The sequence below is a fragment of the Blautia faecis genome (genome assembly GCF_027662325.1).
Taxonomy (GTDB): Bacteria; Bacillota; Clostridia; order Lachnospirales; family Lachnospiraceae; genus Blautia_A; species Blautia_A faecis.
In genome coordinates this window covers 1-52,573 of record NZ_JAQDKY010000034.1, presented here as the reverse complement: position 1 = coordinate 52,573, position 52,573 = coordinate 1, and the positions used below count along the sequence as shown (strand labels likewise).

50 protein-coding genes, 2 pseudogenes and 1 riboswitch are annotated in these 52,573 nt (G+C 41.5%); of the genes and pseudogenes, 6 read left to right on the top strand and 46 right to left on the bottom strand.

The features are described from left to right. Nucleotides 1-232: 232 nt before the first annotated feature. A complete protein-coding gene (locus PGQ38_RS14680; RefSeq protein ID WP_270432428.1) occupies nt 233-2,302 on the bottom strand; it encodes a hybrid sensor histidine kinase/response regulator in 2,070 nt (689 codons plus the stop codon). Between the two features lie 763 nt (nt 2,303-3,065). Beyond that, the gene (locus tag PGQ38_RS14670; protein WP_148463379.1) at nt 3,066-3,827 is read right to left on the bottom strand and encodes a class I SAM-dependent methyltransferase; all 762 of its coding nucleotides are present in this window, start codon (nt 3,825-3,827) and stop codon (nt 3,066-3,068) included. A 152-nt stretch (nt 3,828-3,979) separates the two neighbouring features. Here PGQ38_RS14670 and PGQ38_RS14665 point away from each other — a divergent pair, with 152 nt between their 5' ends. After that, the gene (locus PGQ38_RS14665) at nt 3,980-4,219 is read left to right on the top strand and encodes a hypothetical protein (RefSeq protein WP_195700318.1); all 240 of its coding nucleotides are present in this window, start codon (nt 3,980-3,982) and stop codon (nt 4,217-4,219) included. On the opposite strand, the gene PGQ38_RS14660 is transcribed toward PGQ38_RS14665, so the two are convergent. The 12 genes from PGQ38_RS14660 to PGQ38_RS14605 form a co-directional block, all read right to left on the bottom strand. After that, complete coding sequence (locus PGQ38_RS14660) at nt 4,202-5,482, bottom strand: Ig-like domain-containing protein (protein ID WP_204452093.1); 1,281 nt, start codon at nt 5,480-5,482, stop codon at nt 4,202-4,204. The genes PGQ38_RS14665 and PGQ38_RS14660 overlap by 18 nt on opposite strands. A 165-nt stretch (nt 5,483-5,647) precedes the next feature. Beyond that, nucleotides 5,648-6,379: a class I SAM-dependent methyltransferase gene (locus tag PGQ38_RS14655; RefSeq protein ID WP_204452095.1), complete on the bottom strand. Its 732-nt coding sequence runs from the start codon at nt 6,377-6,379 to the stop codon at nt 5,648-5,650. Between the two features lie 54 nt (nt 6,380-6,433). Beyond that, nucleotides 6,434-6,994, bottom strand: coding sequence for an NUDIX hydrolase (locus PGQ38_RS14650; protein ID WP_270432425.1), 561 nt, complete (start codon nt 6,992-6,994; stop codon nt 6,434-6,436). Nucleotides 6,995-7,078: 84 nt separating this feature from the next. Continuing rightward, nucleotides 7,079-7,807: a hypothetical protein gene (locus tag PGQ38_RS14645; protein WP_227199060.1), complete on the bottom strand. Its 729-nt coding sequence runs from the start codon at nt 7,805-7,807 to the stop codon at nt 7,079-7,081. Further along, nucleotides 7,804-9,207, bottom strand: a complete 1,404-nt coding sequence (locus tag PGQ38_RS14640) for a COG1361 family protein (protein WP_204452099.1) — start codon at nt 9,205-9,207, stop codon at nt 7,804-7,806. Before PGQ38_RS14640 ends, PGQ38_RS14645 begins: the two co-directional genes overlap by 4 nt. A 2-nt stretch (nt 9,208-9,209) precedes the next feature. Beyond that, a complete protein-coding gene (locus tag PGQ38_RS14635) occupies nt 9,210-9,887 on the bottom strand; it encodes an ABC transporter ATP-binding protein (RefSeq protein WP_204452101.1) in 678 nt (225 codons plus the stop codon). A gap of 101 nt (nt 9,888-9,988) precedes the next feature. After that, on the bottom strand, nt 9,989-10,717 hold the full coding sequence (locus tag PGQ38_RS14630) for an ABC transporter permease (RefSeq protein WP_270432419.1): 729 nt from the start codon (nt 10,715-10,717) through the stop codon (nt 9,989-9,991). Then, a complete protein-coding gene (locus PGQ38_RS14625) occupies nt 10,714-11,598 on the bottom strand; it encodes a hypothetical protein (protein WP_204452103.1) in 885 nt (294 codons plus the stop codon). The genes PGQ38_RS14630 and PGQ38_RS14625 overlap by 4 nt, the downstream gene beginning before the upstream one ends. A 1-nt stretch (nt 11,599) precedes the next feature. Continuing rightward, nucleotides 11,600-13,186 carry a DUF6034 family protein gene (locus tag PGQ38_RS14620; RefSeq protein ID WP_173716752.1) on the bottom strand — a complete coding sequence of 529 codons (1,587 nt, stop codon included), beginning with the start codon at nt 13,184-13,186 and terminating at the stop codon, nt 11,600-11,602. A 171-nt stretch (nt 13,187-13,357) separates the two neighbouring features. Further along, nucleotides 13,358-14,794, bottom strand: coding sequence for a sensor histidine kinase (locus PGQ38_RS14615; RefSeq protein WP_204452105.1), 1,437 nt, complete (start codon nt 14,792-14,794; stop codon nt 13,358-13,360). Continuing rightward, nucleotides 14,791-15,456, bottom strand: a complete 666-nt coding sequence (locus PGQ38_RS14610; RefSeq protein ID WP_173773813.1) for a response regulator transcription factor — start codon at nt 15,454-15,456, stop codon at nt 14,791-14,793. The genes PGQ38_RS14615 and PGQ38_RS14610 overlap by 4 nt, the downstream gene beginning before the upstream one ends. A 294-nt stretch (nt 15,457-15,750) precedes the next feature. Next, entirely contained in the window at nt 15,751-17,124 is a 1,374-nt protein-coding gene (locus PGQ38_RS14605) for a sodium-dependent transporter (RefSeq protein ID WP_148463384.1), read from the bottom strand. 226 nt (nt 17,125-17,350) lie between these two features. Between PGQ38_RS14605 and PGQ38_RS14600 the strand changes: the two genes are divergently transcribed. Further along, a complete protein-coding gene (locus PGQ38_RS14600) occupies nt 17,351-17,872 on the top strand; it encodes a hypothetical protein (protein WP_118583489.1) in 522 nt (173 codons plus the stop codon). 45 nt (nt 17,873-17,917) lie between these two features. Beyond that, a pseudogene (locus PGQ38_RS20810) lies at nt 17,918-18,019 on the top strand (DUF6783 domain-containing protein); the annotation flags it as partial. 43 nt (nt 18,020-18,062) lie between these two features. Here the strand turns inward: PGQ38_RS20810 and PGQ38_RS14595 are convergent. The 8 genes from PGQ38_RS14595 to PGQ38_RS14560 all read right to left on the bottom strand — a co-directional run bounded on the left by PGQ38_RS14595 (nt 18,063) and on the right by PGQ38_RS14560 (nt 30,228). Then, nucleotides 18,063-19,874 (bottom strand): DUF6320 domain-containing protein, encoded by a 1,812-nt coding sequence (locus PGQ38_RS14595; protein ID WP_204452107.1) that lies wholly within the window; start codon nt 19,872-19,874, stop codon nt 18,063-18,065. Nucleotides 19,875-19,877: 3 nt separating this feature from the next. Further along, nucleotides 19,878-20,816, bottom strand: a complete 939-nt coding sequence (locus tag PGQ38_RS14590) for an alpha/beta hydrolase (protein WP_330674516.1) — start codon at nt 20,814-20,816, stop codon at nt 19,878-19,880. 88 nt (nt 20,817-20,904) lie between these two features. Then, nucleotides 20,905-21,768, bottom strand: a complete 864-nt coding sequence (locus PGQ38_RS14585) for a YitT family protein (RefSeq protein ID WP_118583485.1) — start codon at nt 21,766-21,768, stop codon at nt 20,905-20,907. A 93-nt stretch (nt 21,769-21,861) separates the two neighbouring features. Beyond that, nucleotides 21,862-22,962: an ABC transporter ATP-binding protein gene (locus tag PGQ38_RS14580; RefSeq protein ID WP_195992999.1), complete on the bottom strand. Its 1,101-nt coding sequence runs from the start codon at nt 22,960-22,962 to the stop codon at nt 21,862-21,864. A 1-nt stretch (nt 22,963) separates the two neighbouring features. Beyond that, nucleotides 22,964-23,983 carry a FecCD family ABC transporter permease gene (locus PGQ38_RS14575; protein ID WP_465221165.1) on the bottom strand — a complete coding sequence of 340 codons (1,020 nt, stop codon included), beginning with the start codon at nt 23,981-23,983 and terminating at the stop codon, nt 22,964-22,966. 77 nt (nt 23,984-24,060) lie between these two features. Continuing rightward, entirely contained in the window at nt 24,061-25,260 is a 1,200-nt protein-coding gene (locus tag PGQ38_RS14570) for an ABC transporter substrate-binding protein (RefSeq protein WP_204452109.1), read from the bottom strand. A 57-nt stretch (nt 25,261-25,317) separates the two neighbouring features. Next, nucleotides 25,318-28,323: a hypothetical protein gene (locus PGQ38_RS14565; RefSeq protein ID WP_204452111.1), complete on the bottom strand. Its 3,006-nt coding sequence runs from the start codon at nt 28,321-28,323 to the stop codon at nt 25,318-25,320. 199 nt (nt 28,324-28,522) lie between these two features. Next, nucleotides 28,523-28,714, bottom strand: a riboswitch (cobalamin riboswitch). An 83-nt stretch (nt 28,715-28,797) separates the two neighbouring features. After that, nucleotides 28,798-30,228 (bottom strand): VanW family protein, encoded by a 1,431-nt coding sequence (locus PGQ38_RS14560; protein WP_204452113.1) that lies wholly within the window; start codon nt 30,226-30,228, stop codon nt 28,798-28,800. 79 nt (nt 30,229-30,307) lie between these two features. Here PGQ38_RS14560 and PGQ38_RS20800 point away from each other — a divergent pair, with 79 nt between their 5' ends. After that, entirely contained in the window at nt 30,308-30,358 is a 51-nt protein-coding gene (locus PGQ38_RS20800; RefSeq protein WP_368072645.1) for a hypothetical protein, read from the top strand. On the opposite strand, the pseudogene hisI reads toward PGQ38_RS20800, so the two are convergent. The 13 genes and pseudogenes from hisI to PGQ38_RS14495 all read right to left on the bottom strand — a co-directional run. Next, nucleotides 30,345-30,665: pseudogene (hisI, locus tag PGQ38_RS14555) on the bottom strand (phosphoribosyl-AMP cyclohydrolase); the annotation flags it as partial. The gene PGQ38_RS20800 and the pseudogene hisI sit on opposite strands and share 14 nt — an antisense overlap. A gap of 149 nt (nt 30,666-30,814) precedes the next feature. After that, nucleotides 30,815-31,402 (bottom strand): imidazoleglycerol-phosphate dehydratase HisB, encoded by a 588-nt coding sequence (gene hisB, locus PGQ38_RS14550; protein ID WP_204452115.1) that lies wholly within the window; start codon nt 31,400-31,402, stop codon nt 30,815-30,817. After that, the gene (gene hisD / locus PGQ38_RS14545) at nt 31,399-32,712 is read right to left on the bottom strand and encodes a histidinol dehydrogenase (protein ID WP_204452117.1); all 1,314 of its coding nucleotides are present in this window, start codon (nt 32,710-32,712) and stop codon (nt 31,399-31,401) included. Before hisD ends, hisB begins: the two co-directional genes overlap by 4 nt. Before the next feature lie 49 nt (nt 32,713-32,761). Then, on the bottom strand, nt 32,762-33,397 hold the full coding sequence (gene hisG / locus PGQ38_RS14540) for an ATP phosphoribosyltransferase (RefSeq protein ID WP_118583467.1): 636 nt from the start codon (nt 33,395-33,397) through the stop codon (nt 32,762-32,764). Beyond that, nucleotides 33,394-34,530, bottom strand: coding sequence for an ATP phosphoribosyltransferase regulatory subunit (hisZ, locus tag PGQ38_RS14535; protein WP_204452119.1), 1,137 nt, complete (start codon nt 34,528-34,530; stop codon nt 33,394-33,396). The genes hisG and hisZ overlap by 4 nt, the downstream gene beginning before the upstream one ends. A 281-nt stretch (nt 34,531-34,811) precedes the next feature. Further along, nucleotides 34,812-35,351 (bottom strand): Holliday junction resolvase RecU, encoded by a 540-nt coding sequence (locus tag PGQ38_RS14530; RefSeq protein ID WP_118583463.1) that lies wholly within the window; start codon nt 35,349-35,351, stop codon nt 34,812-34,814. 2 nt (nt 35,352-35,353) lie between these two features. Further along, nucleotides 35,354-35,923, bottom strand: coding sequence for a signal peptidase I (gene lepB / locus PGQ38_RS14525; protein WP_173716740.1), 570 nt, complete (start codon nt 35,921-35,923; stop codon nt 35,354-35,356). A gap of 1 nt (nt 35,924) precedes the next feature. Beyond that, the gene (locus tag PGQ38_RS14520) at nt 35,925-36,905 is read right to left on the bottom strand and encodes an RluA family pseudouridine synthase (RefSeq protein WP_195700303.1); all 981 of its coding nucleotides are present in this window, start codon (nt 36,903-36,905) and stop codon (nt 35,925-35,927) included. Nucleotides 36,906-36,918: 13 nt separating this feature from the next. Beyond that, nucleotides 36,919-37,530 (bottom strand): hypothetical protein, encoded by a 612-nt coding sequence (locus PGQ38_RS14515; RefSeq protein ID WP_173718994.1) that lies wholly within the window; start codon nt 37,528-37,530, stop codon nt 36,919-36,921. A 10-nt stretch (nt 37,531-37,540) separates the two neighbouring features. Next, nucleotides 37,541-39,451 carry a YgiQ family radical SAM protein gene (locus PGQ38_RS14510; RefSeq protein ID WP_270432402.1) on the bottom strand — a complete coding sequence of 637 codons (1,911 nt, stop codon included), beginning with the start codon at nt 39,449-39,451 and terminating at the stop codon, nt 37,541-37,543. A gap of 91 nt (nt 39,452-39,542) precedes the next feature. Then, complete coding sequence (locus PGQ38_RS14505) at nt 39,543-40,385, bottom strand: GTP pyrophosphokinase (protein ID WP_270432399.1); 843 nt, start codon at nt 40,383-40,385, stop codon at nt 39,543-39,545. Nucleotides 40,386-40,502: 117 nt separating this feature from the next. Continuing rightward, nucleotides 40,503-41,336 carry a M23 family metallopeptidase gene (locus PGQ38_RS14500; RefSeq protein ID WP_270432397.1) on the bottom strand — a complete coding sequence of 278 codons (834 nt, stop codon included), beginning with the start codon at nt 41,334-41,336 and terminating at the stop codon, nt 40,503-40,505. 253 nt (nt 41,337-41,589) lie between these two features. Continuing rightward, nucleotides 41,590-43,041, bottom strand: coding sequence for an aminoacyl-histidine dipeptidase (locus tag PGQ38_RS14495; protein ID WP_204452122.1), 1,452 nt, complete (start codon nt 43,039-43,041; stop codon nt 41,590-41,592). Nucleotides 43,042-43,213: 172 nt separating this feature from the next. Between PGQ38_RS14495 and PGQ38_RS14490 the strand changes: the two genes are divergently transcribed. Then, nucleotides 43,214-44,134 carry a hypothetical protein gene (locus PGQ38_RS14490; protein ID WP_204452124.1) on the top strand — a complete coding sequence of 307 codons (921 nt, stop codon included), beginning with the start codon at nt 43,214-43,216 and terminating at the stop codon, nt 44,132-44,134. 87 nt (nt 44,135-44,221) lie between these two features. On the opposite strand, the gene PGQ38_RS14485 is transcribed toward PGQ38_RS14490, so the two are convergent. The 7 genes from PGQ38_RS14485 to PGQ38_RS14455 form a co-directional block, all read right to left on the bottom strand. Next, nucleotides 44,222-44,857 carry an ATPase gene (locus PGQ38_RS14485; RefSeq protein ID WP_118583101.1) on the bottom strand — a complete coding sequence of 212 codons (636 nt, stop codon included), beginning with the start codon at nt 44,855-44,857 and terminating at the stop codon, nt 44,222-44,224. A gap of 17 nt (nt 44,858-44,874) precedes the next feature. After that, a complete protein-coding gene (gene coaD / locus PGQ38_RS14480) occupies nt 44,875-45,363 on the bottom strand; it encodes a pantetheine-phosphate adenylyltransferase (protein WP_118583104.1) in 489 nt (162 codons plus the stop codon). A 9-nt stretch (nt 45,364-45,372) separates the two neighbouring features. Further along, nucleotides 45,373-45,927: a 16S rRNA (guanine(966)-N(2))-methyltransferase RsmD gene (gene rsmD, locus PGQ38_RS14475; protein ID WP_118583107.1), complete on the bottom strand. Its 555-nt coding sequence runs from the start codon at nt 45,925-45,927 to the stop codon at nt 45,373-45,375. Beyond that, nucleotides 45,924-46,319 carry a methylglyoxal synthase gene (locus PGQ38_RS14470; protein WP_021926957.1) on the bottom strand — a complete coding sequence of 132 codons (396 nt, stop codon included), beginning with the start codon at nt 46,317-46,319 and terminating at the stop codon, nt 45,924-45,926. Before PGQ38_RS14470 ends, rsmD begins: the two co-directional genes overlap by 4 nt. 413 nt (nt 46,320-46,732) lie before the next feature. Continuing rightward, the gene (locus PGQ38_RS14465; RefSeq protein WP_118583170.1) at nt 46,733-46,975 is read right to left on the bottom strand and encodes a hypothetical protein; all 243 of its coding nucleotides are present in this window, start codon (nt 46,973-46,975) and stop codon (nt 46,733-46,735) included. A gap of 165 nt (nt 46,976-47,140) precedes the next feature. Next, complete coding sequence (gene trxB, locus PGQ38_RS14460; protein WP_026648815.1) at nt 47,141-48,064, bottom strand: thioredoxin-disulfide reductase; 924 nt, start codon at nt 48,062-48,064, stop codon at nt 47,141-47,143. 15 nt (nt 48,065-48,079) lie between these two features. After that, nucleotides 48,080-48,403, bottom strand: a complete 324-nt coding sequence (locus PGQ38_RS14455) for a thioredoxin family protein (protein ID WP_005330449.1) — start codon at nt 48,401-48,403, stop codon at nt 48,080-48,082. Nucleotides 48,404-48,593: 190 nt separating this feature from the next. On the opposite strand from PGQ38_RS14455, the gene PGQ38_RS14450 reads away from it, so the two are divergent. Continuing rightward, on the top strand, nt 48,594-49,253 hold the full coding sequence (locus tag PGQ38_RS14450) for a Crp/Fnr family transcriptional regulator (RefSeq protein ID WP_020993353.1): 660 nt from the start codon (nt 48,594-48,596) through the stop codon (nt 49,251-49,253). Between the two features lie 120 nt (nt 49,254-49,373). Here the strand turns inward: PGQ38_RS14450 and PGQ38_RS14445 are convergent, their stop codons facing one another. The 4 genes from PGQ38_RS14445 to PGQ38_RS14430 all read right to left on the bottom strand — a co-directional run bounded on the left by PGQ38_RS14445 (nt 49,374) and on the right by PGQ38_RS14430 (nt 52,544). Then, the gene (locus PGQ38_RS14445; protein ID WP_270432390.1) at nt 49,374-51,065 is read right to left on the bottom strand and encodes an FAD-dependent oxidoreductase; all 1,692 of its coding nucleotides are present in this window, start codon (nt 51,063-51,065) and stop codon (nt 49,374-49,376) included. A gap of 1 nt (nt 51,066) precedes the next feature. Further along, nucleotides 51,067-51,387: a rhodanese-like domain-containing protein gene (locus PGQ38_RS14440; protein ID WP_005421613.1), complete on the bottom strand. Its 321-nt coding sequence runs from the start codon at nt 51,385-51,387 to the stop codon at nt 51,067-51,069. A gap of 12 nt (nt 51,388-51,399) precedes the next feature. Continuing rightward, nucleotides 51,400-51,705: a thioredoxin gene (gene trxA / locus PGQ38_RS14435; protein WP_005421612.1), complete on the bottom strand. Its 306-nt coding sequence runs from the start codon at nt 51,703-51,705 to the stop codon at nt 51,400-51,402. A gap of 92 nt (nt 51,706-51,797) precedes the next feature. Further along, nucleotides 51,798-52,544 carry an SDR family NAD(P)-dependent oxidoreductase gene (locus PGQ38_RS14430; RefSeq protein ID WP_005421611.1) on the bottom strand — a complete coding sequence of 249 codons (747 nt, stop codon included), beginning with the start codon at nt 52,542-52,544 and terminating at the stop codon, nt 51,798-51,800. Between the last annotated feature and the right edge of the window lie 29 nt (nt 52,545-52,573).

Sequence of the window (52,573 nt, the reverse complement as noted above, 5' to 3'; positions counted from 1 at the left end):
GACATGTCATATATTTATTTCAGCCATATCAATTTAAACTCATTTTCGGTCACTCCTCTTCCAAAACATTTTCATATAAAAAACGTCTTTCCTCAAACAGATGAAAAGACGTTTTTGCTCATATCATTATCTTATCAACAGGCATGGAGATGTTATCATTGGACGCAATAAGAGTGCTGTGCAAATTATATATTTCTCTAAACATGCGTCAATACCTCCTTGCTGACTTTTCTTATATATATTTATAAATGGTCATGTTTGCTTTCTCAGTATCGAAAGGTTTTGCCAGGTGTGCATTGATTCCAGCAGCAATACATTTTTCAGCGTCCTCCTGAAAAGCATTTGCTGTCATGGCAATGATTGGAATTGTCTCAGCATCAGGATGTTTCAGTGACCGGATTGTTTTTGTCGCAGTAAGCCCATCCATTACAGGCATCATGATATCCATCAGAATTGCGTCAAAATAACCTTCCGGTTTCTCCTGAAACATCCTGACCGCCTGCAGTCCATCTTCTGCAACTGTCAGATTTGCACCTTCATCAGACAACAGAGTTTTCGCAATTTCTGCGTTCAGTTCATTATCCTCCACCAGCAATAAGTTTAATCCACTAATATCCATCTGTGCTGCTGTTTTCTTTACTGTATCTGGTGCGGAAGCAAGTTTAAACGGAATTCTGATAATAAAAGTTGATCCGATTCCTTCTTCGCTTTTTATTTTAATTGTTCCGCCCATTTTTTCAATCAGGCCTTTTACAATCGACATTCCCAGTCCAATTCCCTGTTGTGTACTTCCAGAATCATTCCTTTCCTGCGAAAACGGCTCAAATATATGCTTCAGATATTCCTTACTCATGCCAATGCCTGTATCTGTGATCGTCCATTCATATGTCGTAATTCCATCCACTACTTCTGTATAATCCAACACCGTTATTATCTTGCCGCCAATCCGGTTATACTTAATACAGTTTCCATAAATATTAAGAAAAATCTGTCTCATATGCACCGGACTTCCATAAATAAAAGGATATCGAAGCCCTTCTTTTTTTGAACGGAACTGCATTTGAATTCCTCTGTCTTTTGCCCGCTGTTCTATGATAGTCAGAACATCCTGACTTAATTCATCAAAGTTGATGATTTCCTGCGTTAGCGGTACATTTCCATCTTCGATTTTGCTCATCTGAAGAATATCATTAATAAGTGACAATAGATAATCTGCGGCTATCTGCATTTTTCCGAAATTTTCCAGAACCAATTCACTGTCATCAAAATGCTTCTCAGCAATCTTCAGCAATCCGATAATGCCATTCAGTGGGGTTCTCATATCATGAGACATCCTGGAGAGAAAATCAGACTTGCTTTTATTTGCTTTCTTTTCACTTTCCAATGCAATTGATTTGTGCATGAAGTCATTTTTATCCAGCATGAGATTCCAATGTTCAATGGTTCCGTCTTCCTTTATTACTTTCTGTCCACGATCTTCGATGTATTTGTATGTGCCGTCCTTACAGCGTATCCGGTAAATAGTAGCATAATGATCGGAATGCGTATATTGATTTAATGCATCTGCAAGTCCGACCTTTACGTCATCTGGATGAGCAAGACCGATAATATTACCGCCAGAAGCGTCCATCAGTTCCTTCGGTGTTGCGTAACCGAGCATATTTGCAAATTGTTCTGAAACATATTTAAAAGAATATTCCGGGTCATCATTACTGATTTTGACACCGCCAGGGATGGATACGGTAAATAACTCCAGCTGACTTTGCAGTTTCTTCGTTAATTCCTCGATCATAGCCGTATGCTTTTTCTCTTCTTCCAGAAGCTTCGCATACTCTCTGTTTGATTTTTCCAGTGCCCTCTCTTTTTCCTCTAAGCGATAATGTTCTGTACGGTCAAGAACATAATTGACTGCAATGATATCTCCGGTTTCTTCTTCCCGGTACAGGGCCATGTGATCTTCTGCAAGCATGGGCTCAAAAGTAGCAGTCCTGGTCCAATATCGGAATGATATATGCCGTTCACCATTTTCAAAACGCTTTAACAGTCGTTCTCTGTCAAACTCGTGCAGAAAATCTTGAAGACCTTCTTCAGGTATGGTCAATGCCCATGCATCCACCAGACTCTGTAAGCTTGAATTTTCCGGCAAACCTAATTGTTCATTCAGATTATATTTTTTTCCATTAACTACCTGATACATGGAACCACGTACAATATTCTTTGTGAGATTGATCACGCAGTATCCATCGGCAATAGCAAATACCGACTCTTCCAAAAAACGGTTATTAATCATATCCTGACTCATACTTGTTTATCTCCCTGTAAATTCTCTGATACAGATTATATCCTTATCCAAATATATCCGTCAACAAAGAGTTTTTACATTGTAGAATGAAAATTTACACGCTCATCAGTAGTATTTGCAGGATTTAAAAAACAGGAACATTTCATAAATTTCTCAGCTATATGGCAAGCCGGGAAGTCGGGAAAATAGCAATTCAGTAAATGTACTGAAAAAGAGTGGGGTGAGTGGGGATAGTTGCCAATATGGGGATGTTGGGGTAAAAGAAAAGCCATGGTTCGTGCCATGACCTTTCAAAAGAACATTTAATTTCCGCTTGCAACTCCGGCAAGTTTTACTGTCACATCATAAGTAGACGAATCATCTTCAACAGATTTTCCGTTGACGCAATCAGCGTCTGTTCCTTCCATCCAGATATACACATGAACGGCAATTCCATCATATCCTACATTTGTTGTATTTTTCTATTTTATAATGTCAAAATACCCGATAATTCCTATGCATACGTCTTTCTTCATAGGCGACCACAGCGTATGCAATTTCAGTTTATACATCTGACTATTATTTTCCAACGTCGCTTTTATCTGCACAGAGATTTCTTTATTTTGTACAGATGTCTGGTGTAACAAAACCCGAATAGATGCAGAAGATTCTTTAGAGCTGTAATTACATTTATAAATATGCCCCCGAATCCTATCTAAATATTAGGACATTTCAAGAAAAGCAGGAACTCTTCAAAGGAGTTTCCTGCTTATTTTTATTACCATTATTTTTTTACACCAATTAGTAATAGCCATCTATGATCAAACATGATTTGTGAATCTTTATTATATGGTGAAAAACCGGTTTTTCTACCGCCTTCCAATTCAGCTTTCATCAAATTTGTTATCTCTTCTTGCACATCTTCCGAAGTATCAGTCAGTTCCATCCAACTTTTTAGATTCACCGGCACCAGAGTAGTTTCTTCGCATTGCAGTGCAAAATCTTTCTTGAACATTTCTTCAAATTCTTCCCTGCTGAGGATTCTGGTATGAGAAGGATCACGCATATTTTCAATCTTATCATCAATTTCTCGTAAAGGCTCCTCGGCAGCTTCCATATCCCAGACCACCATCTTTCCCCCTTTTTTCAAGACACGTTTCATCTCTTCAAAAGGTTTCTCAGGATTGTCAAAATGATGGAAAGAAAGCCTTGTGATCACCAGGTCAAAGGTTTCGGGTTCGTATGGAAGTTTTTCGGCATTACCACTTTGAAAGTAAATATTTTCTATATGACTTTCTTCGGCAAGTCTGATTCCCTGTGCCAGCATTTCTTCTGTCATATCCAGACAGGTAATATCCTTTACATAAGGAGCCAGAGCCCTGCCACAAATACAGGTCCCGGCAGCTACTTCTAATGCATGTTCTTCTCCTGTTGCTGCGATTTTCTGAATCAGATAGTCTGTATATTCCACTTTTGACATATGATATGCTACAAATTTTTCAGCCTGTTTTTTGAATGACTGTCTGACTATATCATTATGATTCATTTCAAACGCCTCCTATCCTGTTCTTTGTTTTCTTATAATACCATAAAAACGGGATAAATGACTTAATATACAATATAAAATATATTATATTTAAAAAGAATATGTTAAAGCACAGTTTATGTCCAATAAAATACTGAACGGAGGAATATAAAATGGGTGATGCAAGTATTATTGCAAGACTGCTTGCTAATGGTCATGTTCAATACGGCTGGAGTGGAAATGGAGGGTATTTTAGCATGGTAGGAATTAGATTGCTATTATGGTATCAAGAGCCTAAAAATGTAGAATATCTATTTTCACTTGGGCAGACACCAAAAACCGAGGTCTTTGATGTCTGCCCTCTTGTAATTAGAATGAATCACCTGAAGACATATTTAGAATGGATTACTTGAAGCCGGGGCTTTTATTGAAGTGATCAGATCCATCCATTTATACATATACCAGTTTCCGTCCTTAGATGATTTATAAACATCGATCCATTTACCACTGTCAGAAGCCTTGCAATAGATAAAGGCTCTATACTGATCAGGAGATGGTATGGAAGGATTTGCCGGAATGTATATCTGATCTTCATCTACTACAGAATCCTGAGTTAATGTAATTGAATAAGGCTGTGAAGGTGTGTAGTCATTCGCCGGAGTTGCACCATTTAAGAATGCATTTCCAAGATAGAGATACTGTTTACTCTTTTTCATTTGCTCTGCTAATCTCTGCTTCTCATAAACAGATAACTGCTTATTGCATAAATATCCGATCATTTCTTCGCAATCTGTCTGATTTTCCGGTTTCCAGGTCCGAAGTGACATGACATAAAGAGCGAGCACCTTATATCTTCCATCATCACCGCTGATGTTATACTGCTTCAATTCTTCCACGTTTGTTGGAATTGTGCTGAAAGTATAGGTATAAGTATTCAGAGGAATCTCAATCACTACAGATTCGCCAGCTTCATTCTTGACTGACCGCTGCCCTTTTATAACTGCTTTCGAAAGAACTGGTTCAGTCTGAGGCTTTGTTTCCATGGTAACTGTAACTGTGCATGTAAGAACAATCCCTGCATCTACTTTGATTTCTGTTGTTCCAACATTAATTGCATGTACCTTTCCCTGACTGTCTACCTCTGCAATATTCTTGTTTGAACTGGTCCATACGGGCAGATGCTTAGGATCCTGTACGCTAAGCTGATAATATTCACCTTTACGCATGCTTAAAGATGTTGCACTTAGTACTGGTGTTTTTGATGGAGCTGTGGTAGGTGTTGCTGTAGGCTCTGCCGGCGGATTTACCGGAGCAGAAGGTGTTGTAGGTGCTGGCTTTGCAGGTGCTTTTTTACTCTTAACAGTAACCTTACACTTGTATGTTTTTTTGCCAACCTTAGCTTTAATATATGCAGTTCCTTTTTTCTTTGCTGTAACGACACCCTTTTTATTGACAGTTGCCACTGATTTCTTTGTGGAGGACCATTTCACTTTCTTTTTTGTGCCTTTTACCTTTAAATGGTATTTCTTGCCCTGGGCCAAGGTAAGCTTTGTTTTGTTCAGTTTAATCTTCGCGGCACTTACAGATGTGGTATCCACTGCCAGACACATTACTACAAGTAAGAATGTAGTAAGCAGTACGCTGGCTTTTTTTAATGATTTTTTACCATTTCTCATAAGCATTTTCTCCTTCCTTATAAACAATACTGTCCTTTTTATTCTTATTATACATAGTTGCTTCTGATTTGCACTAGCACTTCTGACAGTAATCGAAAAGGATTATAAAAATGCTGCTATGCATATATCATTTATTCATCTGCCTGCTCTGCCAATTTATTTCCTCTACAACGTATAACAATCATATCGAATCGCTTTTCCGCTTAACGTATAAGAAGGCTTCCTTCCTGCCAGAAAATCACTTTTCAGCGGTCGTTTTACAATGATCTTATCCGGGTCTGCGCTGATAGCGGCGTCGAAAAGGTCGGTCTCTTGGGAGCATGGGGGCTCCAGCTTCTGGATGAGCTGCAGTTTTTTGTTGATCAGGCTGGACTTTTGTCTTGCGGGGAACATGGGATCCAGGTATATGACGTCTACAGGATCCAGGAGTGCGGGCATTAATTCCACGCTGTTGCCTTCTGTCAGCTTCATGCGGGCAGCGATCTCTTTCAATACGGGATGCTTCTTTGCCCGGCGCAGGGCATCCTTTAAAAGAACAGCAATCACTGGATTCTGCTCATACAGAGTTACCTCATACCCTTGGGCTGCCAGAAGAAATCCATCCTCTCCCATACCTGCTGTGGCATCTATTGCCTTGCGCCCTGGCTTTTCTGATTTGGAAGCCCGTACCAGCATTTCATGCTGTAATCTTCCGTTGGTCACCCGGTGAAGCATATTTTCGAAATCTCCCTGATAAGCCAGACCATATCCGGTTAAAGAAACACCTTTGGAATTAAAAAGCACCGTCAGGTGTTCTCCCAGCTTTTCAGAGATTGGGGTATTTGTGCGCCTGGAAAAAGCTTCAGCCATATCTCTTGCGCCACCTTTTTCAAGGCAAACTACAATTTTCTCACTCATATTCTCTTCTCTTTCTTTGTATCATATAAGTATTACAATTGTTGGCTTCTTTCATTACATTTTCTCAATCAGCTTGGAGTACACATGTTCTACAAACCATGGTTCTGTAGATTCCTTCAGCGCTTCTTCCGGGGAAAACCAGGCGACACCGCTGTTCTCGTCGGCTTTTATGGAGACAGCTTCCTCAAGATCTGCTTCCAGCAGATATGTTACATTCAGATGTAAATGGCTGGACACATATTTGCCCTTTTTCACATGTCCATCTACTGTAAGGGATTCCAAAGAAAAAATCTCCTCAGATACAGGACAGACATGGGAAATCCCCGCTTCCTCTTTCACTTCCCGAAGGGCAACTGCAAGTAAATCCGTTTCTCCGTCCGCATGCCCTCCCAGCCAGGACCAGGAATTATAAATATTGTGATAGACCATGAGAATTTTGCTTTTATCCTGATTTACCACCCAGGCAGAAGCAGTCATATGTGCTACCGTGTTTTCTCTGGAAAAAGCATTGGTATTATTTCTGATCCAGTTCAGAATAAGCTGCTTATCCGTCTCTTCTTGTTCATTGAACGGGGTATAATGCTCAATTTGGTTAAGTAGTTCCTGTCTGTTCATTATAGAGTGCTCCTTTTTATTGGTCTTGTACAATAGTATAACATAAGCAGATATTTATTTACACCTGAAAAGGAAGTATCTTTGTTATTCAAAATGCTGTTTAGCGTTTTCAAGATTGGTCTTTCCCTTTATCTTTAGCAACACCTTTGTTACAGTCAGCGCAGTGCCAGATTCGCTGCACAGAATTCTTGCCTGGGAGAGCGGGATATAGATCTGATCATCTTCTCCGGGGAGTATTGCAGCAACTTTACAGGGAAGACAGGACACTGGTGAAATATTATTCCCGGGATTGTCCATAGCCGTGAAACTACTGCTGGAAACGGAACTGCTGTATTCAGTAGAATTTTTATTTGAATCGATACTGTCTAACGTATATGTAATGGCAAGCTGTTCTCCCATCTTCAGATATTTATTCTGCTGTTTCTTTGAAATGGCATGTCCATTGGAGTCTTTCATATTTTCCAGAGAATTGCTCCCCAGGAGTAAGCGTGGAGTGTTTCCTAAATTGTCTTGCCCGGAAATTTCCGTAAAAGCATTCAGATCAATTCCACAAAATACGGTAGTTTTTGTATAGTCTTCTATTTTTATGGTTACTGGAATTTCCACAACTGGCCAGATTTCCTGAAGCCCATTTATTTTCGAAGCTTTTTTCAAGAAATTCTGGTCGTAACTGAGATTTCCAAGGGAAATTAAGATTGTATACTGCTGCTTCTCTTTCTGTATTTCATAGGTAAGCCTGAGAAAAAAGAAAAGAGTCAGTGAAATGAGAATCATCAGAAAGCAGGTGAAACCGTTTATTTTTTTCTTTCTCAACGGGATGCCGCCTTTCTTGCTTCTTCCAGAAGGACAGATTTTTTATGTAATCTGGACATGAGAAACAGAACGATGATGAGAAACAGAACCGCCAGAATTGCAAAAATGGAGTACCACCAGCTGTTAGTCTCTTCCTGAGAATCCTCAACTTTTAGAGACTGAATCTGGGATTCCTTGATTTCGGAGGAAAAATCGACAGCTGTCTGGTAGGAGTTACCTGTGGAATCTTCGTAGATGAGAATCAGTTTTCCTGTAATTTGATCTGGTGAAATAGATGTATTCTGAGAAGTAGCATCATTTTCATCTGATATATCTGATACATTGTCCGATAAACTTCCTGCTTCTGCAACAGACTGCGATTTAGAACTTTTATTTCCGGTGCTTCCTTTTACATATACTCTTATTGTACCATCAGATGCAGTTCCCTCATCTACATTTCCCAGAAATGCAGTCTCTTTTGGAGATAATCCATCTGCTTCTAATTTCACTTTGGCATTATAGATTTTATCCCTTCCAAGATTCAATGCTTTCACAGGAATTTCTACAGTATCCATTGTATAAAATACCGAAGGAATGTCAGACACTTCTAATTCTGCACGTACAGGCTGTGACACGTTAAAAGTCAGAGTTTCTGTGCTATTGACACTGGAGGCTTTGGAATCTTCATATTCCAGAGAAAACAGGATTGCTACCTGACCTGGCTCAATATCTTCTGCGATAGATAAATTCTGCGTTAAAGTAATGGCTTCGCCAGGTGTCAGCCTCTGTACATAAAAAGAATTTTTATCAAATTCAATTCCTTTTGTTTCTGTGGAAAGAGAAATTTTCAGTCCATATACGTTCTGACTGCGGCTCTTATTTCGAAAGGTTACGGACATTTCCCGGGTGCTGCCAGCTTTTAGTGTCTGGCTGGAAAGATTACTGTCTTCCAATAGCAGCTGAGGCTTGTGGAGAACCTTTTCTCCGGAGGAACTACCTCCGTCTGTACTGCCGGCATAGATCTCTCCATAAGAAGTATCTCCGACACCCATAGCATCATCACCGACAGGCTCTGCATTACTGCTGTCTGTATTGCCAGATCCATTTTCAATAATAACATGAATGGGATTATTTTGGGGGGAAGAATCGTCACCGGATATGAATCCGCCCAGATCCGGGTCCGGATTGGAATCCAGGGTAGAATCCGGCTCAGAATCAAAATCTGGATCCTGGTTCATATCTGGTACAGTTTCCGCTTCATCTTCAAAAACTGTTTCTGTATTTTCAACATCAGCCTCCTGTGCAGAAACTGCAAATGGGGATATAAGAAACAGGATACTGGCAATTAATGCAGTAATCAATAAGATGCAGTCTGTTTTAATGGAAAATACAGAATTTTTTTGTAATCGTTTTTCTTTCATGTTCAGCCTGTCCTTTCCTTCAGGATTCCTCCGTCCATTTCATATACATGGTCACAGAGAATACGGATATCTTCTTCGTTATGACTGGCGAGAAGGATGGTCTTACCGGCAGCTTTCAGTTCCAGAAGAAGCTCTCGGATCTCTGCTACGCCATGTTTATCCAGTCCGTTGAAGGGTTCATCCAAAATGAGAAGACGGGGATCCTCCATAATGGCCTGAGCGATTCCAAGACGCTGGCGCATTCCAAGCGAATACTTTCCAACCGGTTTTTTCATATCGGGATCCAGGCCGACTTTTCGAAGAATAAGGCGGATATCTGCCTTGGAGCTCAGTCTCTGCATATTTGCCAGAATTTCCAGATTCTTCATTCCTGTATATTGTGTAAGAAAACCTGGCGTCTCGATGATAACGCCAAGGCTTTCCGGAAAATCGGTGTCTTTTCCAATCTGTTTTCCTGATACATGGATGGTTCCGGTTGTAGCCGGCAGAAAACCACAGATACATTTCATAAGAACTGTTTTTCCGGAACCATTATTTCCAATAATGCCATATACCTGTCCGTAATTCAGATCAAGATTTACTTCTTTTAGAACAAGGTCTTCACCGAAACGTTTAGTAACATGACTTATTTGTACACATGGAATTGACTTTAAAAATTTATTGTGATTTACACTGTTCATATAATCGTTTCCTTTCCAATTTAAATCCTTTTAATTTTAGATCCTTTCAATTTCTCAAAGGCAGGACTATATTTTTATTTTCAGAAAAGCGGTCTGACATCTCAAATTTCTTCAATTTTATCATATAGTACACTTCCCAGAACCGGGATCAGTACAAGTAGAAATAATAACAAAAATAACCATAAACCAGTCTGGTATGGTCCCCAGTTTCCAGAAGGAGTAATCCATTCTGGCGGGTAAAACCAGAGTTGTTCTTTAAAATATCGTTGGTGTAAAATAATTCCGAAATAATAACTTATAAAAGGAATTCCGTAAGCCATATAAGCAGATTGACACAGAGTTCCGCAGATACCTCCAAGGGTACTTATGATACCTCCAAGGATGCTCATGCGGAGAGCTTTCATTAGAAGCTTTGTCAGCAGATCTTTTGGAATATTTCCTTTTACTTCCATAGGATAAAATATAACAAAATTAACCCAAAGCACTGTTATGACTGCCAGTAACCAGACCAGAAAACCAGACATCAGAATAGAAAAAACCTTTCCTTCCACATATTGACTACGGCTGGTTCTGGGGAGAGCAGTTTTTAGAAATCCGCTTCTATACTCCTGCAGGAAAGAATCACTCCAGGTAAGCACTGCTGCTATGGGTAAAATAAAAGATACAATCTGACCTTTTATAGCGCTATCCAGAAGGTCTATAAAAGCACCACAAGTCAAAGGTTTCTTCAGACTGGGGTAGGTTTGTCCAAAGAGAAGAGCCGCACAAGCAATCAGCCAGGCTGCCAGAAAATTTTTGGATGTAAGCATACGTTTCATCTCACCACTCATGATTTTTCCCCCAGAAATTCAAACGGATATTTCTTCATTCTGCGAAGCGCCAGAATAATCAGTATTACTACCAGAATAAGAAAAAATACACAGGATTGCCAGAGCTTTGGGAGTAATGGATCATAGCCCAGATTATGTTTCCCATAAACGGCCTGGTTTAAGGGACTGATCCAGCAGATCAGTACGTTTATCTGATACATCTCATACTTTTCTTTATGTAAAACAGCTGCCAGTACATTGGGATCCAGAAGAAATCCATAGATACTGTAAAACAGACCAGCTATCATGCCTTTTGTTTTTCCTTTGTAGAGATTCCCCACCAGAATTACAAAGCTTAAAGTCAGGGAATAGCAAAAAAGCAAAAGGAATATCTGTAGCATACAGCCGTAAGGTGAAATGCTTTCCATAACACGTACTGTAGATGGCACCTGCAGATTCTTTCCAAGATCAGAGTATCCAAGCATTGCTGCTGTGTCGCTCCACAGATTGCCTGGATAGCTGTCCTTCATGCACAGCACAGAAGTAAACAAAAGCATAAAACATGTATATAAAATCGTTACGAATGTAATATAGACAAACTGGCCTAAGAGCCATTTCTTCTTGGTGGTACGGATCAGCTGATAAGGAGTGACTGGTGTCATTTTCGGCAGGTCGGAGAACAGCAAAAGCATGGAACTTAGAAGCACTGCTGTTCCATCCCCGAAGGTCCACAGGAAAGGTTCAATTGCCTGTACAGGCGTATTGTAGTTATCCATAACAACCATGATTCTTCCTGTAAGCAGAAAACTGAGCACAAATTCCAGAAAGAGGGTAAAAATCACTTTGGGATTACGGAAAAAGCCGAAGAAATTGTAGCGTACAATTCCAAGTGTCTGCTTCATATCAGTATCCCAGACTACGGTCTATAATACTTCCGTCTACTGCATTGATGGTAAGAAAGCTCCAGGTAGGCCAATCTGTCGTATCTGAGTAGGTTTCGCCATCATATTCGGAGTCAATCTTGCGGGATCCGAAGAAATCCCAGACAGGAACCAGAAGACCGGTATGGGCATCTGTGGATGGCTCATAAATTCTGGCATAGCCAAGAACGATACGGTCAATATTGAATACCCTGGAATTTTCATAGGTAAGGTTGTCCGCGTTGGTGACGATCATCATTTTTTCGTAAATATTCATGATCTCGCTGAATGGAAGCAGGCTTAAATTCTCAGTCTTAGTTTCTCCGATGGTGTATGGATTGCAATAAGTCATGCTGTCGATTCCGTCTGCATTTACATAAAAATAAAGGTTTTCGTAAGCCCAGGTTTCCATAGTACTGTCCATGTCTTCAAGCGCTCCACCTGCATCCATGGTATAGGTAAGCGGAGTTCCATTTATGGTACGGCTGTAGTAGATAACATAACCACTTCCGAGATAACTGGAGTTATCATCTGTTCCAATGGACGTCTGAATCGCATAATCCCATCCGCATTGGTTTAAATCGTCAAGGCCCATGGCATCTGCTTTTTCCTGGGCTAATTTCTTCGCGTCATCCAACGAAATTCCAATAGATTTTTCGGTAGGTTTTTCATATGGACTGCTGCTGGAATAATCGGACCAGACAGCGTCAGAAGGGATTTCTTTACCGTCTTTTTGGGCTATCTTCTGGATTCTTACTTCCAAAGAATAGGCTCCCCAGGAAGAGGTACGATAAGAATATTGGGAGCCGTCATCTAACTGGGCGATACCGGTAAAAGCATTATCTTCCATAACTTCACCAGTATTGCTGTATGTCTGTACTCCCACGGCAGGTCTTCCTTCTACCAGATTTCTAGTCTCAGGTGCAGATTCATACTGGTTTTCCCAATAATCAATGTCATCGTAAATATCATATATGAGATTGCCATTATCATCGGTTCCCCAATTATTAGGATCCAGATTTCCGTTGGCAACATCTTCTTTTAATTCGTCGATTTTTTTCTTGATCTCATCCTTTGTCTGTACATAATAGCTGTCTGCAGTGTAAATCTTCGCATTTGAGAAAAAGGCATCTGTGATACCATCAAGAAGATCCTGTGTGACTGCAGCTGGTGTAACAGAAATTGCAGATATCTTTTCCACATCTGGTATTTCTACTGCCGCATCCGTATTTACCACAAGCTTGGATGTGTCGTCTGTTACTTGACTTTTGTAAGTCTCAGGCGCATTGATCAGGTCGCGGATAGTGGTTCTGGCAGCTGAGGCATTATCCGGGTGAACGTCAGTGGAGGCAGCAGTATCACTTGTACCAGTACTTTCAGAAGCAGTTGTCTGATCAGCGGAGGAGGCATTTCCTGCCATATTGACATCCTTGTCATCCGCTTCTTTGTAAGAATCCAGTGCTTTATTTCCCTTCTGCCTTACAAGGGAAGATTCTGGTGTCTGTGCACATCCCGCTAACATTCCCATGCAGAGAGTAAGTCCAATCATTCTTTCTATATTCTTTCTCATTTGTTTGAAGTCTCCCTTTCGATGTTTGAACATAACCGGAGATTTAGGGGAACGGGTGTTTGATATTGCTCATAGTAATCACCGGTCATGTTCTGATATAGATTATAGTACTTGGAATTACACCAAATCTTCCGTAAATTGTAACTGAATTGTAATCTGGCAAGAATTTCTTTACCATTCAATGAATACACAGGTTCCCTTTCCTATTTCACTTTCAATTTTCATTTGAAATCCATGTATATCCGCGATTTTTTTACAAAGTGCAAGTCCCAGACCCACACTTCCATTTGCCCGGGAACGGGATTTGTCAACCATATAAAATGCCTCTGTCACTTTATCAAGATCTTCAGCTGGGATTCCTTTGCCAAAATCCTGGACCATCAGTTTCTCAGCCGTCGCTTCCAGTATGAGTCTGGAATTGTCCGCGGAGGCTTTTACTGCGTTGTCAATAAAATTGTTTACCAGACTTAACATAAGATCTTTGTCAAAGTTTTTCTTCAGATCAGCAGGTTCACACTGAAGTTCCAGACAGATATTCTTCTCTTTCAGACGGCAGAGGTTAAGCTGTCTGGAATCCTCCAGAAAAGATTTCACTGAATTTTCTGTTGGGGCAAAACGTGCCTCCCCAGTTTCATATAATCCGGTAAGTTCCAGCATTTTTACCGAAAGTCGGGACAGCCTGCGGCATTCACTGGAAATATAGGAGAGAGCTCTCTCCTGCTGCTGTCTTTGCAGGCGCACTGTGAGAAGGGTATCTGCATATCCCAGGATAGAGGTCATAGGTGTTTTCAGCTCATGGGCAAGACTTCCCATTAACTGTCGTTGTGTATGGTTTACAGTGGAAAGGCATTCAATCTGTTCTTTAACCTTGGAGGACATCTGATTAAAGCTTTTGCCAACCTGCGCCAGTTCCGTATCTCCTTCCGCAGGAACTTGTATATCATAGTTGCCTTCAGATACAGAAACCGCAGCTTCCCTTAATTTTGTAAGGGGTGCCATAATTTTCCGCAGGCTGAAAAAAAGAATTGTTCCGGTTAACAGAAGAAGAACCAGCGTCAACATACCCGCCTGATAAAAAAGGATCCTGTTACTCTCCAGAACATCAAAAACGTCTTTATAAGTGACAATCTGATAATTCAGATTTGTAGTTGACTCTGTGGAGGAATAAAAAAAAAGCAACAGTGTTTTACCGTCGGCTTTGCTGATAAGGGGATCACAGATATAAGTATCCGCGTCATACCATTTTCCGTGTAATTCCACTTCTCCCAGTTGTTCCTGGATTCCCTGAACATCGAAGTCATAGGCGGTACCGTTGTAAAGTTCTTCATCATTCTGATATAGAACAGCACTGTCATGGAAAATCTGTCGGAAAGCGTAGATAAGAATTCGGTTTCGGACTTTCTCATCGGAATTAGCGGACTGACTGCTTGTAAGTCTTAATTTCTCCTCAAATTGTAAAAGATTATTCTGAAATTTGGTATATTCATAGTTATTGATATACTGAATACTCTGATTCTTCCAGCGATATGAAGTATAGAAAAAAACAGCGGAGGATAAAATCAGGATCACGCAGGCCACCTGTAAAAAGATTTTTGTAAAAAGCTTCAAAATTCCACCTCCAGTCGGTATCCAATGCGGGGAATGGTTTTGATCCTGTCCTGCCAGCCCAGCTTTTTGCGGATACGTCCCACATGTGCATCTACTGTTCTTGTTTCTCCTTCGAATTCTACGCCCCAGAGACCGGCCAGAAGCTGCTCTCTTGTAAGAGCTTTATTGGGATTGCGGACGAACATCATAAGGCAGTTGTATTCCATTGGTTTCAGGTAAATTTCCTCTCCATTTCTGGTAACGGTATGGCTTATGGTGTCTATGGTAATATCGTCAATCTGTATCTGCTCCTGTAAATTTCCATGACGTTCCAGTACTTTCTCCAGGCGGACCATCACTTCCAGCATCTCGAAGGGCTTTACAATATAGTCTTCGGCACCTTCTTTAAGGCCTTTTACTTTGCTTGCGATGTCGGCTCTGGCGGTGAGAAAAATGACGGGAATGCCGTAGTGATTCAGTTCTGGTAAAAGGGTATATCCATCTTTTCCAGGGAGCATAATATCTACAAGGGCGCACTGGAACTCATGATCCCAGGCAATTCCTTCGCTGGCGTCATTGCCGTCCAGGTAGCTTACGGTCTGGTAGCCGGTGACTTCCAGGTTCATGCAAAGTAAGTTATTGATTGCTGGTTCATCTTCTATTACAAGTATTCTGGCTTTCATTTCGGGTCCTTTCTTGTATACTCTGAAAAATAATCCTTATTTGATGTACTGGTTCTATTATACATGTTTTGGTAGTGATAAATGTAACCATATTGTAAAAAGCAGATATAGGGAAAAGTTGTGTGCGTTATTGATGGAAATGTGGCAGACTTTAAAGCTTTGTAGATATGGAGGCAGTCCTTATACAATCGCCCCACCTGAGATGGGTGGGGCGATTAAAAAATTATAGTATTTATTCAGCAGGTATTATTTCGCGAAGTGGTAACTGAGAAGTACAGAACAGTTACAAATTATTTACATGGAAATCAGTCCAAATGCATTTGCTACAGAGCTAAGCAGGATAATTGCTGCAAATATCGGGCAGAGGTATTTGATCATAAAGTTAAAAATCTTTTTCCTGCGGAAAGTTCCGCCTTCAGCTACTACTTCCTCCTCAATCTTTTCCACTCCCACTTTTCTGGAAATTAAAAGACAGGTTGCAAGTGCGGCAATTGGCATCATTACAGAATTGGTGAGGAAATCAAAGAAATCCAGAAACTGCATTCCAATGATTTTTACAAAGCCAAGCGGTCCATATCCAAGGGAAGAAAGAGTTCCAAGAAGAATCATGATCACACCAACAATAACGGTTGCTTTCTTTCTGTGCCATCTCAGTTCGTCCTGGAAGGTAGATACAGCGCTCTCCGTCAGGGCAATAGAACTGGTAAGAGCTGCGCACAGCACCAGTACAAAGAACAGAATCCCAATGGGAGTTCCCAACCCCATACTGGCAAATACCTTGGGAATGGTGATGAACATAAGCGCCGGTCCTGCCTGTAAAGTATCCGGATCTCCACCGGAGAATGCAAACACAGCCGGAATGATCATCAGACCTGCCATAATGGCAATTGCAGTGTCAAACACTTCTACATTCTTGGTGGAACCTTCGATAGATACGTCCTTTTTCATATAAGAGCCAAAGGTTACCAGAATTCCCATGGCAATAGACAGGGAATAAAACATCTGACCCATGGCGGCTACCACTGTCATCCAGGAGAAATTCTCAATATTTGGTACCAGGAAATATTTCACTCCTGCAAGGGCACCTGGTCTTGTAACAGAGTAAACAGTAATAAGCACAGATAAAAATACCAGAACCGGCATCATAAATTTGGAAACGCGCTCTACTCCGTTTCGGACTCCTGCATATATGATTGCAACTGTTAAAAATGCAAAAATAAGGAAACAGACCTCTGTGGAGGTACCATTCGAAATAAACTCAGAAAAATATCCGTCTTCTGCCAGCTTCTGGCTGTTACCTTTTATATATTCGATCAGATATTTGATAACCCATCCGCCGATAACGGAATAGTATGGCACGATCAGGACTGGAATGATGGCATTGATCCAGCCACCAAAGGACAGCCATTTAGACTTGCCAAATTTTCCAAAAGCGCCTACCGGGCTTTTTCTTGTCATTCGGCCAAGGGCGGTTTCGGCGACAATCATAGAGTAGCCAAAAGTAAGTGCCAGAATAATGTAAATCAGTAAAAATATTCCACCGCCGTACTTTGCCGCAAGGTAAGGAAATCGCCATATATTTCCCAGTCCGACGGAAGCTCCGGCAGCAGACAGTACAAATCCCAGTTTACCGGAAAAAGTACTTCGTTCATGATGATGTTTTTCCATAAATTTTTCCTTCCAAATTCGTAAAATTTGTTTTTGCTTTTTATAAACTCCAACTCTTATGATGATAACATGGTTTTGTGTTAAAGGCAAACAATATATATAAAATAACAGCAATAACAAATAACAAATAATACAAAAACGAGGGAAAAATTATTGATTTTAATAAAATAAGATCTTATAATTAAGATTATCAATTAACATATATATGTTATGGAGGGTGCGGATTATGAATGAAGAATTGTTTAACGAAGCAACGAAATCAAATGTTCTCACAAAGAAACTGATCGACCAGCTTCTGGAGAGCATGACCTACAGCAGCATTTCCTTTATCAACTGGACCATTGAGACTTTGTCTCTGATCAAGGCGCGTCTGCAGCGCGGAGACCGGATTACAGACGAAGTCAGCGGAGAGGTTTATACCTTATACTCTTTCCAGCAGTTTGTGGAGAAGAATTTTTCTACTTATATAGCAAGCCAGGTATTTAAAGAGACTTCTAAACCGGAGAAAATTTACTTCTCTCTGAAACCGTGTGAAGAGGGATACAGTCTGGTTGCTGCTGATTCTGACAGTAATAAAACCTACTCCTGGATCTCAAGCCTGAGTAAACGTTTCTCATTGGTAGAAATGATCGCCACAGGAATTGTATATGTGAAAGATACACGTACGAATACTTATCAGCCATTTATTTCCGGAAATGGCAAATATTGTAAGTATGATAAAGAGAAGGGAATTCTTGTAGAAATTTAATTATATTAACTTCCAGAGCGTATTTGAAAAGGGCTTTCTGCAAAAACTCCCGCAAAGTGGGGCGTGCAGATTACGGGAATGATTTATCAAATACGCTTTAGGGTATCAGACATAACAGACGGACACAGATCGCAAGGACTGCTTTAGCGAAATTTCAGCAAAGAAGTCCTTGCAATCTGTGTCCATTTTATTACATTCTAAGTTTTTTATGAAACTCCCGGATAGTATCATTGCTGTTAAAAATAAACATTCCTGCAAATACCAGCAGACTGATTCCTGTGCATACCACAGATGGGTATGGGAAACGGATCTGGTGAAAAAACATAAGGATCAGCGGTACTAGACCAGCAAAAGCAGCCTGAACAAGGTAAAACAGATACTCTTCTTTTTCCAGCTTTTGTACTTTTACGATCACAGGTATAGAGCCAAGCACTGCAAGAGCGCCAAATGGAAGGACAAAATCCAGAGACCATCCATGCCATCCGGTATATTTGTCCCACAGAACCGCGATAATAGTTACCAGGATCAACTGTATGATCTCGTTTTTTAAGATATTCCTCCGTTTGGCATAAGCAACCGCTACGATCAGCCATCCGCAAAGACAGCCAGCTGCGGCGAACCAGAACCAGTCCAGTTTTTCCCGTGTAAGGTAATTGATCATGCCGCAGAGAATTGCAGCTGCAATGCAGACAAAATTGAAAACCTGCACGATTCTCTGCGCCTCCTTTTTCTCTTTCAGGGAACAGCCGGGGAAATTATTGGTTTTTTCTGTATAAGGAATTTCTTCTTTTTTCAGCATGTTCAGAAAATTTCGCTGAATATTATCCTTGGGAAGCTTGGAGGTAAATCCAAGAACCATTTCGTTTTCGTAAGAACAGGAACAAAGCTGCATGGAGTTGGTACTTGCGAAAATTCCGAAACGGTCAATGTACTGGTTATACTCCTTTGGAAAACGAAGAATTCCAATATTGGAATAAACAGCCGTAATGCTTCTAGAGCTTAGGTTTGCTCCCAGCATAAGGAAATATTTCTTTATTTCCAGGGGAACTGCACGGATGACCGGATTTTTCTCCAGACGGACATAGCTATTCATATGTCTGGCAATTTTCTCTTCTACCAGTTCCGCGGCAAACTGCTCTTTCACGTGAGCCAGAATTTCTGTAAAATCAGAAGTTTGGGAAAAATCATGTCCCACTTCTATCCAGCCAAAAAAATTTGCCATAGACTGTGAGGGAAAATAATTCCGCAGATTTACAGGTACCATAAGGGCAATGGGGCGATTTTGTCTGCTCTTGGGAATTTCCTCATGGATGGAACAAAGAAACATGGCTGTGATCAGAATGGTTATGGAGACACCGTATTCTTTTGCTTTTGCATGAAGCTCTTTTACCGGAAGTACAATCTCTGTAATATGCATATCCTCATGAAGCAGCCGTTCTCCCGGAAGTCTGACAGCACGAGGTTTTTTCTCGGAATTTCCGGGAATATCCGAGGAATAATACTGGGAAAAACTATCCTCCTCCTGATCACCGGGGGTGCTCATATCCGTGACTGGCAGAGAAGGCAGATCCTGTTCCGGGTGAGCCTTCTTCAGATAATTGCTTACCAGTTCCTGGAGAAAATGCATTGCCCCGGTACCATCTGTCAGTGCATGGAAAACTTCAAAATTGATTCTTTTTTCATAATAGCTGACCTGAAAAAGAAGATTCTTTTTGTCTGGAATATACAGCCTGCTGCATGGAGGCTTCTTCTCTTCCTTTACAATTGGACGAATATCCCTGTGTTCCAGGTAGAACCAGAATAATCCTTTTCGGAGAACCATCTGAAACAGAGGATATTTTTCCATGGTTTTTTCAAGAGCGGCCTGGAGAAGCTCCGGTTTTACATTTTCCTTTAGTTCACAGTAAAAACGAAATACTCTGGTATCATTTTTGCCAGTTACCAGAGGAAAAGCAAGGGCCGCGTTATCCAGTTTTCTCCAGTTCGAATATCCTTCTTTCAATTTTCACACTTCCCTTTTTAAGAATTCGTTCATATAAGAAAAACTTTCCTGCACATGGAAAAAGCGGATTCCAAGAGCAAAAAAGCCGTGAAGTGCATCTTTGATCCGGTGTACTTCTACATAATTACCAGCCTCTGCCAGTTTTTTTCCATAATCTTCGCCTTCATCACGAAGAGGATCAAACTCTGCTGTGAGAATCAGGGTTTCTGGCATATTAGAAAAATCTCTTGCCAGAAGAGGTGCAAAATAAGGGTTGACCCGATCCTCCGGACAGCTCTCATACAGATTCAGATAATCCTGCATTTTCACTGCAGTAAGCAGGTAGTCGGTGCCGTTCTTTTGCACAGAGGCATAGGGAGAAGCGGCTGTATAGGTATTATATAAGGCTGGATAAATAAGAATCTGCCGGAATACCTGAAAGTCGCCCTTGTCTCTTGCCATAAGAGCAACTGCGGCTGCAAGATTTCCTCCGGCACTGTCACCCATAATAGTGATTCTTCGGGAATCTGTATTCAGGATCAGATTATTGGTATAAAGTGCTTTCGCCGCTGCATAACAGTCCATCAGAGCCGTTGGAAAACGGTATTCAGGAGCAAGCCTGTATTCCACGGATACTACAATATGACCGGTAGACTGAGACATTCTGGCACAGACACGGTTATAGGTATCCACACTTTCTGTCACCCATCCTCCGCCATGAAAAAATAGAAGAACTGGAAAAGTATGACCTTTTTCCACCCCGTTTGTCATGGCTTCTTCAGTAGGAAAATAAATCCGCAGAGGGATTTCGTAGTCCCCGTTGAAAATCTGGATATCCATTTTTTTCAGAAAAATATTCATGGCATCCAGCTTCTTAATGTCCACCAGTCTGCGGGAGGATTCCACTTCGATATTGCCGTAGGAAAGGGTGTGGAGAATTGCTCGCATGGTTTTGGAAATCATGGCCTGTATTCCTTTCTGGTTTTAAAATCAAGCTTCATCAGACCGTTCTGTTATGGGAAAATCAGTCTTCTGCATTAGCTGGCAGGCATCAGATAGAACGGAAGCCTTTTCCAATGATCTCGCTGCTGTTTACAATAGTAATAAATGCATGGGGATCAATCTGTCTTAAATGAATACGAAGACGGTTGGTCTCACTTCGGGTAAGCACAGTCATCATTACCTTCTGCTCCTTCTTGGTATAGATGCCAAAGGCCTTCTGCTCTGTGGCAGAACGATGCAGGTCATTGATGATGAACTCTTCTACCTGCTCCGGATATTTGCTAATGATCGTACATACCTTTCTCAGATTCAGACTCTCAATAGCACTGTCTACTACAGTGCATTTCAGGATCATTCCAAGAATACAGTAAAGTCCGGTCTGGGCACCGTAAAGGTAAGCTGCGATCAGTACGATTCCCAGGTCGCTGACCAAAAGGGCACGCCCGATCTCAAGGCTGGTATATTTGTGCAAAATCATTGCCACAATATCAGTACCACCAGTGGAGGCACCGACATTAAATACCATAGCAGCTCCCACTGCTGGGAGAATAACTGCAAAACACAGCTCCAGGAACACGTCATGTGTAAGTGGCGAACTAAGGGGATAAATAGCTTCACAGGCACTTACATAGAAAGACAGGGCAAAAGAGGAATAGACAGTCCAGCCCATGGAGCGGATTCCAAGGAAGAAAAATCCAAGTACAACAAGTGCTGCATTGACGATCCACATAAATGCACCTACATTCCACTTCGGAAATAAGGTAGAAAGGATAATAGACAGACCAGATGTACCACCAAATGCGAAATGGTTGGGTGTTTTAAAAATGGCAATTCCAACCGCTGTAAAAATCAATCCCAGATTCAGAATGATAAAGAACATCAGGTTGTCTTTTGTAAATATATTTTTTTTCATAAAACGAGTCCTCTCCTTCTTTCGGTGAACTCAGTATAACGTAAAAAATGAGTCCTGTAAAGAAACGAAATCAAAGAATCCCGCAAGGCAGAATTATACAAACTCTGTTTTCCCGCTCTTCTTCGCTGCATCTATAAGCTCTCCTAACCGCTTATTGCAGCTTCCAACCGGAACAGCCGTGCAGATTATCCTCTCACAGCTTTCCATGGCTTTTTGCGCCTTCTGGAAGGCTTCTTCACTGATTTCCATGAAGGGTTCTTCCGTGATCACCTTTGAAGCCAATAGTCTTGCCAGGCGGTAATCCACGTCATTGGTGTAAAGAATACCTGCAATAAAAGGTGTGTGCTCTTTCTGTAGCTGACGGAATATGGGAATACCAGTGCCATTTCCACAGATTACGAAAGTTTTCGCTTCTCCGTCTGGTTTCGGAAGCTCAATACTTCCAAACAGGGGATCAAAAAATCCATTATTGATCTCATACAGCTCCTTGATCATGTTCTCTTCAAAAATATCTTCCGGCTTTCCAAAATGAGAAATGGTATCTCCCTTTACGCAGATGATCTTATCTGCAATTTTCTGTGCCAGATCGATTTCGTGAAGAGACATGATAACTGTGATCTGCTTCTTTTTTGCCATATCCCGAAGAATAGATAAAAGATCCAGCTTATGTTTGATATCAAGGAAAGAGGTTGGCTCATCCAGAATAATAATATCCGGTTCCTGGCAGATCGCACGGGCAAGAAGCACTCTCTGACGCTGGCCATCGCTGATGTTGTTAAAGTCACGACTGCCAAGCGATTCCGCATGCACCGCTCTCATGGCTTCCTCTACCTTTTCCTCATCCTCTCTGGAAAGAATACCGAGTCTGCCTGTATAAGGGTAGCGTCCGGTTGCCACAATATCATGACAGGTCATAAGCTCCGGACGCATTCGTTCCGTAAGAACTACTGCCATGCGTGTGGAAAGCTCTTTATAGGAAAAAGAATTCAGATTGCGATCATCAAAGTAAACTTTTCCACCAATGATCTGCAGCTGTCTTGTGATACTTTTCAGAATCGTAGATTTACCAGAACCATTTGGACCAATGAGGGTTACAATCTCCCCTTTTTTAATTCCAATACAGATATCATGAATTAAGGCCTTTTTGTCATAACCGACAGAAAGGTTATCCATATGAAAATAGTAATTATCCATTTCAGTTTCCTCTCTTCTTCCGCAACATCATGAAAATAACAACAGGTGCTCCAAAGATGGAGGTAACGGTACTGATATTCAGCTCCAGAGGGGCAAAAGCCATTCTGGCAATCAGGTCACACATCATACAGAAAACTGCACCGCCCAGGAATGTTCCCGGAATGATTATAAGTGGTCTGGATGTGCCGAAGCTTCTTTTCATCAGAAATGGGACTGCAATTCCAACGAAAGAAATCGGTCCTGCAAAAGCAGTTACAGTTGCTGATAAAATACTGGAAAGCAAAATCAATGCAACACGGAAGAATTTGATATTTACGCCCATGCTTTGTGCATAAGCTTCTCCCAGCTGATAAGCACCGATGGGCTTTGACAGCAGGAAGGTCAGGGCCAGGGTAATTCCTACCACCACACAGGAAATGTAAACGTTACTCCAGCTCATACCGGAGAAGCTTCCCTGTGACCATCCGTGAAGATTTACAATATCGGAATCATCTGCAAAAGTTACCACAAAATCAGTTACTGCAGAACAGATATAGCCAATCATGATTCCGGCAACCAGAAGGGTGGCCATGTGCTTGATCCTTTTTGAAATCAGAAGAATAAAACCTATGGAAATCAGGGAACCAATAAAAGCTGCAATGATCAGAGTGTAAGAAGTTACGTTTACGGCTCTGCCAAGATAATAAATCATGGTAAGAGCTACTACCATTTTCGCACCGGAAGAAATTCCCAGAACAAAAGGTCCTGCAATGGGATTTTCAAAAAAGGTCTGGAGAAGAAAACCAGATAGGGATAAGGCAACTCCAAGAATGGCAGCCATCAGGATCCTGGGAAGACGGATTTTCCAGATGATGCTGTATTCTTTTGTATCTGTGGCTTTTTTCAGCAGGATATCTATGATCTCAGACAGAGAAATATGAACATTTCCTGTGTTGATATTCAAAACTGTGATCAGGCCAAAGGCCAGGATCAGCAGAATGAAAACCATAGCGTAACGAGATCGTCTCTTAAAATTTTCCATGTGGAAGCTGGTTCCAGCGGATTGATTGCTCATTTTATTTTTCTCCATTTTTGTTTCATTTACAACAGAACCTGCTGTCAGCTCAGCTTATGAAGAAAAGTCATATCCTCTTCACTTCCGCCGGTAAGCATCAGGTTCAGATCTGTGATCAGTTCACCAATTGTATCTGTATGCTGGTACATGGAATCATCAGTTACCCAGACATTTCCCTCTTTTACGGCTTTAAAATCAGCCATCAGACTTTCTTTTGCAAGAAGATCGTCTATGCTTTTTACAGACGCATCAATACTGGAGTTGTAGATCAGATAATCTGCATCTGCCGCAGTATTATAGAATTCCTCCATGGTAATGGCAACGGAAGTTTTTCCACTGTCATCCTGAAGATCTGCGAATGCATTTCTTCCACCGGCAATCTCGATCATGCTGGAAATATAATCTTTAGGATTACGTACTACAGGAGAACCGCTGGTATTGATGTAGAAAAATGCAACTGTTTTTTCTGTATTTGTAAAGTCCTTTAGCTTCTCAATAACCTGTGCCTGCTGGTCAAAGAAGGTCTTTGCCTCCTCTTCTTTGTTCATCATTGCGCCATAAAGCTTGATCCACTCTGTACGTCCAAGGGGCTGGCTCTCATAGCTGGAGCGATCGGTGAAAACAGGAATTCCAAGAGTTTCGATCATCTCCTGTACCTTCGGTGCATGAAGGATCATGGTAGACTCTATTGCAAGATCACAGTCGTCACCTACCAGAAGCTCGTAATCCGGTTCATCGTATTTTCCCGCAAAGGTCATTTCGCCGTTATTGATAGCATCAGCTGCTGACTGGATATACCAACCGGAAGCATCAAGACCTGACAGCTTGATGGAGTCTACACTTCCGATTGCATCGAACAATGCCATCGGGGAAGTGGCTGCCATGTAGATGGTGTCAAGTGGCTGCTGAAGGATCTGGATTTCAGGATCCAGATCATCAGGTGCCTCTTTGCCCTCTGGGACGATCAGATATCTGGCATCATCATGGATGTCCAGAAGTTTGTAACCGTCATTGTAATAATACACGTCAAAGCATTCTGCAAAAGACAGATCCATGGCGGATTCATAGGTCAGACCTGCAATTTCAGGTGCAGCATTTTTTTCTGATGTGTCAGAAGAAGTCTCCCCGGAAGCATCTGCTTCCAGGTTCTCCTCTTCTGCCCATACCGGAGTAATGGCAGTAAATGTCATAACTGTTGCTGCAAAAATACTTAAAATTTTATATTTCAGCTTTTTGTCATACATTTTTATTTTCTCCTGCTGATTATTCTTGCTACTGTGCATATGGTGAAGAATAGTAATTTATTCTTCCTCATCAGTTACAAAAATTGCTTCGTAAGCTTTTTCCCACTCAGCTTTTGCATTGTCATCCTTTTCATCTGCAGAACGGTCCACGATAAACGGGATTTTCAGAGTGGAATATTTCTCTGCGGAATCTTTCAGAAGGTTTTCTTTTGCTTCTGTGTCTGCTTCCTCTGTCGGGAGAATATCAGAAGAAAGGATAGAAATACCGCACTGACTCTTTACAAGAGCTTTGTAATCTGTATCTTCATCTTTTCCTGCAAAAGTTACGGAACCATCTTCCAGAGCAGCTGTAAGGCTGTCTACCGTACAGTCCTCTTTTTCCATTCCAAGAGCAGTAACTTTGTCTGTAAGATCAAGCTTATCCAAAATGTTAAGAGCATCTGTGGAAGCCACATAAGCAGATTCTACCGGCTGGTTGATTATGATTACATCTTTATCAAGTCCTGCAGGGATAACAGCACCCTCAGGTACGATCAGGTATTTTACAACATTGCCCATGTAGAGCTTTTCTGTACCTGTAAGTTCCTGGGAATCAGCAGCTTCTGTTTTTGCATTTTCTTTTCCGGAATCAACAGTTTCCGGTTTTCTTGCAGTATCTGTTGTCATATCTACTTCAAGAAGGGTAATACCCTTTGCGTAGTGATAAAGCTTAAAGTATTTTGCATGCTCAAGAGTAGTTTCGTCTTTATACTCAAGACCTGTGATCTCTGGTGCAGAATCATCCAGCTTCTTGTTTCCTGTGGAAAGCATGCTGTTGTCATCAGCTGGGTTATCCTTGTCTGTTTTCTTCGGATCGTTTGCACCCTTTAAAGCGATATAAATGGTGTAAGTGATTTCATGAGCCTGGGACATTCTGGTTGTCATACCAATGATCGTATTATTCTGGTTCAGTGCTACCGGTATTGTGAAAGTAGAAGTTCCGCCGCCGCATGCACCGTAGTATTTATTTCCATTGGCTTTTACATAACCGTAATATTCACTGCTGAATACAATGGTCGCATATGCCTGACCATTTGTGACCGTAACTTTGTTACAGGTAATGCTGACCTTTCCGGAACCACCAGACCAGGAGAAACTGTCAGGAGTGTAGGTTCCATCTGCTAATGTAGTAGAACTGTTTACAGATGCTGTTCCGCCGCTTAAGTCAGATTCGTATTTGGATTCCTCTTCCGGTTTCTTGTCTGGCTTTGGAGTTGCTGTTGGTGTAGGAGTTGCTGTCGGTTTTTTATTTGGTTTTGCAGTGGGTGCAGGAGTTGCTGTGATTGTTGTGTCAGGAGCAGTATCTGGCTGCGGATCATCCTGTACGTCACCTATCTTATTTAAAGTGCTGGACTGGAAAGTCAGGATCCTGTCATACCAGATCTGGTTTTTGTGGGAAAAAGCAGCAACTGCAATTCCATTGTCCAGGGCTTCAACAGGAATCTCATATGTATATTTGCCATTTGCGTCTGCCACATATGGAACCCAGGTGGAGGAATCTGCTGCGGCAGCTTCTTCTTTTGTTCCCAGACATAGATAGTCGTAACCAGTTCCGCTTAAAGTAAGAACAGCTGTCATTTTTCCGTTTTTGGAAGTGAGCACACAGTCAATTACACGGAACATAGATGAACTGGAGTTTACTGTAATATTATAAATTCCGCTTGCACAGCTGCCTGGAGCAGGGGTTGCTGTTGGCTCTGGGGTGGTGGTTGCTTCCGGAGTTGTGCTTGGCACTGGAGTTTCAGTTGGTGCAGGAGTCTCAACCGGTGCTTCGGTAGGCTCTGGGGAAACAGTTGGTTCCGGTGTTGGAGCAGCCTCTCCATATCCTGGAACTGCCGGTACGGTAATCGTCAATATACCCTTTGCGTACCAGTTCTGGCTCTTCTTGGAATGAGGAACGACTGCTATTGTCTGAGCTTCCTTGCTTGCAGTAACTTCAAAGGTGTAGGTATAGCCTCCTGCACTGTTCTCTACTCCTTTGATGGAATTTGCTTCTTTATCAGAGTCACTGGCACTGCCAAGATAGATCATGTCATAATTCTGTTTTGCGGTAGAAAGTGTGACAATATATTTATCCTCCGAAACCTTTACAGTGGAACCGGTGATTACGAACATTGCAAATTCATCACCGTTTTCTTTTACAAGCTTGATTCCGGCATCTGTAATCTCATTCTGGGCTGGTGCCTGGGTTGGAGCTGCAGTTGGCTCAGGGGCTGCAGTTGGCTCTGGAGTAGCTGTTGGTTCCGGGGCTTTCATTCCTGGAACGTTCAGTTTCAAAGCCATATTTGTGTACCATTTCTGATTTTTTACAGAAAATGGTACGATGCTGAAAGTCTGGACCTGTTCACTGGCAGGAACCTCAAAAATGAAAGTATAACCATCTTCATTTTCTGTACCAACGATTGCTGCTGCATTTTTTGCTTCGTCAGGATCTTCTTTAGAACCAAGATAAAGCTTCTCATAGTTCTTTCCGTCAGTATTGAGGGTTATCTTAATTTTATCACCATTTAATTCAGCAGAAGAGCTTTTGATTTTAAGCATTTTATATGCACTGTTATCTTCCTTGTCAATGGTCATGTTGGAACCATCTGGGTTCAGATCCTCTGGCTTTGTTTCTGGTTTATCTGTCTCTTCGGTTTTGCCCTCTTCTGTTGTTTCTGGTGCAGCTGTAGGCTGTGGAGCTTCTGCTTCCTCATTTTTGCTTTCTTCAGCAGGTGATGCAGTAACCTCAGGAGTGGTCTCAGAGGCAGGTGTTTCTGTAGCAGCAGGTGTCTCTTTCACAGCAGAGGCATCCACTGCTGCCGGAGTTACTGTAGTGTCAGTGTTTTCTTCCTCAGCTGTTGCGTTCTCCTGCACAGGAGTCTCAGCAGCAACAGCAGTCTTCTCCGCCTCTGTTTCTGGAGTTGGTGTAACAGAAACCTGTACGTTTGCATCCTCATTTTCTGCCTGTGTAAGTACAGCAGGAGTGACCGTCATCGCGACGGAAAGGAACAGTGCAAGAAAGCGTTTTGAATTTCTTTTCATTTCTTTTTCCTCGATTCTTCCTATTATTTTATAGTTTGAATAAATCCCAATTGCTTCTGGAGCCTGTTTGTACAATGGGCAATCCTGACAGGATTATTTCAAAAAAATGCCTGCTTCCTCTGAGAAAACAGGCACTAAAAATTCAATATATTGTATTATCAAATATATTAATGAGAATGAAGTACTTTCTTCGGAAGCTTTCATTAAACGAATTCAGCAGGTTTCCTGACTTACAGATCAACACAGAATCCATCCTTCTCAGCAATATACCAATGGTTTCACTGGATTCTACTCCCTGGTTACAGTGACCGGATCGTTCAGGACTTTCACCTGATTCCCTCTTAGAGCGTGTTGAAAAAATATTCCCACAATCTGCACGCTGTAGCAGACAGATATGTCTGGCACTGAAAACGGATTTATTCAATTCACCTCATTATAGCAGACCGTTATGTCGAAATCAATAGATTTATAGGGTTATTGCTTGTATTTACTGTACCCGACTTCATCTGTGCGGAGAAGTGTTCCATTCTCATCGTAGACACTGCGGTAGGTTTTACAGGTGTTTGGATCGGAATGCTCTGTAGTAATCTCTACCGTATTATTGTCAGTTTGGGTTCCGTAAATGGATACCGTTACGGCTTCCTCTTTTTCATCGTAAGAGGCTTCAATTTTAATTGGATAAGCAGTATTATTCTGAAAACGGAAATCCTGACCTCCCCACACCACTGCTGCGTCCAGACCATCCTCAACATAATCAATTCGGGCAGCGTGATTATGACGCTCAACAATGGTCAGATCAGACTGCAGGCATGCCATAAACAACGTAGTGGAAATCTGGCAGATTCCGCCTCCGATATCCTGGGCATGTTCGCCTCCTACAATTACAGTTGCTTCCCTGTACCCTCGTTCCTCAGTACGTGGACCTAAAGTATCGTTGTAGGAAAAAATCTGTCCTGGCTGAAGTTCCACTCCATCACAGGCTTCCACGGCAAGCTTCAAATTGGCAACACGGTTTTCGGTACCGCCGCCATATGTAGTATAAGTACCAAGAAGATTCAGATAAGGAAGGGCTTCTATCTCTTCTGTAGAAACTTCGGGTAGGGTTATTTCAAGGGGGATGGTAATCTTTGCCCCTTCTTTTGCTTTTTCCAGCTTCTTTGCAGCTGACTTCACATCAAATGAAATTCCGGTAACTGCCGGAATAATTTCATTATTTTCCCCCAGAGAAGCATCTGTGGCATCTGTATGTACTTTTTCATAATAGGCTTCCAGATCCAGTTCCTCTGGCGGTGTCTTCATAGTAGGACATTCGATAACAGCTTCATAATCTTCTATGGAAATTGCTTTTAGAATCGCTTCTTTCAATGCATCCATATCCGGACCGATTCCGGTTTTTCCCTTAGTGATAACCAGCTCTGTATCTGTAAGTTCACAGGAAGTCTGTATAGTGGTGGATCCCTTTGAAATTCCAGCATCCTCCAGAAGCTTGTCCAGTTCGTCTTTGTTTCTGGCTTCCGGCATAAGGGTGACTTCTTCCTTTGTCTTGCTGTTCATCAGTTCGATGCGGTCGGTTCCATGAGTAAACCAGGCACTATGCCCAAGAGCATAGGCACTTTCTACAATTGACTTTACATCAAGGCCGAGAACAGGATAGATAGACACCTTGAAGTTCTTTCCGTTCAGGGTAATAGTCATCTGTGTGTTCTCATATTTTTCCTGAAAATCTTTTGAAATTGCGTCAATGGCTTCCTCTTTGGTCATTCCCTGAATGGCTATACCGTTTATTTTAAGCTTCTTCCAGATTACATTATCTGTAAGAAAATGACACCACAGCCCATACGCGCCTACCAGAATCAGAACCAGGAACAAAACTTTGATCACACCGTTTTTCATTTGTTTTTTCATGTAATAATTTTACCTTTTGCAGTCTTTTTTAGAGCGTGTTTGAAAAAGGCTTTCTGCAAAATATATCGCAAAGTGGGGCGTGCAGATTGCAGGAATGATTTTTCAAACAGGCTTTAGAGCAATGGGGTAAAAAAGCATGTCCGGTTTCCGGTATGGCATGCAGCCCCTACCTGCTCTACTTTTGCCAGAATTGTATCATTATCACAGTCTATAGTCAATGATTTCACATACTGAACATGACCGGAGGTTAGTCCTTTGGTCCAGAGCTCGTTGCGGCTGCGGCTCCAGTAAGTCATTTTTCCCAGCTTCAGAGTGGTAAGGTATGCTTTCTCGTTCATGTACGCAAGCATAAGAACTTCGTCTGTTTTGTAATCCTGCACAATAACCGGAACCATGCCGTCACTGTTTAATTTGAAATCTGACCAGGACATTTTGGACTTTAATTGGTTCTGTTCCATATTTTTAATACTCCTTTATGAAAAATTCTTCTGCAATTATGCCACCTGCTTTCATGCTCAATTCGAAAAAAATGAAAACAAGTGGCATATATCATATCGTCTTAATTGTAATTCTGTTTGTTCTGCCTTTAGAGACTTCCCTTCGTAGAAAGCACATCTGTAATACGAGGATCATAAGCTACCGCCATATCCAGCGCCTTTGCAAAGCTTTTGAACATGGCTTCTGCCATATGGTGATTATTTCCCGGTGTTAGAACCTTAATGTGAAGATTCATGGCTGCCGCATAAGAAATGGCGTAAAAGAATTCCTTCACCATTTCTGCGGACATATCTCCAATTTTTTCACTGGTAAACGTACCTTCGAAGGAAAGATACGGGCGTCCCCCGAGATCAATGGCGCAAAGCACAAGACACTCATCCATTGGAAGGATGCAGCTTCCGTAACGCCTGATTCCTTTCTTGTCTCCAACCGCTTCTTTAATAGCTGTGCCAAGAACAATTCCCGTATCTTCAATGGTATGATGATCGTCAACCTGAAGATCACCCTTCACCTTTATATCCAGATCAAAAAGTCCGTGGCGGGTAAAGCCATCTAACATGTGATCGAAAAATCCCACACCTGTATCCAGACTGCTTTTTCCGGTTCCGTCCAGATTCAGCTTTATGGCAATTTTAGTTTCCTTTGTATTTCGTTCAACAGTAGCTTCTCTTGTCATGACTGCTCCTTTTTATCTTCCTCTTCAAAGCGGACTGCAATGGAGTTGGCATGTGCAGTTAGCTGCTCGGAGGATGCAAAACGGATGATGTCCTTGTGGATTTCCTGTAATGCAGACCTGGAATAATATACAATACTGGATTTCTTAATAAAATCGTCAACGGAAAGTGCAGAGAAGAACTTGGCTGTTCCGTTGGTAGGAAGAACGTGGTTCGGTCCCGCAAAATAATCACCAAGAGGTTCAGAACTGTACTCTCCAATGAAAATAGCGCCTGCATTTCGTACCTTCATCATTACCTCAAAAGCGTTCTTAGTGACAATTTCCATATGTTCCGAAGCAATCTCATTCGCTGCTTCAATTGCTTCATCCATATCTTCTGCAATAAGGATATATCCAAAATTCTCCAGAGATTTTTCGATGATCTCTTTTCTGGAAAGAACCTTCAGATAGCCTTCAATCTCTTTCTCTACATTCTGTGCCAGTTCTGTACTGGTAGTAATGAGGATTGCAGAAGCCATCTCATCGTGTTCTGCCTGAGAAAGAAGATCTGCTGCTACATAGTGTGCATTTGCAGTTTCATCTGCAAGGACAAGGATCTCACTTGGACCAGCGATGGAATCAATGCTCACATGTCCATAAACAGCCTTTTTTGCAAGGGCTACAAAAATGTTGCCAGGTCCTACGATCTTGTCTACCTTTGGGATGCTTGCAGTACCATAAGCAAGTGCTCCGATTGCCTGTGCACCACCAACTTTATAGATCTCATCAGCGCCTGCTTCTTTGGCAGCAACCAGAGTGGATGGATTTACTTTACCGTCTTTCCCAGGAGGTGTGGTCATAACGATGTGAGGTACTCCTGCCACTTTTGCCGGCACAATATTCATTAATACAGAAGAAGGATAAACTGCTTTTCCGCCTGGAACATAAACACCTACACGATTTAATGGTGTTACTTTCTGACCAAGCATGGTGCCTTTTTCGGTACTGGTAAACCAGCTGTTCTGACGCTGTTTCTCATGGTAGCTGCGGATGTTTACAAGTGCCTTGCGGATAACTTCCAGTAAGGAAGCATCAACTGCCTTATAGGCTTCTTCGATTTCCTCTTCGGTTACACGTATGGTTTCCGGAGTTACCTCTACTTTATCAAATTCTTTTGTGTAAGAAAAAAGAGCTTCATCCCCTTTTTCTTTTACATTTGCAAGAATATCTGCTACTGCTGCTTCGAACTTGCCGTAATTATTAGGGCTCCGTTTTAAAAGATTTTCCAGGATATCTTTGGTAGATTCTTTTGTTAATCTTACTGTACGCATTGTGATCGATCCTTCCAATTTTATTTTATTCCAGAAAAAAACAGTAATTTCAGATTACCTTTCGTAAATCTTCAATCAGCTTACTGATTCTTTCATTTTCCATTTTCATGCTTACCTGATTCACAACCATTCTTGCTGAAAGAGGGCAAACTTCTTCTAACACCTTCAGTCCATTTTCGCGAAGTGTGCTTCCGGTCTCAACGATATCTACGATCACTTCAGAAAGACCTACAATAGGTGCAAGCTCAATAGAACCATTCAGCTTAATGATTTCCACAGTCTGATGCTTCTTATTATAGAAATAATCTTTGGCAATGTTTGGATATTTGGTTGCCACACGGATCAGCTGGTTTGAATTCAGAAGGGGTTTGGCACTATCAGGTCCGCAAACGCACATGCGGCAGGCTCCAAATCCAAGATCCATTACCTCGTAAAGCTTACGGCCTTCTTCCAGGATCGTATCCTTTCCGACAATTCCGATGTCAGCTGCGCCATATTCTACATATGTAGGTACATCTGGTCCTTTGGCAAGGAAAAAACGAAGCTTTAATTCTTCATTTACAAAAATTAGTTTACGGGAATCCTTATCTTTCATCTCTTCGCAGGTGATCCCGATTTTCTCAAGTATGGCAAGGGTTTTGTCTGCAAGTCTTCCCTTGGTAAGGGCAAAAGTCAGATATCTCATAATTCCACCTCACAAACCTTAGTAACTTTCTCTGGGCGAAGGGCTACATTTCTGCCCTGGGCGCGAAGCTCTTTGGCCTTCTGGATTGCCTGGATACGGTTTTCTTTGCGGTAAGTGATAACCGTAACGCCCTCCTCTTCCTCCATTTCGATTTTTTGTCTGGAAAGAGCTATCAGAAGGTTATCTACTACAATGGCAAACCCGATGGATGCAGCAGGCTTGCCGAAATGTTTCATCAGCTGGTTGTAACGGCCGCCCTTGATCAACGCTTCTCCTGTACCGTAGGTATAAGCCTGGAAAATGATTCCGGTATAGTAATGATATTTGCTTAACATTGCAAAATCAAAAGTAACGTATTTTTCATAGCCGTAAACTTTCAGAAGCTCATAGATTTCTTCCAGACGCGCAACCGCCTTTAATGCCTGTGGATTGTCCGTAAGGGATTTTGCCTTTTCCAGAACTTCTGTCGATCCGAACATCTGAGGAAGCTGGGAAAGAACTCTTGCAAGGGATTTATCCATGTTCTTATTCTTTACAAGCTCTTCCACACCAAAATAGTTTTTCTGGGAAATCAGCTCCCGAAGCTCTTCTTCCTCTTCCTGGCTCATGCCTGTCTGGGCAAAAATCGCTTTATAATAATCAACCTGCCCAACGCTTACCTGAAATTCGGTAAGTCCTGTCGCAAGCAGACACTCTACTGTCATAGCCAGAATCTCTGCATCTGCTTCCGGTGAATCATCGCCCATACGCTCAACGCCCATCTGGGTTGTCTCTTTCAATCTTCCGCGAAAGCTGGAATTATTGATAAAAGTGTTGCCTGTATAACACAGACTTACTACTTCTTTTTCAGGGTTAAAATAGGTAGCACAGGCTCTGGAAACGGACGGTGTAAAGTCAGGTCGAAGAACAAGGGTATTGCCTTCTCTGTCAAAAAATTTATAAAGCTCCCTGGAGGGAATGGTTCCCACTTCTTTACTAAACACTTCAAAATATTCAAATGTGGGAGTTTCTATATCTTCAAAGCCATACTGATGGAATACACGGTGAAGCTTTTCCTGAAGCTTTTGTTTTCGGCTGCATTCCTGACTGTAAATATCCCGTACACCCTCCGGCGTATGAAAAATTCTCTGCATATCATGTTTCCTCCATGTTGTTTCTTGCTTGTTAATTACATAACACTTTATCACGCTACTACGATAATGCAAAATCAATGTTGATTATAGTGGAATATTCCAAGATTGTCAAGACGAAGTGTTGCGTGGTTACTGTTCACTGGTAACATTCCGCGAGATGTTTTTTGTGAACAAAGTTCACAGAAAACCCGAGAGTTGCGGCGCGAAATCATGCAAAGCATGATTTCTGTGCATCGCGAAGCGTGTTACTGTAAACGGAGTGAACAGTAACGTTGCGTGTGTTATGGCAACACGCGTGTTTCCAGATCCAATTTTAATCCCTCTAAATAAGGAACCAGAAAGCCGCTCTTTTTCGGCAGGTAATACTTCTCATCCAGTTCCTCCCTGCGGAAGCTTTTCCGTCCGCCCTCTTCCATCCGTCTCCAGTATGCCAACAGTTCCCGAAAAGGCAGATAATAAAATAAGTTCAACTGACTGAAAAATATAAGAAAAAATGCCACGCCATTCTGTTTTTCAAAGTCCTCCATAAATTTCACCTGGTGAGGATGAATATTTGCCAGAGGAAACGTCTGGGCGCTGCATTCCTTTGCATCAAAGCAGACAGGAATTCCCTGTACTGCACCTATATAGTCAACAGTACTTCGCTGGTCAAAGTATGCCAGAGTAATGTGACGGTTTTCTTTGTCCATGCGTACCGGAGTGATGGGAGTGGGAATCTTCTGTATCAGAGCAAGTCCCTTCTCCCTGTACTGCTCGTTTGTTCGGTTTACAAGGTCCTCCAGGGTAGAACCCCGGAGCCCTCTGCTGTTCCATGTGGCCATTCTTACGGTTCCTCGTAGCCAAGAAGCTTGATGGAAGGATAATATCTTACAACTGCTTTCCCTACGATCTGGTCAAAGCGGACGAACGTGTTCTTCCAGAAGCGGGAATCCTTAGAATCATTTCGGTTATCACCCAGCATAAAATAGCAATTATCCGGAACGGTATATGGACCGAAGCTTCCCTGCATTTTCTCTGGAATAAAGGAATCATCAAGAGCAGTCTCAGAACCGTCGATGTATACCTTTCCGTCTTTGATCTCAACAGTCTCTCCCGGAAGTCCGATCACACGTTTGATGAAAAGCTGGCTTTCATCATCCGGATACTTGAAAATTACAATGTCAAAGCGCTCTGGATCCTTGACTTTTTTGGAAATCTCATGTCCAAACAGATCCAGATTGATACCATATGCAAGACGGAATCCAAAGATACGGTCGCCGGTCATAATAGTCTTCTCCATGGATGGAGAAGGGATTTTTGCGTTGATCAGTACTACATTGTTGATAACCAGGACTATAGCAACTACAATGATGATCATTTTTATATAGTCCCATACTTCATGCCAGATTTTCATATTATTTATTCTCCTCTACGTGTTCCTCTTTCAGGATTTTTTGAAACAGATAAGGCAAAGGAGCCGTGAACTCTTTGCCAGACAGATAGGAAAGACGCCCTTCAATTTCCGGGATTTCCAACCTGTATGCGTGAAGCAGCTGCGATTTCAGACCATACTTTCTGCAGTATTCATCGTTTAAGGTACGCCTGCCGTACTTGTAATCTCCAATAAGGGGATGACCAGTTCCTGCAAGGTGTGCCCTGATCTGATGTGTGCGTCCGGTGATCAGCTCCACCTCAAGAAGGGTAACGGTTCCGTTATCTTCAAGGGGACGGTATCTGGTCTCAATGGGAAGTGCTCCGGATGTTTCCGTTTCCTGTACTGTTACTTTATTACATTTTTCGTCTTTATGCAAATATCCTTTGATATATTTTTCATTTTTTATAACACCATTTACCAGGCAACGGTAAAATTTGTGAAGGCTTCGATCATGAAACAATGAAGAAAGCTCCTGAAGTCCTGCCAGGGACTTCCCTGCAGCCACAAGTCCGCTGGTATTACGGTCCAGACGATTGCAGACAGATGGGCGGAAGGTATGTAAAGACGCTTCCGTAACCGCTCCGCTTTCAAGAAGATACCCCGTCAGATATTCTACCAGTGATGGTTCCTTATCATCTGCAGGCTGGGAAAGCATTCCCACAGGTTTGTTGATCAGAAGGATATTATCGTCTTCATACACAATGTCAAGCTTCTGATGAGCTCTTGCTACCGTTTCCTGTACTCCTGCAAATTTCCCGAAAGTCTCATCCGAAAGGAAAAGCTTTACGTGGTCACCAGTGGAAAGCTTCTCATTTCCAGTGGCTCTGCCGCCGTTTAAGGTAATATTTTTCTTGCGGAGCATTTTGTAAAAAAAGCTTTTTGGAGCTTCACGGAGAAGCTTTCCTAGATATTTGTCAAAGCGCTGTCCCGCTTCATTTTCATTAATAATAAATTCTTTCATGCTGGATATCCTCTTAGATACACAAATTCAGGATCACATGCTTCACCATTTCATCTCTGGTAAAATCAGGATATCTTGGATCTGGTGTAAAGCGAAGCCCTTCTTCTAAGGATTCCTTGTGTTCGTTCATAGAATCAAGACGTTCCAGGAAAGGACGAAGCTCTCCAAGAATTTTTACATCTACTTTATAGCCGTTTTTGCGAACCAGTTTCTGGGCTTCTGCAGCCATAAAATTTGTATCTGCTTTCGGATCACTGGTATAACCGACTACGGTATTTCCGCACACGGCAATGGCATCTATGGTGCATTTTTTTTCATAGAAAGTCATATACATCTCGTACGCCATTACAAGATCACCCTGATGCGCATGGATCTTCTTGTACAGGACCGGATCTACAGGCTTTGCCAGATAGACCATGATCACATCTACCACAGCCTTACAGCCTGGAAGAGATCCTACCAGAGCAATGATCGTCCAGATAGAATTTCTGGTACCTAGGTAGATCCACATACTGATAAAAATAAAAACGGGGACACCAAGCATAATGGCAGCAATTATGATCCTGCGCTTTCGTTCACGCTTCAGATATCCGAATTCTCCTTTGTTTGTCTGCATTAATTTCATGAAAACACTCCTATTTCTGCTTTTTTCTTGTGTGATGATTGCGGATGGTTTTCTTTGGTGCCGGACCATGCTTTGATTCTCTGTTACGCCCGGCATTTTCTGTATATTTGCTGTCACCATGCCCTTTTCTGACAGGCCGGATCAAACATTTTTCCCCATACCCAACCAGATCCATACGCCCTGCAATTTTCAATCCTTCGAGAACCAGTTCTCTGTTGACCGGATTCTTATATTGCATAAGCGCACGTTGAATGGCTTTTTCATGGGCGCTCTTCGGCACATAAACCTTTTCGCCTGTAAGAGGATGGATTCCCGTGTAATACATACAGGTAGACAGTGTAGAAGGTGTTGGGTAAAAGTCCTGCACCTGCTCCGGAGTAAAGCCAAGATCACGGACATATTCTGCCAGTTTAACCGCCTCTTTCATGGTACATCCCGGATGGGAGGACATAAAATATGGCACGGCAAACTGCTGTAAGCCAGCCTTCTTATTTGCCTTGTCAAATTCCTTCAAAAATTTCTCATACACTTCGTGGGACGGCTTGCCCATATATTTCAGCACCTGATTGGAAACATGCTCAGGAGCTACACGAAGCTGTCCGCTTACATGATATTTGGCAAGTTCATTAAGAAAAGTTTTGTCCGGGTCTGCCAACACATAATCGAAACGCACACCGGAACGGACAAATACTTTTTTTACTTTTGGAAGATCCCGGAGCTTACGAAGAAGAGAAACGTAATCTTTGTGATCCGCGGTCAGATTCTTACATGGTTCAGGAAACAGACAATGACGGTTCTTGCAAACGCCTCTGGTCAGCTGTTTCTGGCAGGAAGGCTGGCGAAAGTCCGCTGTAGGTCCGCCTACATCGTGGATATATCCCTTGAAATCTTTCTCCTCGGTCATGTGGACCGCTTCTTTCAGAATTGATTCATGACTTCTGGTCTGCAGGATTCTTCCTTGATGAAAAGTTAATGCACAGAAGCTGCAGCTTCCGAAACATCCTCTGTTGCTGGTAAGACTGAATTTAATTTCCTCTAATGCAGGAATTCCGCCGTCTTTCTCATACATGGGATGATAATTTCCCGCATAAGGAAGATCATATACATCGTCCATCTCCTCCTGTGTAAGAGGTAATGCAGGTGGATTCTGGATCACGTAACCCTTTGTTCCGTAGGATTCGGCCATGGTTCCTGCTGTAAAAGGGTCAGTATTCTGATACTGGATGGCAAAGCTTCTGGCATAAGCCTGCTTATCCGCCTGTACTTCATCAAAAGAAGGAAGTATGATCGGCTCGTAAGTGCGGGACAGATCCTTGCATTTATAGACAGTTCCTGCCACGTAGGTGATTTCGCTGACAGGGATTCCGCTGTCAAGAGCCTCTGCAATCTCAATAATAGAATGCTCTCCCATTCCGTAGGAAATCAGGTCTGCGCCGGAATCTATGAGGATACTGTGCTTCACCTTATTTTCCCAGTAATCGTAATGTGCCATACGTCTGAGGCTTGCCTCGATTCCACCAAGGATTACAGGAGTTTTCTTAAAAGTCTGACGAATCAGATTACTGTATACAATAACAGCACGGTCTGGCCGCAAACCCATTTTACCGCCAGGAGAATAAGAATCCTTCTGGCGGTGCTTTTTTGCAACGGTATAGTGATTAACCATGGAATCCATATTGCCGGCACTTACAAGGAAGCCAAGGCGAGGCGCTCCAAATATGGCAATACTCTCCTTCCTGCGCCAGTCGGGCTGAGGGATAATTCCCACTTTATAGCCCCGGCTCTCCAGAAGGCGGCTGATAATAGCAGTTCCAAAAGAGGAATGATCTACGTAAGCATCTCCTGTCACGTAGACAAAATCCACCTGATCCCAGCCTCTGTCCTCCATGTCTTTTTTTGTAACTGGTAAAAATTGTGACATCTATATTTTTCTCCTATGCACTGCTCATTCTGTAAGGCGTGTTCCAAGAATGATGTGAACAAAATGAACAGTAACGTATTTTCGGACAGATTTATGAAATACAGCTCTTGCCTGGCTGATGTCCGATATTATGGTAAACAGCCTGGGCGCGGTAACCTTCCGCGATAATATCAAGCTGTCTGTGAAAACGCTCCAGCTGTTTCAAATCTTTGGTATGGAAAACACGAAGAAATTCTGTCTGAATTTTGGTAATCTCCCGTTCGCTGGATACGCGGTAAAGATTTTCTATATTATTGAGAATATCTTTTACAAGATTGGACTGCATCTGGGAAGAATTCTGGGAATCCATGATTTCATCGCGCACAGAAGACATTTCCTGATCCAGCAAAATAATAGCATCCGCGGCATTCGTCAGACGCTCTGCCACATGCGGCGGCATGTCCCCTTTATATTTGTACTGAAGGGAATGTTCGATCGTTGCCCAGAAGTCCATAGCCATGGTGCGGATCTGAATTTCCGCCTGCAGCTTCCGGGGACCATTTAATGTTTCTACTGTATAATAAATGATCAGATGGAGACTTCTGTAACCACTCTGTTTCACATGCTTCAGATAATTCTTCTCACTCTTAATGGTCATATCTGACCGGTTTTGGATCAGGGATGCTACTGTCTCAATATCTTCCTCAAACTGACAGATAATACGGATTCCGGCAATGTCTTCTACTTCTTCCTCCATGCGTTCCATAGGAATATGCTTGCGCTGCATTTTCTCCAGAATGCTGGATACACTTTTCACTCGTCCGCTTACCTGCTCAATAGGGGAATACAGATCATTTTCTCGATGTTCGCTGATAATGTGTTCAAATTTGACAATCAGTTCCCTGACTGCCAGTTCGTAGGGGCATAAAATGCTTCTCCATAACTGTATTTCCATATAAATCGCTCCTTACAGAATATGGGCATTGTATTATGAAAAATATTCTGCAGTTAAATTTAAGTGTGTCTGCCCATATGTTTAATCATTATAGCATATATTTCAAAAAATTTGTTATCAATAAGTGTATTTTTTTACTTTTTTCTCCATTGCCTGTAAGACATAGTAAGGGTTCACACTCAGTTCCTCTTTTCCCTGTGGATTTATGTAGATTCCCAGATGAAGATGAACCGGAAATTTTCCGGACATTCCTTCTTCTCCGTATCCGGTATCTCCCATGAATCCAAGGATCTGCCCCGCTTCCACTGCTTCACCTGTCTGAAAATATTTTTCATAGGATGCAAGATGGGCATAATAAAAATACCCTCCATGAGGAGAACGGATTCCGATCCGGTATCCGCCAAGAGGAAGCCATCCGATTTTTTCTATTTTGCCATCAGTCATGGAAATCACAGGATAAAATCCGGATTGAGAAACCCTGCCAAAGAGATCGCAGCCTTCGTGCGTCCGGCTTCCACCATAGCTTCGGGCAGCGCCAAAGGTGTTTTCATAAAAAATCTCTTGCCATATTTCTCTATCGTTTCTGATTGGAATGGGAAAATTTTCCAGGTCTTTCCAGACAGCCAGATAACAGCTTCTCAGGTCATAATAGGCTTTGGGCTTGAAGCGGAGATATGCTTCCCTGTTCCCGGAAAGATATTTTGGAAAAAATTTTCCATTCAGCATAGTTGTTGTAAGAAGATCGGCAAATTCTCCATCCGAATGTACTCTTTCTTCTAACTCTGCATATAGCGCAGACGACAAAGCCTGTTCCCGGAAGCTTTCTGTAAAACAGGTGTCCGGTTTTAACAGGGAGGCCTGGCTTCTTTGCTGAATAAAATTCTGAAGCAAGATAAGCAGCGGCAAAAGAAAAAGAAGAAGGAGTAAGTGTTTCCCGGTCTTTCTTTTCATGGCATTTCCTCTCTTTAATATATGGGAAAAGGTGGATGATTTTTTTGTTACCAGTAAATAGCAACGATTTTTTCACCCTCAGATAATATATGGAAAATCAGAAAAATTAGAACAAAAAATCAGCTGTATGGAAAATATTTTTCCAAATACAGCTGATTCGAATGATCAAAGGCTATGGCAGCCACAGTTACTATTTAATGGGGGTATGCCAAAAGTTTTATGAAAAACAGGCTTTTAAATATACATGTAATTATCAGTCTTTCAAATTTTTCAATACTTCTGTCAGATATTCCCAAACCCGTTTCACAGAAGCCATATCAAGGCGTTCTTTGCTGGTGTGGATGTCCAGAATATCCGGTCCAAGAGAGGTGCAGTCAAGGTTTTCCATTCGCTCATAAAAAATACCACATTCCAGACCGGCATGAATGGCAACTACCTCCAGGTCTTTACCGTACATGTTTTTATAAATTTCTACCATCTTGTCACGAAGAGGAGAAGCTTTACGATACTCCCATGCAGGATAAGCCCCCTCAGTCTCATATTCGCCTCCCAGAAATTCTGTCAGATATTGGATTTTATGGGAAAGAGCCTCTTTGGCAGTTCCTACAGAGCTTCGGATACTGGTCTGTACAAACAACTCGTCCCCATACAGCTTCAGAATTCCGGGATTGCAGGAGGTTTCCACCAGATTTTCTATGGTACCACTCATTTTCTTAACACCAAATGGCATGTTCATCAGATAAAAAAGCACTTTTTCCTGGCTGGTGGGATGAAGAACCTGTGCATCCATATCCCCTTCTTCTGTTATCTGAATTGTAATAGTATCATCTGTACCAGTGTATTCTGCCCGGAAATCCTTCTGCATTTTCTTTGCAAGGGAAGTGATCTGAGAAATTTCTTCCGGAAGCACAAGAAGAACCGCTTCGCATTCTTTTGTAATAACGTTGTCCTGCTGACCACCTTCTAATTCTTTTAATGCATAACCACAGACATGGGAAAGTTCATAAAGAAACTGTCCCATAAGAATATTGGCACTTGCGCGGTTTTTGTGTATTTCAGCTCCGGAATGGCCTCCCACAAGTCCACAGACTTTTACGTTAACTTTTCTGCCGGAAGCGTTCACACGCCGGACTGGCAGATAAGAATTTCCAGCAACACCACCGGCACAGCTCACCCACAGACAGCCCTCTTTTTCAGAATCCAGATTGATCATTCTTCTTCCCTTCAAAAGGCTGCAATCGAATCCGTCAGCGCCCAGAAGCCCCGTCTCTTCATCAACTGTGAAAACAACCTCCAAAGCCGGATGCGGCAAATTTGTACTGTCTAAAAGTGCAAGGCCATAAGCCACTGCAATTCCGTCATCGCCGCCAAGAGTAGTGCCCTCGGCTGATAAAAAACCATCTTTCACAACCAGCTTTAGTCCATCTTTTGTAAAATCATGTTCGATTTCCGGGCATTTTGCACAAACCATATCCATATGTCCCTGAAGGATGACTGTGGGCGCGTTTTCGTAACCAGGTGTTGCAGGTTTATAAATCACAACATTATTCATGTCATCCTGAACATATTTCAAATCATGCTCCTTTGCAAAATTCACCAGATAATCACTGATTTGTTTGGTATTTCCTGAACCATGTGGAATACCACAGATTTCCTCAAAATAGTGAAACACATTTTTGGGTTCGAAGTTTTCTAAAATTGCCATATGGGTTACCTCCAAAATTTTATATATGGTTTGCATTTATCTTTTCGGCATTTTGAGACAGAAACAGAATATAAATTTTATATAAGATTTTTTTAAACATACTTCAGGCTGCTGAACACAACCTGACTATAACTTCACATGTTGGGCTTTTATTTTTAATAACGAGGTCAAAATGAAGAAAAAAATGATCCTGCTTTCTGTTATCCTGCTTTTACTCTTCCTTCTGTGTTACCCGGCCGAAGCTCTTGCTGCGGCAAGAAACGGACTGAAACTGTGGTTAGAGACCTTACTGCCTACCCTTCTTCCGTTTATGATCCTTACAGGAATTCTGGTGCACACAGATTGGATTACAAAAATTTTACAACCAACTGCTCCTTTTTTCAAGGTCGTTTTTGGGCTTTCTCCAGGAGGAGCCTATGTATTTCTTCTGGGACTTCTCACCGGTTACCCTATGGGGGCAAAATTAACCGCAGATTTGTATTATGCTGGAAAAATCAGCCGGCAGGAGGCCGAATATTTGTTAACTTTCTGCAATAATCCAAGTCCGGCCTTTCTTATTACTTATGTGGGACATATCTGTCTGGAGGGAAAATTACATATTGGTTTTCTTGTGGGGATTCTGTTTCTATCAGACATGATCTGCATGTGTTTTTTTCGCTTTACATTCTATAGAAAAAACTCACTGCTTTCCTTTTGTACGCCAAAAACATCTGAGCAGGAATATACTTCTGCCGGGCTTCTGGATTTTGTCATTATGAATAGTTTTGAAACTATGGCAAAACTGGGTGGTTACATTCTTATGTTCTCTATACTGTCCGCTGCCATAAGTCATTTCTGGTATCTTCCTGCACAGGGAAAATATATTCTTCTCGGACTGATAGAAGTTACCACTGGGCTCCATGGGCTCCTGCTGTCCGGGTTTTCTTATTCTCTTCGTGTATTTCTTGCACTGTGTATGAGTGCATTCGGAGGATTCTGTATTATGGCGCAAACAAAAAGCGTACTTGGAAAGGAACTCTCCCTTCATCCGTACGCTTCTGCCAAATGTATGAATGCAGCAGTTACTGCTGTTCTCATACTTATATTCTTATAAACATGATCACTGCTCACATAAAACATTTATAGAATAGTTTTAGTGAATCGCAATCAGATAAAGTCTGCTATATTTCGCGCAGCAAAATTAGTTATCGCCAATCTCGTCCAGAAGAGCTTCATCTTCCTTGGAAGCCTCTGTATCAGCCGGCTGATAAGAGCCGGACATTGCAGCTGCCTGAGCAGTCTGTGGTGCAAGCTCCTGACGGTTATGGTTTACAACATCCATGCATGCCTGAAGAGCATCGATGAATCCTTTATATTTGCCGCCAGCATCCTCAAGAGTCTGGGTAAGTACGGAACCGATGTTTGCCATCATGTCATCTGTGTATGTGATCGCGCTGAGACGAATGCTGTTAGCATCCTGTGTAGCGGAATCCAGAATCTCCTGAGCCTGACGATTCGCTGCATTGATAGTCTCGTTTGCCTGCGCATATGCTTTCTGCATGATCTCATGCTGGGTAACAAGCTCCTGAGCTTTATTCTGTGCATCTGCGATCAGTGCATCTGCCTTTGTCTGTGCATCCTCAAGGATGGCATCCTTATTGCTGATGATCTTCTGATAACGTTTGATCTCGTCTGGAGTCTTAAGACGAAGTTCACGAAGAAGCTCTTCGATTTCTTCTTTATTCACTACAATCTTAGTTGTAGAAAGTGGCTGATATTTACAACTGTCTACATATTCTTCGATTTCTTCAATGATCTGTTCAATTCTGCTGCTCATAGTAAACTCTCCTTATTCTATTTCTTCAAATCGTGCATTTTTTTCTTAACAGCTTCGGTAATTTCCGGCGGAGCAAATTTGCTCAGGTCGCCATCATAGCCTGCTACTTCTTTCATAATAGTAGAGCTAAGATATGCATATTCCAGGCTTGTCGTCAGAAACACGGTGTCAATATCCGGAGCAAGCACTCGGTTTGTCTGTGCCATCTGCAGTTCAAATTCAAAATCTGTAACTGCACGAAGCCCGCGCACGATCACCTGTGCATGATTCTCTCTGGCAAAGTTCACAGAAAGACCCTTGAATGCCTTGATTTCTACATTCTCCATGTCTTTTGTTGCCTTTTCTAGTATATTAACACGTTCTTCAACAGAAAACAACGGACTTTTTGCAGAATTATGCAAAACTCCTACGATTACTTTGTCGAAAGATACGCTTGCACGCTTGATTATGTCCAGATGACCATAAGTGGCCGGATCAAAACTTCCTGGATAAACAGCTATTACCATGTATTTTTCTCACTTTCCCCGGCATAAAAAGATATGCTTGTTAGTTTTGTATTCTTTGGAACGCAGCTGTCTGTAGCCAAGATCTTCCACATAACCGAAATCTGTAGTAAGGTCAGCTTCCACGATGATCAGTGTATTCTCATCCAGAATACTGCTGTCCTGAAGGTATTCCAGAACCTGACGCTCCAGCTCATGGTTATATGGGGGATCCATAAATATGCAGTCGAAAACGCCCTTTCCTTCTAAGGAACGAAGGGCCTGCATCACGTCCATATTCAGCAGTGTACCACTATCTGCAAGTTTTGTAAATGTCAGATTTTCTCTTATGCATGTGCATGCCTTGGGATTTTTTTCAACAAAAACAGCCCGAGCTGCTCCGCGGCTTAATGCCTCAATGCCGATTGCACCGCTTCCGCTGAACAGATCAAGGAAGTGACAATCCAGAAGTTCAGGCTGAAGAATATTAAAAAGAGTTTCTTTGATGCGGTCTGTGGTCGGGCGTGTGTCCATACCCGGCACAGTCTTAAGGTTCAGTCGTCTTGCTTTTCCTGCGATGACTCTCATTTCAGATTCAGTCTCCAATCCAGATCACCACGGGCCAGTCCAAGAATAAGAAGTTCTGCAGTAGCGATATTGGTCGCCACCGGAATATTATACTGGTCACAGCGCTTTACAATAGCTGTGATGTCTGGCTCCTTCGGATCTATCATAACAGGATTATAGAAAAGTATTACCATATCCAGATCCTGCCGCTCTACCATTTCCATGAACTGCTTATCGCCTCCGATACTGCCCGGTAAAAACTTATGGACATGAAGACCGGTGGCTTCCTCAATTCTTCTTCCTGTAGTGCCGGTAGCATATACTTCATGCTTGGCCAGGATGTTCTTATAAGCGATACAGAAATCTTCAATGAGAACTTTTTTACTATTATGTGCAATGATACCTAAATTCATAGTTCACCTCTCCCATTTCTTTCTGTTTATTGTACCAATTATAGCAAATTGACAAAAGAAGTGCAACAAAAACGTTTGAATATATACAAAATTCATTATTTGTTAAGAATTTGTTTTTAAATGACGTATTGATTTATCTGGTTTTTTTATATTTTATTGTGCAAATCAGCTCCGTATTCTATCGCTACGCCTCATTTCTTAGCCTTATTACATGAAAATTCTTCTGTATAAGTATATGAATACGCACGATTTTCATAATTTTCGCACATTTAAAGATAAAAATTTCACAATTTCTTTTTATATGTAAAAAAATATAATAACCCACTTTTTTTTGCATATTTATATGAGAAGCGTATTGTTTTCAATAGTTTTCAATAATCTTCACAGCTGATTTTTGTTTGTTTACACCACTTTTACACCATTTTATTTTCCTCCAAATCATCCCAAGGTTTCAGACCCATTTCCTCCCAGGTGATACCATACGGTGCACCTCCGGAGGTATAACCGGCAATAAAGAAAAATCGGTCATCTTGCAAGATCTCTTCTTTAGCCAGATTATCTCTTGTTTCTTTTTTCAGTTTTGCTCTCATCTGTTGTTTCTTTTGTTTCGCAACAGCTGCTTTTTCTTCCGGTGTTTTCTTATGTTTTTTTGTCATAAGTATTTCTAGTGTAATTCCATTCTGAATGCCTTCTTTCATCAGCATAATCATTGTATCAGGATAAAGTTCACAAAGTATCCGCAATACGTTCCCATAAGTTCATGTCATTATTGAAATCGTACATATTTCAGTATAAAAAGTTCACTATTCAAATTCTGATTATTATTTCTCCATATACTCTTCTGCCATATGTACTGCCATAGCACCATCTGCCACTGCTGTTACTATCTGACGAAGTAACTTTGTTCTGACATCTCCTACAGCATAAACACCCGGAATACTCGTTTCAGTGTTTTCACCTGCCACAATATATCCTTTATTATCCAGTTCTATCTGATTATCTAAAAAATCTGTTGTCGGTTTTCTTCCTATACTCACAAACAGGCCGTCACATTCTATAATGTTTTCTTCTCCTGTAACTGTATCTTTCAACCGCACACCAGTCAATCGTTCTCCATAAATCAGTTCATTTACTGTATTATTCCATCGAAACTCTATATTTTCAGTTTTCATCAGCTGGTCATGGTAGATTTTCGTTGCACGTAATGTATCTCTACGATGAACAATGATGACTTTCTTAGCAATTCGACTTAAAAGAGCAGCATCTGATACAGCAGAATTTCCACCACCAACAACCACCACGATCTTATCTTTATAAAACATACCATCACAGGAGGCACAATAAGCAACCCCATGACCTATCAATTCTTTTTCTTTAGCGAGACCAAGTTCTCTTGGATTTGCTCCAGTAGCAATCACTACTGTTTTCCCAATATAAATTCCCGAACTAGTTTCTACTCTCTTAAGCTTTCCTGTTAAATCCATATTAAAAACTTCAGCATATTCACTTTTAGCGCCAAATTTTTCCGCCTGTTTTTGCATTTTCTCTGCCAATGAAAATCCGTCAATTCCATTTTCAAAACCAGGATAGTTATCAATCTGCCAGGTCAATGACATCTGACCACCTGCAGATAATTTTTCTAAAACAATTGTATCAAATCCTGCTCTGGCTGCGTATAATGCTGAAGTATACCCTCCAGGTCCTCCACCCACGATAATCATATCGTAAACATGATTTTCATTCATACAGCAGTCCTCCTTTTATTTTTCCAATGCTTCATTAATAAAATTCTCTATCATTATTTTTGATTCAGGTGCAACAATAGAATCTATTGCCTTTCCATCCCGATATAAAACCAGCGTAGGAATTATCTCAATCTTTTCAGCTTCTGCAATCTGTGGTTCTTCATCAATATTTACTTTTCCAGCAATAAGAATATCGCTGTATTCTTCACTTATTTTTTCATAAGCCGCTCCAATTCTACGGCAATAACCACACCAAGGTGCCCAGAAATCAACCAAAACCGGTTTTTCTTTATGAATTAATTGTCCAAACTTTTCTTTATTTATATTTATTGATGTCATATTTTTCAACTCCTTCTCCTGTTTGAACTTAATATATCGCATAAAAGATCTTGCTTCTGTGATGATATCACAGAAAAGATAATTTACTTTATTACACTTCTTTTTATTTCTATTTATGGCATATGCCAGTTACATAATTGACGCATCTAAAAAAAGCAAGTATACTATATTCGTAAAGGAGATAACAGTTATGAACTTCGAAAATTGTTTTCCACTATGGAATGACTTAAATACAACACAGAAAAAAATAATTTCAGACAATTTAATCACACAGTATGTAAAAAAAGGGACAATCATTCACAATGGAAACCTGGATTGCACTGGATTATTACTGGTTAAATCCGGGCAGCTTCGAACCTACATACTTTCAGATGAAGGACGAGAGATTACACTTTACCGTCTGTTCGATATGGATATGTGTCTTTTATCCGCCTCATGTATCATACGCTCCATTCAATTTGAAGTAACCATTGAAGCAGAAAAAGATACTGATCTTTGGATCATCCCTGCTGAAATCTATAAGGGCATTATGAAGGAATCTGCTCCCGTCGCAAACTATACCAATGAGTTAATAGCCACCCGTTTTTCTGATGTCATGTGGCTGATTGAACAAATCATGTGGAAGAGTTTGGATAAGCGTGTTGCTTCATTTCTTTTAGAAGAGACCTCTATCGAAGGAACAAACGAGCTGAAAATCACTCATGAGACGATTGCTAATCATCTTGGTTCCCACAGGGAAGTTATCACTCGAATGCTTCGATACTTTCAAGGCGAGGGTCTCGTCAAACTCTCCCGCGGCAAAATCACAATCCTTGATCCAAAAAGACTGGAAACACTCCAAAGGTCATAAAATTGCTTTTCTGTAACATATAAAGAAGAATCCTCCATTTATCAGAATTATGAAAGTCATTCTAATAAATGGGGGATCTTTTTATGCTATAAGAAAATTATAAAAATATTATGATTATTTTTAATAATCCATACCACATGCATATGCCTTTTCAATCAGCGCACGGTCATTGACAACTGCATCATAGAAGCGGAATCCGCCGGAGAAGTTGTATGTTTCATATCCATTTCCTTCCAGAATACGACTGGCAATATAACTTCGCAGCCCACTCTGGCATATCAGGTAAACAGGCTTTCCCTTCTCAATTTCATTGATACGTTCCCTTAGTTCATCTACAGGAATGTTTTTGAATCCATCCATATGCCCCCTGTTAAATTCACCTACAGTTCTCACATCCAGCAACACAACACTTTTATCTCTAGAAATCTTATCCATATCTTCCAGATGCCATTGTTTTAAGGTACCTTTTGCTATATTGTCTATCATGAATCCTGCCATATTTACAGGATCCTTGGCAGAGGAATAAGGCGGTGCATATGCGAGATCCAAATCCTTCAGCTGGGTTGCCTTCAGCCCTGCATGGATTGCTGTTGCCAGCACATCAATACGTTTATCAACTCCTTCATATCCAATAATCTGAGCACCAAGCAAACGATAGGTCTCTTTTTCAAAAATCACCTTCATGGTCATCACTTTTCCACCAGGATAGTAACCGGCATGACTCATAGGAGAAAGAATTACTGTATCTACCTCTAATCCTGACTTTTTGGCATTGGTTTCATTGATACCTGTAGTGGCTGCTGTCATATCAAACACTTTTATAACGGAACTTCCCTGACTGCCCAGGTAACGACTATCACCGCCACAAATATTATCAGCGATGATTCTGCCCTGTTTATTGGCTGGTCCTGCCAAAGAAATCAGCGCATCATTACCCGTAACATAATGTTTTACCTGAACTGCATCACCTGCAGCATAAATATCCGGTACAGAGGTTTCCATTCTGTCATTCACTATAATACTTTCCTTGATGCCAAGTTCCAGACCGGCTTCTTTTGCTAATACTGTGTCTGGTGTGACTCCGATTGCCAGAACTACCATATCAGCCTGAAGGGATGGATTATCTTTCAACAGGACCTCCACTCCGTTGTCTTTTTCTTTAAATCCTTCTACTGTATAGCCCAGTACCAGTTTTATCCCATGCTTTCTCATTTCATTATGGATCATGGATGCCATATCCGGGTCAAAAGGGTTCATCAGCTGCTTAGGCCGCTGGACAATCGTAACATCCATGCCAAGCTCCCTCAAATTTTCTGCCAGTTCCAGACCAATAAAACCGCCACCTGCCAATACAGCCGATTTTGGATGATTCTTATTTATATATTCCTTTATCCGAAAAGTGTCTTCTACAGTACGAAGTGTAAAAAGTTTATCAATACCTACTCCGGGAAGTCTCGGCTGTGTTGGCTTTGCACCTGGAGAGAGGATCAGCTTATCATATTTTTCTTCAAATATCTCACCATTCTCTAAATTTTTCACTGAAACCGTTTTACGTTCCGGATGTATGGAGATAACTTCATGATGAATTTTCATGTTAATACGGAAGCGTTTAAAAAAACTCTCTGGTGTCTGTAGTGTAAGTTCTTCCGGGTCTGTGATCACGTCTCCAATATAATATGGAAGTCCACAATTTGCATAGGATATGTATCCGGATCTTTCAAACACAGTAATTTCAGCATGTTCATTCAGTCTGCGTATTCTTGCTGCGGCTGTAGCTCCTCCGGCTACACCTCCTACAATTATTACCTTCATTTTATTTTTCCACCTTTCCTGAGTAAGCTGCAATGCCACCGATATTATTTACTTTAGAATATCCCATTCGTTGCAGTATCCCAGTTGCCTGGCGGCTTCGTGAACCGGAATAACAGTATACAAACAGTGGGATATCCTTATTCTTCGCTACAGAAGCAATATTGTCAAGTTGCTGCAACGGCACATTTTTACTTTCTGGTATATGTCCTTCCTGATATTCCTGCGGTGTACGTACATCCAGCAGAACTGCATCATCAGTCCTTTTATATTCTTCTATGCCTTGATTAATATTCGACTGTTTAAAGAGATCAAAAAATCCCATTAGCACACCTCCCTAAAGCATTTCTAAAATCGCATTCTTAGGTCTCGCCCCTGAAACCTGCTGTACAATCTTCCCATTCTTCATAACCACTAAAGTTGGAATGCTCATAATACTGAACTTATTTGCCAGTTCAGGCTCTTCATCTACATTAATCTTTCCAACTTTAATATCTCTACGCTCACTTGCAATCTCCTCTACAATAGGTACTACCATACGGCAAGGCGCACACCAAGATGCCCAAAAATCTAAAAGAACGGGTTTATCGGAATTCAGTACTTCGTTCTGAAAATTATTTTTATTGATATTAATAGCAGACATTTTACAGTCCTCCTTATCTTTTTCTTTTTGTAGATTTATTATAGTCTTAATTTCATTTATTTTCCGTGATTACATCACCATACCTCATTAACTTAACTTCTTGCCATACCATCTACACTTAATATAACACCTGTAATGTAACTCGCCTCATCTGAAGCAAGAAACACAAACGCATTGGCAATATCTTCTGGCTGTCCAAGACGACGCAATGGAATTCTTTCAATCATAGGTTCGATAACTTCCTTTGGCACGGCCTTCATCATATCAGTTTCTGTAATCCCAGGTGCAACAGCATTAACACGAATACCTTTAGGTCCTAGTTCTCTTGCTAATGATACAGTCAATCCGTTTACTGCAAACTTCGATGCCGGATAAGCAAACCCACTTGGCTGTCCCGAAATACTCACCATGGAAGAAGTTGAGAGAATGACCCCCTTGCCTCTTGCCACCATACATTCTGCTGCTACACGAGTAGTATTAAATACTCCTTTTACATTTAGATCCATGACTTTATCAAAAGTCTCCTCTGTATAATCCATAAATGAGGTGTTTTCTGAAATCCCTGCATTATTTACCAGTATGTCGACACATCCATATTTTTCAGTTGCCTCTTTAAAAGCCTTTCTGACAGACTCCATGCTTGCCAGATTTGGACTAATTCCAGCCACTATTGCATTGGGATATTTTTCTTTTAATTTATCTACAGCAACATCTGCCGATTCCTGTGAACTTGCTGCCAACACAACTGAAGCACCTTCCTTCAAGAATTTATCAGCTGTAGCAAATCCTATACCACGGCTTCCACCCGTAATGATTGCAACTTTATCTTTTAATCTCATTTAGACTACCTCCCATAATAATCTTTGTT

Bases quoted from the DNA above. Each gene is read 5' to 3' on its own strand.
- PGQ38_RS14640 (WP_204452099.1), bottom strand. From the start codon at position 9,207: ATGAAAGAAAAACGATTACAAAAAAATTCTGTATTTTCCATTAAAACA.
- PGQ38_RS14490 (WP_204452124.1), top strand. From the start codon at position 43,214: ATGAAGAAAAAAATGATCCTGCTTTCTGTTATCCTGCTTTTACTCTTC.
- PGQ38_RS14680 (WP_270432428.1), bottom strand. From the start codon at position 2,302: ATGAGTCAGGATATGATTAATAACCGTTTTTTGGAAGAGTCGGTATTT.
- PGQ38_RS14565 (WP_204452111.1), bottom strand. From the start codon at position 28,323: ATGAAAAGAAATTCAAAACGCTTTCTTGCACTGTTCCTTTCCGTCGCG.
- coaD (WP_118583104.1), bottom strand. From the start codon at position 45,363: ATGGTAATAGCTGTTTATCCAGGAAGTTTTGATCCGGCCACTTATGGT.
- PGQ38_RS14580 (WP_195992999.1), bottom strand. From the start codon at position 22,962: ATGGATAATTACTATTTTCATATGGATAACCTTTCTGTCGGTTATGAC.
- PGQ38_RS14610 (WP_173773813.1), bottom strand. From the start codon at position 15,456: ATGAAAGCCAGAATACTTGTAATAGAAGATGAACCAGCAATCAATAAC.
- PGQ38_RS14630 (WP_270432419.1), bottom strand. From the start codon at position 10,717: ATGAGTGGTGAGATGAAACGTATGCTTACATCCAAAAATTTTCTGGCA.
- PGQ38_RS14505 (WP_270432399.1), bottom strand. From the start codon at position 40,385: ATGGAAATACAGTTATGGAGAAGCATTTTATGCCCCTACGAACTGGCA.
- PGQ38_RS14650 (WP_270432425.1), bottom strand. From the start codon at position 6,994: ATGAACAGACAGGAACTACTTAACCAAATTGAGCATTATACCCCGTTC.
- PGQ38_RS14600 (WP_118583489.1), top strand. From the start codon at position 17,351: ATGAATGAAGAATTGTTTAACGAAGCAACGAAATCAAATGTTCTCACA.
- PGQ38_RS14635 (WP_204452101.1), bottom strand. From the start codon at position 9,887: ATGAACAGTGTAAATCACAATAAATTTTTAAAGTCAATTCCATGTGTA.
- PGQ38_RS14585 (WP_118583485.1), bottom strand. From the start codon at position 21,768: ATGAAAAAAAATATATTTACAAAAGACAACCTGATGTTCTTTATCATT.
- hisD (WP_204452117.1), bottom strand. From the start codon at position 32,712: ATGCGTACAGTAAGATTAACAAAAGAATCTACCAAAGATATCCTGGAA.
- PGQ38_RS14670 (WP_148463379.1), bottom strand. From the start codon at position 3,827: ATGAATCATAATGATATAGTCAGACAGTCATTCAAAAAACAGGCTGAA.
- rsmD (WP_118583107.1), bottom strand. From the start codon at position 45,927: ATGAGAGTCATCGCAGGAAAAGCAAGACGACTGAACCTTAAGACTGTG.
- trxB (WP_026648815.1), bottom strand. From the start codon at position 48,064: ATGAATGAAAATCATGTTTACGATATGATTATCGTGGGTGGAGGACCT.
- hisB (WP_204452115.1), bottom strand. From the start codon at position 31,402: ATGACAAGAGAAGCTACTGTTGAACGAAATACAAAGGAAACTAAAATT.
- PGQ38_RS14495 (WP_204452122.1), bottom strand. From the start codon at position 43,041: ATGGCAATTTTAGAAAACTTCGAACCCAAAAATGTGTTTCACTATTTT.
- PGQ38_RS14465 (WP_118583170.1), bottom strand. From the start codon at position 46,975: ATGACAAAAAAACATAAGAAAACACCGGAAGAAAAAGCAGCTGTTGCG.
- PGQ38_RS14660 (WP_204452093.1), bottom strand. From the start codon at position 5,482: ATGAGAAATGGTAAAAAATCATTAAAAAAAGCCAGCGTACTGCTTACT.
- PGQ38_RS14510 (WP_270432402.1), bottom strand. From the start codon at position 39,451: ATGTCACAATTTTTACCAGTTACAAAAAAAGACATGGAGGACAGAGGC.
- PGQ38_RS14515 (WP_173718994.1), bottom strand. From the start codon at position 37,530: ATGAAATTAATGCAGACAAACAAAGGAGAATTCGGATATCTGAAGCGT.
- PGQ38_RS14445 (WP_270432390.1), bottom strand. From the start codon at position 51,065: ATGAAGGTAATAATTGTAGGAGGTGTAGCCGGAGGAGCTACAGCCGCA.
- PGQ38_RS14605 (WP_148463384.1), bottom strand. From the start codon at position 17,124: ATGGAAAAACATCATCATGAACGAAGTACTTTTTCCGGTAAACTGGGA.
- PGQ38_RS14655 (WP_204452095.1), bottom strand. From the start codon at position 6,379: ATGAGTGAGAAAATTGTAGTTTGCCTTGAAAAAGGTGGCGCAAGAGAT.
- PGQ38_RS14570 (WP_204452109.1), bottom strand. From the start codon at position 25,260: ATGTATGACAAAAAGCTGAAATATAAAATTTTAAGTATTTTTGCAGCA.
- PGQ38_RS14620 (WP_173716752.1), bottom strand. From the start codon at position 13,186: ATGAGAAAGAATATAGAAAGAATGATTGGACTTACTCTCTGCATGGGA.
- lepB (WP_173716740.1), bottom strand. From the start codon at position 35,923: ATGAAAATCTGGCATGAAGTATGGGACTATATAAAAATGATCATCATT.
- PGQ38_RS14560 (WP_204452113.1), bottom strand. From the start codon at position 30,228: ATGAAAAAACAAATGAAAAACGGTGTGATCAAAGTTTTGTTCCTGGTT.
- PGQ38_RS14530 (WP_118583463.1), bottom strand. From the start codon at position 35,351: ATGGCCACATGGAACAGCAGAGGGCTCCGGGGTTCTACCCTGGAGGAC.
- PGQ38_RS14520 (WP_195700303.1), bottom strand. From the start codon at position 36,905: ATGAAAGAATTTATTATTAATGAAAATGAAGCGGGACAGCGCTTTGAC.
- hisZ (WP_204452119.1), bottom strand. From the start codon at position 34,530: ATGCAGAGAATTTTTCATACGCCGGAGGGTGTACGGGATATTTACAGT.
- PGQ38_RS14450 (WP_020993353.1), top strand. From the start codon at position 48,594: ATGAACTTCGAAAATTGTTTTCCACTATGGAATGACTTAAATACAACA.
- PGQ38_RS14590 (WP_330674516.1), bottom strand. From the start codon at position 20,816: ATGATTTCCAAAACCATGCGAGCAATTCTCCACACCCTTTCCTACGGC.
- PGQ38_RS14575 (WP_465221165.1), bottom strand. From the start codon at position 23,983: ATGGAAAATTTTAAGAGACGATCTCGTTACGCTATGGTTTTCATTCTG.
- PGQ38_RS14625 (WP_204452103.1), bottom strand. From the start codon at position 11,598: ATGAAGCAGACACTTGGAATTGTACGCTACAATTTCTTCGGCTTTTTC.
- trxA (WP_005421612.1), bottom strand. From the start codon at position 51,705: ATGTCTGCTATTAATATCAATAAAAATAATTTTCAGAACGAAGTACTG.
- hisG (WP_118583467.1), bottom strand. From the start codon at position 33,397: ATGAGATATCTGACTTTTGCCCTTACCAAGGGAAGACTTGCAGACAAA.
- PGQ38_RS14455 (WP_005330449.1), bottom strand. From the start codon at position 48,403: ATGACATCAATAAATATAAATAAAGAAAAGTTTGGACAATTAATTCAT.
- PGQ38_RS14500 (WP_270432397.1), bottom strand. From the start codon at position 41,336: ATGAAAAGAAAGACCGGGAAACACTTACTCCTTCTTCTTTTTCTTTTG.
- PGQ38_RS14485 (WP_118583101.1), bottom strand. From the start codon at position 44,857: ATGAGCAGCAGAATTGAACAGATCATTGAAGAAATCGAAGAATATGTA.
- PGQ38_RS14440 (WP_005421613.1), bottom strand. From the start codon at position 51,387: ATGGGATTTTTTGATCTCTTTAAACAGTCGAATATTAATCAAGGCATA.
- PGQ38_RS14665 (WP_195700318.1), top strand. From the start codon at position 3,980: ATGGGTGATGCAAGTATTATTGCAAGACTGCTTGCTAATGGTCATGTT.
- PGQ38_RS14430 (WP_005421611.1), bottom strand. From the start codon at position 52,544: ATGAGATTAAAAGATAAAGTTGCAATCATTACGGGTGGAAGCCGTGGT.
- PGQ38_RS14470 (WP_021926957.1), bottom strand. From the start codon at position 46,319: ATGAATTTAGGTATCATTGCACATAATAGTAAAAAAGTTCTCATTGAA.